60 protein-coding genes and 3 pseudogenes (2 of these 63 only partly in view) are annotated in these 53,761 nt (G+C 63.2%); 21 read left to right on the forward strand and 42 right to left on the reverse strand.

The genetic code is table 11. The features are described from left to right. Window positions 1–348, reverse strand: the beginning of a protein-coding gene (locus ACDP63_RS09260) for a replication initiator protein A (protein WP_409927948.1). 681 nt of this gene lie to the left of the window's left edge; only the first 348 of its 1,029 coding nucleotides appear in the window; it begins with the start codon at window positions 346–348; the stop codon falls past the left edge of the window. Continuing rightward, entirely contained in the window at window positions 349–621 is a 273-nt protein-coding gene (locus ACDP63_RS09265) for a helix-turn-helix transcriptional regulator (RefSeq protein WP_113334130.1), read from the reverse strand. A 457-nt stretch (window positions 622–1,078) separates the two neighbouring features. Between ACDP63_RS09265 and ACDP63_RS09270 the strand changes: the two genes are divergently transcribed. Further along, complete coding sequence (locus tag ACDP63_RS09270) at window positions 1,079–1,366, forward strand: DNA -binding domain-containing protein (RefSeq protein ID WP_113501296.1); 288 nt, start codon at window positions 1,079–1,081, stop codon at window positions 1,364–1,366. Between the two features lie 5 nt (window positions 1,367–1,371). Here ACDP63_RS09270 and ACDP63_RS09275 read toward each other — a convergent pair whose 3' ends face one another. The 7 genes from ACDP63_RS09275 to ACDP63_RS09305 form a co-directional block, all read right to left on the reverse strand. Beyond that, window positions 1,372–2,007: a DUF2285 domain-containing protein gene (locus tag ACDP63_RS09275; protein ID WP_257154256.1), complete on the reverse strand. Its 636-nt coding sequence runs from the start codon at window positions 2,005–2,007 to the stop codon at window positions 1,372–1,374. After that, the gene (locus ACDP63_RS09280; RefSeq protein WP_113501294.1) at window positions 1,940–2,155 is read right to left on the reverse strand and encodes a transcriptional regulator domain-containing protein; all 216 of its coding nucleotides are present in this window, start codon (window positions 2,153–2,155) and stop codon (window positions 1,940–1,942) included. Before ACDP63_RS09280 ends, ACDP63_RS09275 begins: the two co-directional genes overlap by 68 nt. A 192-nt stretch (window positions 2,156–2,347) precedes the next feature. Then, a complete protein-coding gene (pcaF, locus tag ACDP63_RS09285; RefSeq protein WP_409927949.1) occupies window positions 2,348–3,550 on the reverse strand; it encodes a 3-oxoadipyl-CoA thiolase in 1,203 nt (400 codons plus the stop codon). Between the two features lie 9 nt (window positions 3,551–3,559). After that, window positions 3,560–4,243, reverse strand: a complete 684-nt coding sequence (locus ACDP63_RS09290; protein ID WP_409928006.1) for a 3-oxoacid CoA-transferase subunit B — start codon at window positions 4,241–4,243, stop codon at window positions 3,560–3,562. Beyond that, entirely contained in the window at window positions 4,243–4,950 is a 708-nt protein-coding gene (locus ACDP63_RS09295) for a 3-oxoacid CoA-transferase subunit A (protein ID WP_183832768.1), read from the reverse strand. The genes ACDP63_RS09290 and ACDP63_RS09295 overlap by 1 nt, the downstream gene beginning before the upstream one ends. A 46-nt stretch (window positions 4,951–4,996) precedes the next feature. Beyond that, a complete protein-coding gene (locus tag ACDP63_RS09300) occupies window positions 4,997–5,230 on the reverse strand; it encodes a hypothetical protein (protein ID WP_183832766.1) in 234 nt (77 codons plus the stop codon). Window positions 5,231–5,261: 31 nt separating this feature from the next. Then, window positions 5,262–6,407, reverse strand: coding sequence for a muconate/chloromuconate family cycloisomerase (locus ACDP63_RS09305; RefSeq protein ID WP_183832764.1), 1,146 nt, complete (start codon window positions 6,405–6,407; stop codon window positions 5,262–5,264). A gap of 97 nt (window positions 6,408–6,504) precedes the next feature. Here ACDP63_RS09305 and ACDP63_RS09310 point away from each other — a divergent pair, with 97 nt between their 5' ends. From ACDP63_RS09310 to ACDP63_RS09330, 5 genes are all read left to right on the forward strand, one after another. Continuing rightward, the gene (locus tag ACDP63_RS09310) at window positions 6,505–7,452 is read left to right on the forward strand and encodes a LysR substrate-binding domain-containing protein (RefSeq protein ID WP_409927950.1); all 948 of its coding nucleotides are present in this window, start codon (window positions 6,505–6,507) and stop codon (window positions 7,450–7,452) included. 65 nt (window positions 7,453–7,517) lie between these two features. Continuing rightward, window positions 7,518–8,294 (forward strand): chlorocatechol 1,2-dioxygenase, encoded by a 777-nt coding sequence (locus ACDP63_RS09315; protein ID WP_409927951.1) that lies wholly within the window; start codon window positions 7,518–7,520, stop codon window positions 8,292–8,294. Between the two features lie 149 nt (window positions 8,295–8,443). Continuing rightward, window positions 8,444–10,243, forward strand: a complete 1,800-nt coding sequence (locus ACDP63_RS09320) for an FAD-dependent oxidoreductase (RefSeq protein WP_409927952.1) — start codon at window positions 8,444–8,446, stop codon at window positions 10,241–10,243. After that, window positions 10,243–10,653 (forward strand): acyl-CoA thioesterase, encoded by a 411-nt coding sequence (locus ACDP63_RS09325; RefSeq protein ID WP_183832756.1) that lies wholly within the window; start codon window positions 10,243–10,245, stop codon window positions 10,651–10,653. Before ACDP63_RS09320 ends, ACDP63_RS09325 begins: the two co-directional genes overlap by 1 nt. Before the next feature lie 17 nt (window positions 10,654–10,670). Beyond that, the gene (locus ACDP63_RS09330; protein WP_409927953.1) at window positions 10,671–11,000 is read left to right on the forward strand and encodes a hypothetical protein; all 330 of its coding nucleotides are present in this window, start codon (window positions 10,671–10,673) and stop codon (window positions 10,998–11,000) included. A gap of 91 nt (window positions 11,001–11,091) precedes the next feature. Here ACDP63_RS09330 and nrtS read toward each other — a convergent pair whose 3' ends face one another. After that, window positions 11,092–11,376 carry a nitrate/nitrite transporter NrtS gene (gene nrtS, locus ACDP63_RS09335; RefSeq protein ID WP_409927954.1) on the reverse strand — a complete coding sequence of 95 codons (285 nt, stop codon included), beginning with the start codon at window positions 11,374–11,376 and terminating at the stop codon, window positions 11,092–11,094. Between the two features lie 6 nt (window positions 11,377–11,382). Then, window positions 11,383–12,444, reverse strand: a complete 1,062-nt coding sequence (locus tag ACDP63_RS09340; protein ID WP_409927955.1) for a maleylacetate reductase — start codon at window positions 12,442–12,444, stop codon at window positions 11,383–11,385. Between the two features lie 294 nt (window positions 12,445–12,738). On the opposite strand from ACDP63_RS09340, the gene ACDP63_RS09345 reads away from it, so the two are divergent. Beyond that, complete coding sequence (locus ACDP63_RS09345) at window positions 12,739–13,635, forward strand: MBL fold metallo-hydrolase (protein WP_409927956.1); 897 nt, start codon at window positions 12,739–12,741, stop codon at window positions 13,633–13,635. 145 nt (window positions 13,636–13,780) lie between these two features. Beyond that, the gene (locus ACDP63_RS09350) at window positions 13,781–14,140 is read left to right on the forward strand and encodes a LysR family transcriptional regulator (protein WP_409927957.1); all 360 of its coding nucleotides are present in this window, start codon (window positions 13,781–13,783) and stop codon (window positions 14,138–14,140) included. A gap of 103 nt (window positions 14,141–14,243) precedes the next feature. Here ACDP63_RS09350 and parA read toward each other — a convergent pair whose 3' ends face one another. The 12 genes and pseudogenes from parA to ACDP63_RS09410 all read right to left on the reverse strand — a co-directional run. Then, the gene (gene parA / locus ACDP63_RS09355; RefSeq protein WP_409927958.1) at window positions 14,244–14,897 is read right to left on the reverse strand and encodes a ParA family partition ATPase; all 654 of its coding nucleotides are present in this window, start codon (window positions 14,895–14,897) and stop codon (window positions 14,244–14,246) included. Continuing rightward, complete coding sequence (locus ACDP63_RS09360; RefSeq protein WP_409927959.1) at window positions 14,894–16,069, reverse strand: replication initiator protein A; 1,176 nt, start codon at window positions 16,067–16,069, stop codon at window positions 14,894–14,896. Before ACDP63_RS09360 ends, parA begins: the two co-directional genes overlap by 4 nt. A gap of 18 nt (window positions 16,070–16,087) precedes the next feature. Further along, complete coding sequence (locus tag ACDP63_RS09365) at window positions 16,088–16,369, reverse strand: helix-turn-helix transcriptional regulator (RefSeq protein WP_183832702.1); 282 nt, start codon at window positions 16,367–16,369, stop codon at window positions 16,088–16,090. A 140-nt stretch (window positions 16,370–16,509) separates the two neighbouring features. Then, window positions 16,510–17,040, reverse strand: a complete 531-nt coding sequence (locus ACDP63_RS09370) for a DUF2285 domain-containing protein (RefSeq protein ID WP_409927960.1) — start codon at window positions 17,038–17,040, stop codon at window positions 16,510–16,512. A 16-nt stretch (window positions 17,041–17,056) separates the two neighbouring features. After that, on the reverse strand, window positions 17,057–17,281 hold the full coding sequence (locus ACDP63_RS09375) for a transcriptional regulator domain-containing protein (protein ID WP_409927961.1): 225 nt from the start codon (window positions 17,279–17,281) through the stop codon (window positions 17,057–17,059). 111 nt (window positions 17,282–17,392) lie between these two features. Then, a complete protein-coding gene (locus ACDP63_RS09380; RefSeq protein ID WP_409927962.1) occupies window positions 17,393–17,668 on the reverse strand; it encodes a DNA -binding domain-containing protein in 276 nt (91 codons plus the stop codon). Between the two features lie 99 nt (window positions 17,669–17,767). Then, complete coding sequence (locus ACDP63_RS09385) at window positions 17,768–18,016, reverse strand: helix-turn-helix domain-containing protein (RefSeq protein ID WP_409927963.1); 249 nt, start codon at window positions 18,014–18,016, stop codon at window positions 17,768–17,770. 275 nt (window positions 18,017–18,291) lie between these two features. Continuing rightward, entirely contained in the window at window positions 18,292–18,693 is a 402-nt protein-coding gene (locus ACDP63_RS09390) for a single-stranded DNA-binding protein (RefSeq protein WP_409927964.1), read from the reverse strand. 706 nt (window positions 18,694–19,399) lie between these two features. Further along, on the reverse strand, window positions 19,400–19,816 hold the full coding sequence (locus ACDP63_RS09395) for a hypothetical protein (protein WP_409927965.1): 417 nt from the start codon (window positions 19,814–19,816) through the stop codon (window positions 19,400–19,402). A gap of 161 nt (window positions 19,817–19,977) precedes the next feature. Beyond that, window positions 19,978–20,913, reverse strand: a complete 936-nt coding sequence (locus ACDP63_RS09400; protein WP_409928007.1) for a DUF2493 domain-containing protein — start codon at window positions 20,911–20,913, stop codon at window positions 19,978–19,980. A 332-nt stretch (window positions 20,914–21,245) separates the two neighbouring features. Further along, window positions 21,246–22,289 carry a toprim domain-containing protein gene (locus ACDP63_RS09405; RefSeq protein ID WP_409927966.1) on the reverse strand — a complete coding sequence of 348 codons (1,044 nt, stop codon included), beginning with the start codon at window positions 22,287–22,289 and terminating at the stop codon, window positions 21,246–21,248. Then, window positions 22,289–24,085: pseudogene (locus ACDP63_RS09410) on the reverse strand (strawberry notch C-terminal domain-containing protein); the annotation flags it as partial. The gene ACDP63_RS09405 and the pseudogene ACDP63_RS09410, both read right to left, overlap by 1 nt. Window positions 24,086–24,242: 157 nt before the next feature. Between ACDP63_RS09410 and ACDP63_RS09415 the strand changes: the two are divergent. After that, on the forward strand, window positions 24,243–26,768 hold the full coding sequence (locus ACDP63_RS09415) for a TOTE conflict system archaeo-eukaryotic primase domain-containing protein (protein WP_409927967.1): 2,526 nt from the start codon (window positions 24,243–24,245) through the stop codon (window positions 26,766–26,768). Window positions 26,769–26,808: 40 nt separating this feature from the next. Here ACDP63_RS09415 and ACDP63_RS09420 read toward each other — a convergent pair whose 3' ends face one another. From ACDP63_RS09420 to ACDP63_RS09460, 9 genes and pseudogenes are all read right to left on the reverse strand, one after another. Next, window positions 26,809–27,813: a tyrosine-type recombinase/integrase gene (locus ACDP63_RS09420; RefSeq protein WP_409927968.1), complete on the reverse strand. Its 1,005-nt coding sequence runs from the start codon at window positions 27,811–27,813 to the stop codon at window positions 26,809–26,811. Beyond that, window positions 27,810–28,739 (reverse strand): tyrosine-type recombinase/integrase, encoded by a 930-nt coding sequence (locus ACDP63_RS09425; protein ID WP_409927969.1) that lies wholly within the window; start codon window positions 28,737–28,739, stop codon window positions 27,810–27,812. The genes ACDP63_RS09420 and ACDP63_RS09425 overlap by 4 nt, the downstream gene beginning before the upstream one ends. Continuing rightward, window positions 28,718–29,401 (reverse strand): tyrosine-type recombinase/integrase, encoded by a 684-nt coding sequence (locus tag ACDP63_RS09430; protein WP_409927970.1) that lies wholly within the window; start codon window positions 29,399–29,401, stop codon window positions 28,718–28,720. Before ACDP63_RS09430 ends, ACDP63_RS09425 begins: the two co-directional genes overlap by 22 nt. Window positions 29,402–29,660: 259 nt before the next feature. Next, window positions 29,661–30,458: pseudogene (locus ACDP63_RS09435) on the reverse strand (methylase); the annotation flags it as partial. Between the two features lie 159 nt (window positions 30,459–30,617). Next, window positions 30,618–31,260, reverse strand: a pseudogene (locus ACDP63_RS09440) (antitoxin of toxin-antitoxin stability system). Beyond that, window positions 31,253–31,669, reverse strand: coding sequence for a hypothetical protein (locus tag ACDP63_RS09445; RefSeq protein WP_409927971.1), 417 nt, complete (start codon window positions 31,667–31,669; stop codon window positions 31,253–31,255). The pseudogene ACDP63_RS09440 and the gene ACDP63_RS09445 overlap by 8 nt, the downstream one beginning before the upstream one ends. A gap of 68 nt (window positions 31,670–31,737) precedes the next feature. Next, window positions 31,738–32,295 (reverse strand): hypothetical protein, encoded by a 558-nt coding sequence (locus ACDP63_RS09450; RefSeq protein WP_409927972.1) that lies wholly within the window; start codon window positions 32,293–32,295, stop codon window positions 31,738–31,740. A 99-nt stretch (window positions 32,296–32,394) separates the two neighbouring features. Beyond that, complete coding sequence (locus ACDP63_RS09455; RefSeq protein WP_409927973.1) at window positions 32,395–32,763, reverse strand: thermonuclease family protein; 369 nt, start codon at window positions 32,761–32,763, stop codon at window positions 32,395–32,397. 178 nt (window positions 32,764–32,941) lie between these two features. Further along, a complete protein-coding gene (locus ACDP63_RS09460; RefSeq protein WP_254691898.1) occupies window positions 32,942–33,106 on the reverse strand; it encodes a hypothetical protein in 165 nt (54 codons plus the stop codon). A gap of 343 nt (window positions 33,107–33,449) precedes the next feature. Between ACDP63_RS09460 and ACDP63_RS09465 the strand changes: the two genes are divergently transcribed. Beyond that, window positions 33,450–33,611 (forward strand): hypothetical protein, encoded by a 162-nt coding sequence (locus ACDP63_RS09465; protein ID WP_409927974.1) that lies wholly within the window; start codon window positions 33,450–33,452, stop codon window positions 33,609–33,611. Here the strand turns inward: ACDP63_RS09465 and ACDP63_RS09470 are convergent. The 8 genes from ACDP63_RS09470 to ACDP63_RS09505 all read right to left on the reverse strand — a co-directional run bounded on the left by ACDP63_RS09470 (window position 33,608) and on the right by ACDP63_RS09505 (window position 39,699). Then, window positions 33,608–34,267: a hypothetical protein gene (locus ACDP63_RS09470; protein WP_409927975.1), complete on the reverse strand. Its 660-nt coding sequence runs from the start codon at window positions 34,265–34,267 to the stop codon at window positions 33,608–33,610. The genes ACDP63_RS09465 and ACDP63_RS09470 overlap by 4 nt on opposite strands. A 101-nt stretch (window positions 34,268–34,368) precedes the next feature. Continuing rightward, window positions 34,369–34,791: an antirestriction protein gene (locus ACDP63_RS09475; RefSeq protein WP_409927976.1), complete on the reverse strand. Its 423-nt coding sequence runs from the start codon at window positions 34,789–34,791 to the stop codon at window positions 34,369–34,371. A 96-nt stretch (window positions 34,792–34,887) separates the two neighbouring features. After that, complete coding sequence (locus ACDP63_RS09480; RefSeq protein ID WP_409927977.1) at window positions 34,888–35,190, reverse strand: hypothetical protein; 303 nt, start codon at window positions 35,188–35,190, stop codon at window positions 34,888–34,890. Beyond that, window positions 35,187–35,525, reverse strand: coding sequence for a hypothetical protein (locus tag ACDP63_RS09485; RefSeq protein ID WP_409927978.1), 339 nt, complete (start codon window positions 35,523–35,525; stop codon window positions 35,187–35,189). The genes ACDP63_RS09480 and ACDP63_RS09485 overlap by 4 nt, the downstream gene beginning before the upstream one ends. Window positions 35,526–35,591: 66 nt before the next feature. Continuing rightward, window positions 35,592–36,068, reverse strand: coding sequence for a hypothetical protein (locus ACDP63_RS09490; protein WP_409927979.1), 477 nt, complete (start codon window positions 36,066–36,068; stop codon window positions 35,592–35,594). A gap of 101 nt (window positions 36,069–36,169) precedes the next feature. Continuing rightward, window positions 36,170–38,299 carry a ParB N-terminal domain-containing protein gene (locus ACDP63_RS09495; protein ID WP_409927980.1) on the reverse strand — a complete coding sequence of 710 codons (2,130 nt, stop codon included), beginning with the start codon at window positions 38,297–38,299 and terminating at the stop codon, window positions 36,170–36,172. Window positions 38,300–38,410: 111 nt separating this feature from the next. After that, window positions 38,411–38,746 carry a hypothetical protein gene (locus ACDP63_RS09500; protein WP_409927981.1) on the reverse strand — a complete coding sequence of 112 codons (336 nt, stop codon included), beginning with the start codon at window positions 38,744–38,746 and terminating at the stop codon, window positions 38,411–38,413. Continuing rightward, window positions 38,746–39,699 carry an ArdC family protein gene (locus tag ACDP63_RS09505; RefSeq protein WP_409927982.1) on the reverse strand — a complete coding sequence of 318 codons (954 nt, stop codon included), beginning with the start codon at window positions 39,697–39,699 and terminating at the stop codon, window positions 38,746–38,748. The genes ACDP63_RS09500 and ACDP63_RS09505 overlap by 1 nt, the downstream gene beginning before the upstream one ends. Before the next feature lie 358 nt (window positions 39,700–40,057). Here ACDP63_RS09505 and ACDP63_RS09510 point away from each other — a divergent pair, with 358 nt between their 5' ends. From ACDP63_RS09510 to qatD, 9 genes are all read left to right on the forward strand, one after another. Beyond that, on the forward strand, window positions 40,058–40,360 hold the full coding sequence (locus ACDP63_RS09510) for a DUF1778 domain-containing protein (protein WP_409927983.1): 303 nt from the start codon (window positions 40,058–40,060) through the stop codon (window positions 40,358–40,360). A 12-nt stretch (window positions 40,361–40,372) separates the two neighbouring features. Continuing rightward, complete coding sequence (locus ACDP63_RS09515) at window positions 40,373–40,873, forward strand: GNAT family N-acetyltransferase (protein ID WP_409927984.1); 501 nt, start codon at window positions 40,373–40,375, stop codon at window positions 40,871–40,873. A gap of 10 nt (window positions 40,874–40,883) precedes the next feature. Further along, window positions 40,884–42,212, forward strand: coding sequence for an SIR2 family protein (locus ACDP63_RS09520; RefSeq protein ID WP_409927985.1), 1,329 nt, complete (start codon window positions 40,884–40,886; stop codon window positions 42,210–42,212). Further along, window positions 42,209–44,230, forward strand: a complete 2,022-nt coding sequence (locus tag ACDP63_RS09525; protein WP_409927986.1) for an ATP-binding protein — start codon at window positions 42,209–42,211, stop codon at window positions 44,228–44,230. The genes ACDP63_RS09520 and ACDP63_RS09525 overlap by 4 nt, the downstream gene beginning before the upstream one ends. Continuing rightward, complete coding sequence (locus ACDP63_RS09530) at window positions 44,227–45,129, forward strand: 3'-5' exonuclease (protein WP_409927987.1); 903 nt, start codon at window positions 44,227–44,229, stop codon at window positions 45,127–45,129. The genes ACDP63_RS09525 and ACDP63_RS09530 overlap by 4 nt, the downstream gene beginning before the upstream one ends. A gap of 127 nt (window positions 45,130–45,256) precedes the next feature. Continuing rightward, complete coding sequence (locus tag ACDP63_RS09535; protein ID WP_409927988.1) at window positions 45,257–47,125, forward strand: P-loop NTPase fold protein; 1,869 nt, start codon at window positions 45,257–45,259, stop codon at window positions 47,123–47,125. 226 nt (window positions 47,126–47,351) lie between these two features. Further along, entirely contained in the window at window positions 47,352–47,957 is a 606-nt protein-coding gene (gene qatB / locus ACDP63_RS09540; protein ID WP_409927989.1) for a Qat anti-phage system associated protein QatB, read from the forward strand. Beyond that, entirely contained in the window at window positions 47,954–49,231 is a 1,278-nt protein-coding gene (gene qatC / locus ACDP63_RS09545) for a Qat anti-phage system QueC-like protein QatC (protein WP_409927990.1), read from the forward strand. Before qatB ends, qatC begins: the two co-directional genes overlap by 4 nt. After that, window positions 49,228–49,971: a Qat anti-phage system TatD family nuclease QatD gene (gene qatD, locus ACDP63_RS09550; RefSeq protein ID WP_409927991.1), complete on the forward strand. Its 744-nt coding sequence runs from the start codon at window positions 49,228–49,230 to the stop codon at window positions 49,969–49,971. Before qatC ends, qatD begins: the two co-directional genes overlap by 4 nt. A gap of 386 nt (window positions 49,972–50,357) precedes the next feature. On the opposite strand, the gene ACDP63_RS09555 is transcribed toward qatD, so the two are convergent. Further along, a complete protein-coding gene (locus tag ACDP63_RS09555) occupies window positions 50,358–50,534 on the reverse strand; it encodes a hypothetical protein (RefSeq protein ID WP_409927992.1) in 177 nt (58 codons plus the stop codon). Window positions 50,535–50,588: 54 nt separating this feature from the next. Here ACDP63_RS09555 and ACDP63_RS09560 point away from each other — a divergent pair, with 54 nt between their 5' ends. Both ACDP63_RS09560 and ACDP63_RS09565 read left to right on the forward strand, forming a co-directional pair. Continuing rightward, entirely contained in the window at window positions 50,589–52,349 is a 1,761-nt protein-coding gene (locus ACDP63_RS09560; protein ID WP_409927993.1) for a recombinase family protein, read from the forward strand. A gap of 189 nt (window positions 52,350–52,538) precedes the next feature. Then, the gene (locus ACDP63_RS09565; protein ID WP_409927994.1) at window positions 52,539–53,720 is read left to right on the forward strand and encodes a tyrosine-type recombinase/integrase; all 1,182 of its coding nucleotides are present in this window, start codon (window positions 52,539–52,541) and stop codon (window positions 53,718–53,720) included. A gap of 10 nt (window positions 53,721–53,730) precedes the next feature. On the opposite strand, the gene ACDP63_RS09570 is transcribed toward ACDP63_RS09565, so the two are convergent. Further along, window positions 53,731–53,761, reverse strand: the final stretch of a protein-coding gene (locus tag ACDP63_RS09570) for a class I SAM-dependent methyltransferase (RefSeq protein WP_409927995.1). Its footprint extends 641 nt past the window's final position; 31 of the gene's 672 nt are visible here — the last part of the coding sequence; its start codon lies beyond the right edge, outside the window — the gene reads right to left on this strand; the stop codon is at window positions 53,731–53,733.

Genomic DNA, 53,761 nt, shown 5'->3' on the forward strand with positions numbered 1-53,761 from the left:
GATCGCACGCAGCAACTGATAGGGCGTGAAACGGAAGAAACGTGAAGTCGGGATGCCGCTGTTTTCGGCTGCGACGATCTGCGACGCGGCCCAGATCAGGACATCAGCATCCCAGATGGTCGCCATGCCATGTTCGGGCATGGCGAAGACCTGCACCTCGACATCTGCGCCCTTGTAGAGAATCGGTTTCATGCGTGGGCGCTTGCCGAGCGAAAAGAACGGCCGTTCCATCAGGTCGCGCTGGTCACGCGGCGCGGCGTCCCCGGTCGCCACCACGAAAGGGTCGAGATGGCTGCGCTCGCTGACCACTTCCGTCTGCGCTGGTCTATGATCGTCGTCACGCAGCATTCAGAGTTCTTCCCGCTCCGCAGGTGTCAGCGGTCGCGCAGGAAAGACCGTGCGGGCGTTCGCGTCGCGAGTGGACTTGCGTGCCCCGATTGCACTCCAGGCTTCCAGATCCTGCACGGCATAGACGACCCGTCCCCCGATCTTTCGGTAGACGGGGCCGGTGCCGTAGGTCCGGTGCTTTTCGAGAGTGCGCAGCGATATGCCGAGGAAACGCGCAGCCTCCTGCGTGCGAAGCAGCCGTGGCGGCAGGTCGGCATTGCGGCCGTGGATCATGGTATCGCCTCCGGTTGGTCAGACAAACGGCCGCCGAGAGGGCGGCAGGCTGTGGCGAACCATGGCGAACGACGTGCGGCATGTAGCGTGCCGCATTTGCGCCCCTGCGCTGGCGGCACCCCTCAAGGCGGAAGTGAAATGGGAGTATTTCCGTAAGAACAAGTCAGCCGGGCTCAAACGGTAAAGACAACCGTGCCCGGCTCGGCTATGAATGAAAGCGGAGCAGACGCGCTGCTCCGGGGCGTCGAAACCCCTGACTAGCGGTTGGTGTCGGCCGTGACGGCACCACACTCCTTGACCCTATGGTCGGGGAGCCTGTGGCGTATGTCCAGGGCTACCCGCCTAAAGGCCATGGGGCCGTCTAGTCACGGTTTCGAACTCCCCGATCACCAGGTCTGAGGGGCCATTTGCGGGGGCGCACCGCAAGCAAGGCTCTCCGGGAAGAAGGGGATTGACAATGGGAACGCCCGTCGAACTCGACCCCGACGTGGATGATGAGGCACCGACAGGCAACGAGATCACCAGCTATGACGAGCGGCATTTCGTGACCTATCTGAGGCTTCTCGACGCCAGGGCCGAAGGGGCGGACTGGAAGGAAGTCGCGCAGATTGTCCTGCACCGCGACCCGGTCGCCGACGAGACGCGTACTTATCGGTGCTGGCAAAGCCACCTGGAGCGCGCACAATGGCTTTCGCGCGAGGGATATCGCAATCTTCTGAGGCAATCACCGACCAGCAAGTCCTGAAGCGGTCAACGCTTGCCAAGTTTGATCGGATAATGCAGCAACAGGCGATACCCGCCTCGCATCATCCTGGTGCCATGTGCCACAAGGCGACGCGCTTTGCTCTTGCGCGGGTCGCCCTCGAAGTCCTCCTTGGTCCCGCGAAAGCCGAGCAGGACTTTTGCGATGGTGCGATAACTCTCTCCACACAGCCTTGCGTCGAGCGCCCGTAAAGACAGGATGTACCATTGCCGGCGCTGTGCAGGAAACGCCCGAAAATCGGGACCTGACGCCCGGCCATTGAGAGAGCGCCAGAAACGACGGGCCGCATGTGCACGAAGTTCCAGATAGACGTCCATGGGCAGGGTGAGCGCATAAAATGCCGCTGCGTCCGGTATCGCCCCGGGCAGCCAGAACTGATGCGCAACACCGTTGGCTCGCCAGATACCATGCCAGCCATCGGCGGCGCGGCGCAAATCGAGATCGTCAAGCTGGGCCAGCGTAACGATCGGTTCCGTGTCGCCGTTCCTGCGTTCTACAGGTGACAGCATCACGGCTTCAGGATAGAGGCTCGGATTCCAGAACGGTGTCTGGCAATCAGGCGGCACGTCGGGGTCGCAGGGGAAATCGCAACCCCCAACGGTTGGCAAATACGTCAAGGTCACGGTCAGCCGGTTGGTCCGTCAGCACGGCCGCGTTGTAATCCTGACGGTAATCCTCGTTCCGGCGGAGATATTCCCAGGCGAACCCGGCGGCCGGAAGGTGCATCGTATGCCTGTACGCCGCCGGTGAACGCCAGTCGATGCTGAGCATGGCGTCACCTCCCAAAACCGGGGCGCGCAGGGCGACGCCCCGGCAGAGGATTTTATGCAATCAAAGCAAGACGAAGAAGCCGCGCGTCCCAGATATGTTGATCGCGGAAGGTGATCACTCTGCGTCGGATTGCCCTGACGTCTCCTGTCGCGAGCCGGGCGTAGCCCGGCGAGCGTTCCCGAGTCGCAAACTTCACACCGCTTCCATGACCACCGCGATGCCCTGACCGACGCCGATGCACATAGTGGCAAGCACCAGTTTCCCGCCGGTGAGTTTCAGTTCCAGAGCCGCGGTCCCGGTGATGCGCGCGCCCGACATGCCAAGCGGGTGGCCGAGCGCGATTGCGCCGCCATTGCGGTTCACCCGCGCGTCGTCATCGGCGATACCGAGTTCACGCAGGGTCGCGAGCCCTTGGCTTGCGAAGGCCTCGTTCAGCTCGATCACGTCGAGCGCATCAACTCCGAGCCCTAGCCGCCTGAGCAGTTTGCTGCTGGCCGGAGCCGGACCGATGCCCATGATCCGGGGCGGAACACCTGCAGTCGCGCCGCCGAGGATGCGCGCGATCGGGGTCAGGCCATGCTCTTTCACGGCTTTTTCGGAGGCGACGATTAGGGCGGCGGCCCCGTCGTTGACGCCGGAGGCGTTTCCTGCGGTCACCGAGCCGCCCTCACGGAAGGGCGCGCGGAGCTTGGCCAGCATCTCGAGCGTCGTATCAGGGCGGAGATGCTCGTCCGCGTCGACGAATTTCGGATCGCCCCGACGCTGCGGTATGACAACCGGCGTTATCTCCTGCGAAAAACGCCCGGCTGCCTGCGCTGCAGCAGCCTTCTGCTGTGAGCGGAGCGCAAAAGCGTCCTGGTCCTCGCGGCTGATGTTGAAGTCCTCAGCCACATTCTCGGCGGTCTCCGGCATCGAATCGACGCCGTATTGCTTCTTCATCAGCGGGTTGACGAACCGCCAGCCGATGGTGGTGTCATGGACCTCATTCGCGCGCGAAAAGGCGCTCTCGGCCTTGGGCATAACGAAGGGCGCCCGGCTCATGCTCTCGACACCACCGGCGATGATCAGATCGGCCTCGCCCGCCTTGATGGCGCGGGCGGCGACCAGAATGGCGTCCATGCCCGAGCCGCAAAGGCGGTTGATCGTGGTGCCGGGAACGGACTCGGGCAGCCCGGCGAGCAGGAGGGACATGCGGGCGACGTTCCGGTTATCCTCGCCGGCCTGGTTGGCGCAGCCGAAGACAACTTCGTCAACCGCAGCCCAGTCGAGGTCGTGGGACTTCATCAGCGCGCGCAGCGGAACAGCCCCGAGATCATCGGCGCGGACCGAGGCGAGGCCGCCGCCGAAGCGGCCGATCGGGGTGCGGGTGTAGGCGCAGATATAGGCGTCTTGCATGTTCTTCCATCAGACTTCTGGTACGACCAGATCGGAGACCGGCCCTTTGATGACCAGCACCGCGCCGGTCACGGATTGCAGATCCTCGACCGAGATGGAGGGCAGTTTCTCGCGCAGGACGAAATGGCCATCCTCGATGTCGACCACGCAGAGCGAGGTGTAGACGCGGGTCACGCATCCGACGCCGGTCAGGGGAAGCGTGCAGCTCTCCAGCAGTTTCGGCTCGCCCTTCTTGGTAGTGTGATCTGTGATGACCGCGACCCGCTTCGCGCCGTGCACGAGGTCCATGGCGCCGCCGACGGCTGGCACGCCGCCCCGGCCCGTCGACCAGTTCGCGAGATCGCCGTTCTGGGCCACCTCGTATGCGCCGAGGATCGCCACATCGAGATGCCCGCCCCGGACCATCGCGAAGCTGTCGGCGTGATGGAAGAAGGCCGAGCCAGGCTTCAGCGTGATCGCTTTCTTGCCGGCGTTGATGAGGTCCCAGTCCTCTTCGCCGGCCTTCGGCGCCTCGCCGAACCCGAGCACGCCGTTCTCGGTGTGGAAGATGGCTTCGCGGCCTTCGGGCTGGAACTTCGCGACCATTTCGGGAAAGCCGATCCCGAGGTTCACGTAAGCTCCGTCCTCGATGTCCTGCGCGGCCCGCCACGCGATCTGCGCGTTCGAGAGCTTGATGGGGGAAAGATCGAGCATCATGGGTAAACCGCCTCCCGCCGGTTAAGGATCTCTTCCTGCGCCGGGTTCGGAACCTCGACGACTCCGGAGACGAAGATGCCCGGCGTGATGACGGCTTCGGGGTCGATGCCGCCCGGCGGGACCAGATGCGAGACCTGGGCGATCGTCCGGTTCGCCGCGGTCGCCATGATCGGGTTGAAGTTGCGCGCCGCCATCCGGTAGGTCAGGTTGCCTAAGCAGTCGCCCACCTTGGCCTTAATGAGCGCGTAGTCCGCCTTCAGCCAGCGCTCCTGCACATACATCCGGCCCTCGAATTCGGCGGTCGGCTTTCCCTCGGCAAGTTCGGTGCCGTAGGTCGTCGGAGTGTAGAAGGCCGGAATGCCCGCGCCGCCCGCCCGAATGCGCTCGGCCAACGTGCCTTGGGGCACGATCTCAAGCTCGATCCCGCCCGAGAGGTAAAGCTCGGTGAAGACCCTGGGGTCGGCCGAGCGCGGGAAGGAACAGATCATCTTGGCGACCTGACCCTGTTCGATCAGCGCCGCGAGCCCGACGTGGCCGTTGCCGGCGTTGTTGTTGATGACAGTGAGCCCTTTCGGGCCTGCGTCGATCAGCGCGTGTATCAGTTCGATCGGCGCGCCCGAGCCACCGAAGCCTCCTATCATCACCGTAGCTCCGTCGGGGATGCCGGAAACCGCCCCGGCAAGGCTGGATATCGTCTTGTCCATGTCGAAAATGCCCTGCTGGATTTGCCGCGAAGGTTCCTGAATGGCTTCAGGCAAGGGACGGGAAGACCCGTTCAAGAAACCCGGGGCTCGGAACCTCACCACCACCGGCGATCACCGCCCGCCGAATTGGACTGTTTTGGGCTTCGGATGGGAACGACACGGTTCCGGGGTCCACTTTGAAGCGATCACCGCGGCAAGCACCGCAGGCGCCGGCACATTGCTCTTTGGCACAATGGCCGGTGCCGGAATGCAGTTCAGATATGTCAGCCATCATGGTCATGGCTCTCTCCTTCCCACTTTGCGCGCGCGCATCACGCGCGGGTGAATCGGCGGACCCGGTCTTCGTCGAGTTCGATGCCGAGGCCCGGACCTTCCGGAAGCTGCGCTGCTCCATTTCTGTAGGAGACCGGATTTGCCGCGATATCCTCAGCAAGCAGCATGGGGCCGATGATTTCGCCGCCGAGCGGCAGCAGGCCGACCCCGGCCCCAAGGTGCAGCCCGGCGGCCGTGCCGAGCGACGTTTCGAGAAACGTCCCGAGGTAGAGCGGGATGCCCGCCGCTTCAGCGATGTCGGCCATACGCTTCGAGGCGCGCATGCCACCCGCTTTCATCAACTTGAGCGAAATCAGGTGAGCTGCGTGCTTGCGAACCACCTCGATCGTGTCGGCCTCGGTCTGCACCCCTTCGTCGATCATGATCGGCACAGGTGACTTCGCAGCCAGCCTCGCAGAGGCGTCGATTGCACGCCGCTCAAGCGGCTGTTCGATCAGTTCGACGCCGATCCGCGCGAGTTCGGAAAGGGCGCCGAGCGCCTCAATCTCTGTCCAGGACTCGTTGGGATCGACCCTGAGACCGGCGCGCCCATCAATAGCACATGCCAGTCTTTCGATACGGACAATATCATCTCGGATCCGTGTCGCACCCATCTTGACCTTGAAGGCCGAGGCCCGACCGGAGGCGAGCATCGCTTCGATCTCATCGGCATCCCGTGCGGCATCGCCGCTGGCAATCGGCCAGGCCACCGGGCAGGCGTCGCGGCGCATCCCACCCAGAAGCACCTGACAGGGCACGTCGAGCAGCTTGCCGACCAAATCCATGAGCGCCATTTCGACGCCCGCCTTCGCAAACCGGTTGTCCCGCACGAGTCCGCCAAGTTCCGACATCAGCCGGTCGATATCGTAGGGGTTCTGGCCGATCAGCGCCGGCGCAAGGTATCGCTCGATCGTGATCTGCATCGCTTCGATACTGTCGCCAGACCACCACGGCCCGCAGGGCACGATTGCCTCGCCGATGCCTTCGGCCCCGCAACTGGTATTGATCCTGATCAACAGGGAGCTTTGGTTGCGGGCCTCGAAACGCGCGAATTTCTGGAGGCGACGAAAGGGAAGATCGACGATCGTCGTCTGTACGCGGTCGATGCGTGCTACTTCCGGTATGGTGTCGAGTGTCGTGAGCATGGGGTGCCTCTAAATTCGGTTGAACCCATTTTGCGCAGGCGGCATCTTGCGGTAAAATACCGATGGATGCGCTTCTAAATACGGGAAAGGTATCAGGATGGAGTTTCGTCAGCTCAGGTACTTCGTTGCCGTGGCCGAAGAGGGCAACATTGGCCGGGCAGCTGAGAAGCTGCACATCTCGCAACCGCCGATCAGCCGGCAGATCCAGGCGCTGGAGTACGAACTTGGCGCGCCGTTGTTCAATCGCACGCCGAAGGGGGTGACGCTGACGGAAGCCGGGCGGACGTTCCTGCAGGATGCGCAGCGGGTTCTTGCCCATGCGTCCCTGGCTGTCGATCGCACGCGGGCGGCGCATGCCGGCGAGATCGGGCAACTCGATGTCGCGTTCTTCGGGTCGCCGGTCTACCTGGCCGTGCCGGTTGCCCTGCGTGCGTTCCAGCGGGCGCTGCCGGAGACAGAAATTTCTCTGACCCGCATGGGCAAGCAGGAACAGATCAATGCGCTCAGGGACGGGCGGATCCATATCGGCTTTGCGCGGTTCTATCCGTCAGAACCCAACATAACCGTAGAGAAGGTGGCCGATGAGAGACTTTTTGCGGCGATCCCACAGGACCTGGCACTCGCTTCAGGGTCAGACGTCACGATGGCGGATGTCGCGACCTTGCCGCTCGTGCTCTTTCCAAGCGGCGACCGCCCCAGCTTCGCCGATGCCGTGCTTGCTGCATTCGCTGAAATGGCAATCACTCCGACGGTTCACAGCACTGCCGTCGACACCACAGCTGGTCTTGCGCTGACCGCAAGCGGGAAGCGCTGCAGCATCGTGCCGGAATCAGTCGCGACGCTCCGATTTCCGACGTTGCGCTTCCTGCCGATTGCCGACTGCCCCATCCGCGCCCAGATCGCCTGTGCCTATTCGAGCGAACGGAAAGCGCCGATCCTGGAACACTTTCTCAACTGTCTCCACTCGATTTCTCTCGATCCCGGGAAGTTTGCCACACAGAGAGATACGGATTCGGTATTTGAAATCGGATCAAAAGGTATTTGAGAGTATTGCGTGGCCGGTCGTAGGGTCCATGGCGACAAATGCAGTCACTTTAGGAGGAGAGGCACATGTCAAACCGGACCAAAGACATCACCGTGGACATCGTCGAAGCCGTTCGCGACGTCCTTCGCAAGCACGAAGTCACCTTCGATGAATACCGTGCCGGGTTCCAGCACCTCGCGAAGACCCAGGCCGCGGGTGAGATCCCGCTGCTGATCGACGTGTTTTTCAACTCGACCATTGTCGAGATCGAGAACGAGAAGCGCCGCGGCTCGCACGCCTGCATCCAGGGTCCCTACTTCGTCCAAAATGCACCGAACGTGGCGGAGTCGCTGGCGATCCGCGATCAGGACGCCGGCCATCCCAAGATGGTGATGCGTGGCAAGGTGACCGATCTCAATGGTCAGCCCGTCGCCGGCGCTGTGATCGACGTCTGGCATGCGACCCCGGATGGCAAGTACTCGGGCATCCACGACAATATCCCGCCGCAGTACTACCGCGGAAAAATCACGACCGCGGCCGACGGTACCTACGAATGCCGCTCGATCCTGCCGGTTCCCTACCAGATCCCGAACACCGGCCCCACGGGCGAACTGCTCGAGACATACATGCAGTGGCACTCGTGGCGCCCGGCGCACATCCACTACTGGATCCACGCCGATGGCATGCGCGACCTGATCAGCCAGGCCTATTTTGAAGGCGACCAGTACATCGACGACGACTGCTGCAACGGCGGCGGCTCCGAGTTCATGGTGCCCAAGGTCTACGAAGGCGACGTCCGCGTGATGGAGGTGAACTTCACCCTTGATCCGGCCGCAGAAGCTGCCAGCGGAAAAGCTGCCTGACGACCGGGTGGCCGGGCACGGCCCGGCCACCAATCCCCGCCGGCAACGGCCGGATCACAGGAAAACCATTTCCCCTTCTGCGCCAGATAGATCCCGCCTCACCAAGGCTGGCGGCCCCGGGGCGCGGGACCAACTCACGGAGAAGAACCATGTCGGCGAGAATCGAAACGGATGTCCTGGTAATCGGATCCGGGCCTGCCGGCGGAGCTGCCGCCGCGCTGCTCGCCCGCTACGGGATCAAGACCATGATGGTCAACAAATACGGATGGGTCGCCAACACGCCACGCGCACATATCACGAACCAGCGCACCATGGAGGTGCTGCGCGACCTCGGTCTCGAGGAAGAGGCCAAGCTCTACGCCACCCCGAACGACCTCATGGGCGAGAATACGATCTGCGCTTCGGTCGCCGGCGAGGAATTCGGCCGCATCCGCACATGGGGCACCGATGTACGCCGTCGCGCCGACTATGACGAGTCCTCGCCGACCGCGATGTGCGACCTTCCGCAGACCTATCTGGAACCGATCCTGATCGGCTCATCGGCACGCGACGGCGCAAAGCTGCGCTTCGACACCGAGTATCTGTCCCACACTCAGGATCGCAACGGCGTCACTGCACGGCTGCGCGACCGTCTTTCGGGCGAGGAATTCGAAGTGCGGGCGAAATACATGATCGGCGCGGACGGCGCCAACAGCAAGGTCGTCTGCGATCTCGACCTGCCGCTCGAAGGTGAAATGGGCAAGTCCGGCTCGATCAACATACTTTTCGAGTGCGACCTGACGAAGTACGTCGCGCACCGGCCCTCCGTGCTCTACTGGGTCATCCAGCCTGGCTCGGACATCGGCGGGCTCGGGATCGGCGTGGTCCGCATGGTGCGGCCCTGGAACAAGTGGCTGGCGATCTGGGGCTACGATGTCGAGCAGGGGCCGCCAGACATCACCGAAGAATTCGCCCGCAACATCGTTCACAACCTGATCGGCGATCGTGACTTGCCGGTGAAGATCGAGAGCACCTCCACCTGGACCGTCAACGATATGTACGCGACAACGTTGCAAAAGGGCCGGGTCTTCGCTGCAGGCGATGCCATCCACCGGCATCCGCCAACAAACGGACTCGGGTCCAACACGTCGATCCAGGACAGTTTCAACCTCGCCTGGAAAATCGCGATGGTGCTCAAGGGTCAGGCCGACCCGAGCCTGCTGGATACCTACACGACAGAACGCGCGCCGGTCGCCAAACAGATCGTGCAACGCGCAAACAAGTCTCTGGGAGACTTCCCGCCGATTGCCGTGGCACTGGGGCTGCCACAGGCCAGTAGCATCGACGAGATGTACGCCAACATGGCCAGACGCAAGGAGGCTGGCCCCGAGGGCGAGGCGCAGCGGGAAGCGCTGCGGAAAGCCATCGCCGGAACCGACTACGTCTACAACGCGCACGGCGTCGAGATGAACCAGCGCTACACGAGCGAAGCAATCGTTCCGGACGGCTCGGCAGCTGAAGTCTTCGCCGATGAGGAGCTCTACCACCAGGCCTCATCGCGTCCCGGCGCCCCGGTTCCCCACGTCTGGGTGTACCGCAATGGCGGGCACAGAATCTCGACCAAGGATCTCTGCGGCCAGGGCCGCTTCACGATCCTGACCGGGATCGGGGGTGACGGCTGGAAGGATGCCGCAGCCGCCGTGAAGGAGAAGCTGGGTGTCGACATCGACGTTCACGTCATTGGAACCGGACAGGCGCTCGAGGATCAGTACGGCGAGTTCGCGGCAATGCGCGGCACGACCGACAGCGGAGCCCTGCTCGTGCGGCCGGATTTCCATATCGCTTACCGCTCGGACGCGATTTCCGATAGCGCGAGCGAAGATCTCATTGCCGTCATGGCCCAGGTCCTCGGGCGCAAGAGAGCGCCCGCGAATGGCGCAGCGCGGCCCGTCAAGGCGGTTGCGGTCTGATGTCTGACCGCGGCCTGCCGCCTTCGAAGAACCCGGCGATCCGAACGGTCGCCATGCCGGCGGATACAAATCCCGCCGGCGATATCTTTGGCGGATGGCTGATGTCTCAGATGGATCTCGCCGCGGGCTGTCTTGCCGCAAGCACCGCACGAGGGCGAAGCGCCACAATCGCGGTCGAGGCGATGCGGTTTCTCCGCCCCGTAAGGGTGGGCGACGAGGTTTCACTCTTCGCCGATCTGGTCTCCGTCGGCCGCAGTTCGATGCGGATCCATGTCGAAGCCTGGCGCCGGAGCCGCGACAGCATTGAGAGCGAGAAAGTCACCCAGGCGAATTTCACATTCGTGGCGCTCGATCCGCAAGGACGGCCGCGATCCGTGGACGTCGCGGCCTCACGAAGCTCAGAAAACTGATGCCCGTGCCAGGGCGCATGGAACAGCCGGCGGGCCACACCCCATCGTCTGGGCCTGCTGACACACCTTTGCGCATTCTTCGCCCGCACAAACTCGACATCGAGCGGCTGACGATCGAGCAACGGACCAATTTCTCGACGACGCTGGTGACGGATGCCGAGAAGGAAAGGGCATTCAAGGCAAGATGCGCGGGGGTGGAAACTCACGTCGTGGTCGAGTCGAAACATCCGGCGGAGGCAATCGAAAAGCTCGTCCAGGTTTCAGAAGAAGCCTGCATGGCGATGCAGGCGCTGATCTCGCAGGTGCCGACGCACACCCGACTTCAGCTGAACGGCAAGGAACTCTGATCGAGTCGAAAAGCAGCCGAAACGGCCCCGAGACGCACGCGTATCTCAGGGCCGTTTCATTTTGGGCGAAGCGGTTCCGGGATGGACCGGGTCACGGGGAGCTAGGGCTACTTCCGACGGGCGTGGGATCGCCCAACTGGGAAAGAAGGGCCTCTTGTTCACGGATCGAGAACACTGAGGACACCGTGGAGACAGTGTAGGGGACCAGGAAGGTGACGATAATCTTGACCGCCTCGGACAGATGCAACTCGCCCGCCAGAAGCGTGTCGCCATGGTTGATGATCGCGAGAACCGGGCCGACGATGGCCGCGATTACCGCGGCCCTGACGACGACCGATTGGCGGAAGGCCAGGTATCTTCTCGGCGCCCTGGACATCGGCGATCAGGAGCTCGGCCGTTCGCCGGCCCAGGCGGCGCGCATCAGGGCCTGCAGGGCGTCGCGTTCCAGTGGACGGGGATTGAAGTAGGGGTTTTCGAGCGTGATCTCGACCGCACGATCAATGCCCTCCTCGGGCATGCCAAGGTCCTTCAGCGCCGTTGGAGCACCGCTCTCGCGGGACAGGTCGAACAAGGCCGCCGCCGGGTTCTGCGAGCCCGTCGCGCGCCGCATTGCGGCCATGGCCTCGGGAACTGCGGGCGCGTTGTAGGCCAGCGCATGCGGCAAGACGACGGTATGGGTCTCTGCGTGCGGCAGATCGAACGACCCGCCTAGCACGTGACACAGCTTGTGATGCAGGGCCACGCCGCCCGAGCCGAGGCAAACCGCACAGAGCCAGGCCCCGTAGAGCGCGTCCGAGCGGGCGTCGAGATCGGCCGGGGCCGCGCGGACCCGCGACAGCGCCGCAGTCATCTTTGCGATGCCGTCCTCCGCCATCAGCGAGAGAACGGGGTTGGCGCCTTCGGCATAAAGGGCCTCGACGGCGTGGGCGATGGCGTTCATGCCGGATGTCACGGTCATGACGGCCGGGAGCGAAAGCGTGTAGCGGACGTCATAAATCACCGTTTCTGGCAACACTTTCAGGGTCTTCTGGGTGGTCTTCCGCCCTTGTTCGGTCTGCCCGATGATCGAAGTCATTTCCGAGCCGGCGTAGGACGTCGGCAGCACGATCTGCGGCGCATCTGTACGCAGCGCGATCGCCTTGCCAAGCCCGATGGTCGACCCCCCGCCGATTGAGACGACCCCGTCGGCTCGCAAGTCCTCGTACCGGGCCAGCGCCTCTTCCGTGATCTCGACGGGCGTATGCATGGCCGCACCGGTGTAGAGCCCGGCGGAGCGGGCCCCGAGAAGGTCGGCCAGTTCCCGGCCCTGATCGGCCTGCGGCGCCGTCGTGAGGATCATGGCGCGTTTCACGCCCAGGCGTTCAAGTTCGTCGGGGAGTCTGTCGGTGGTACCCACCCCAAATATGACGCGCGCCGGCAAAGCCGTGTAAGTGAAGGGTTTCATGGGATGTCCTCTTTTCAGTTACTTTCGGAACTCTCCGCTCCGAATGCCAATATCAATGGCGTCCGCGAGCGATACCGATTCAGTAATGCCCGGATTCCCACGAGTCTCCAGCTTGGCTTCAGGGCTAAGTTCCCTTCAGCATTCGTGCGGATTTGTATCCATACCAGACCGGTATCCGAAGTCGTGCGAAGAAGTATTGGAACCCAAAGGTCGGCACCTGCATGTTTCGCGAAGCACCTGCCGTCGCTCGGCCCACGTAGAGCGACGCCGAAACTCCAGACTAGGGACACACCAATGACGACCGGACCGCTTCCGCGAATGACCACCCAGTACGTGGGAGACCTGCGGGTAGACGCACTCGTGGATTGCGTCAGCCCGACCCGCCCCGCGTCGGAGCTGCTCCGCGAATTCCCGTCCGGCATCGTCGAAGCAAACCGCGGTTGGCTGGTTCCGGACTACATGGAGGACGACACCGACAGGTTGATTCTCGCCTACCAGTCGTTCCTGATCCAGATGCCCGGCCACAACATACTCGTGGATTGTGCGGTCGGCGAAGATGGCAATTTCCCCGCCCGCCCCGACTGGCACCAAGGGAAATCCGATTGGCTCAACCAACTGGGGCTGGCCGGTCTGGCTCCCGAGGACATCGACATCGTCTTCCTGACCCATTTGCACATGGATCATACCGGCTGGCTGACACGCCGGCACGGCAACGAATGGCGACCGACGTTTGCCAACGCCCGGCACCTTGTGTCGGAGGCCGAACTTGCCTTCTGGACCGCCCGGCACGGCGAGTTTCCCTACATGTCTTCTTCCATTCTGGACTGTGTTGAGCCGGTGCTGCAGGCAGGGCTTGTCGAGACCGTGGCCGCCGGGGATGAGATCGCGCCCGGACTTTACGTTGTGGACCTCGCAGGCCACTCGCCCGGAATGATCGGCCTTGAATTTCGCCCGAACGGGGAGACGCTCGCCGCCTTCAACGCGGATCTCATGCATCATCCGCTGCAAATGACCTCGCCGGGCACGTCGACGCTTTTTTGCGCCGATCCGGCGGCCGCCGCAACGATACGCCGTCGAAAACTTGAAGAGTATTGCCGTGCCGGGACGCTCATATTTTGTGGCCACTTTCCAGGCGAATGCGCGGGCTACGTAGAGAGCCGCTCAGGTGGATATGCTCTAAGACGGGCCTGAAGATCTCATGACTGTTGATAGGAATCAATGTGTTGCCGGGTAGGAAGCTGCCGATAGGGCTCTGTCGCAAACTTTTCGGTTCACCTGCTGAGTTTGATCTGCCAGTCATGTCAATCGGTTGGTCGGTGTAAAGGGAACTGATTTGATGGCGAAGCCCCTCGATGCGATCGAGCTTCGCCATCTCCGCTACTTCGTGGCTGCGGCCGAGCATGGCAGCTTCCGCAAGGCGGGAACTGCCCTCGAACGGTCACCAGCAGCGGTCAGTCGCTGCATCGCTGATCTTGAGGACGAGATCGGGGCATCCCTGTTTCACCGGCACACATGGGGCGTATCTCTGACCTATGCCGGCGAGCGCTTTCTGCGACGCGCGCGCAAGGCCATCAGGGTCATTGGCGAGGGGGCGACTGACGTGGGTTCGGTCGGCCGATCCGAGAACGGACGTGTCCGAATCGGCATCTATTCCTCCATCGCCTCGGGCTTCCTGGCCGAACTGCTGCGCGCCTAGGCCGTCGCAGCGCCACCACCTGCGGGCGGCGCGTCACCGGCCCTGATCCAGCCATCGGGATCGGCCGGGCGGGCAGCGAAGCCGCGTTTGCTGTTGCGCGCCGTCATTCCGCTGCCCTCGCGATGCCCAGCCCTTCGACCTCGGCGGTGAGCGCGGCGATCTCACGGGCGGCAGGAGATTGGCGCTCGATCTCGCAGACGAGCCGCCCGGACTGCGCGGCTTCGGCGAAGACGACGCGCTGGCCGGTGGTGCTGGCGAGCACCGGCCGATCGTGCTCGGCCAGCGTTTCGGCCGTCTCGCGGGCGATGACGGTGCGGGTGCCGCAGCGGTTGAGCGCGAAACGGGCGGCGAGCTGCGGCCGGTAGATGCGGGCTTCCGCAAGGAGGGACAGCATCTCGGCCGAGGCCCAGCCGTCGAACGGCGAAGGCTGCACCGGGATCAGCACCAGATCGGCGGCGAGTAGCGCCGAACGCATGAGCCAGGCGACACGCGGCGGCCCGTCTATGACGATGTGATCGACGGCGCGGGTGAGTTCGGGCGCCTCGCGATGCAGCGTATCACGCGCCAGGCCAACGGTGCCGAAGGCGCGTGGCAGGCCCTCACGCGCGCGCTGCTGCGACCAGTCGAGGGCAGAGCCTTGCGGATCGGCGTCGATCAGGGTGACACGCTTGCCCCGGCTCGCCAGTTCACCGGCGAGATGCAGGGCCAGCGTCGTCTTGCCGACGCCGCCCTTCTGGTTGACGAGCGCGATGATCATCGCCGGCCTCCCGGCGGATCGAGCGGAAGGCGGGGCGCAGGGGGATCGTCGGCGGCCGACGTCCCGTTCTGAGCGGGGCCCGATCGGGATGTCTGCGAGGCGGCAGATTCCCTTTTCTTCCCGGTTATGCTGAGGCTTTTTGCGGTGTCGCGGATGAGGTTTTCCACATCGCGCGCGCGCCCTTCAAGGTTAGACTCTTTGTTAGACTCTAAGTTAAGGGCGCGATTGCCACTTTCTTTTCCGTGCGTTAAACCCGGTTTCGGTTCCTGATAGCACGAGCCTTGGGTTCCCGATAGCACGATAGTCCGGGTTCCTGATAGCACGAGGCCATTCACAGGTTTTCCACAGGGCGCGGCGGGCTCGAAGGCGAGCAGCATGCGTCCGCCGATCTCGGCTTCGAGAAAGAGTGTGTAGCCGGGCAAAGGCTGGCGCCGGATGATGTCGCGCAGCTCGAAGGCGAAGCGCTTGTAGGGCGAGAGGGAACCGGATTTCTGATGCAGATGGCGGAAGTCGAACCGCCATCCATCGCGCTGGCGGCCGCCATGCTTGCGCACCAGGCGATAGAGCCAACGGTCGAGGCCGCCGGTCAGATCGAAATAGGTCCGGTCGATGGTCAGCACGAGCGCATCGTCGAGGACGGCCTGGTAGAACCAGTCCGGCACGATCATCTCGATCCCGTCGGGGCGGCCATTGCGGTCGGTGCGCTCCTGCCATTCGTTGATCCAGGAAAAGCGGTGGCGCCGGCCCTCGGCAGGCTGGCGGATTGAGGTGGAAATCGTGGTCGATTGCAGCCGGTCGAGGGCCGCCTTGAGGCGCTGGTAGTCGCGGGAGCCCGTGCCGCGCCCGACATAGGTGAGGATTTCATAGGGGGTGGCGGCCATCAGCCGCGAGGTGCGAAGCCCGATATCGCGGGCTTCGACAATCTGGCTCGCCGCCCAGATCAGGATGTCGGCATCCCAGATCGTGGCCATGCCGTGATCGGGAACGGCTTCGACCCGGATGGTCACGCTGCCGGCAGCGAAGTCGATCGGCGCGATGCGCTTCGACTTGGCGAGGGAAAAGAAGGGATAGGCCATGATATCCTGCGCGTCTCGTGGCGCGAAGTCGCCGGGAAGCGCCCGGAACAGATCGAGCTGCCCGCGCTCGGAAAGGGATCGACGTCGCGCCGTCATGGATGGAACCGACTGCGCTCAGCGGGCGTAGCGGCCGGGCTGCGGACCGGCGGGCAGCGTCTGGCGTTTGGCCGGCAGGACGGAACCGCGCGGATCGGAGGTCGAGGTAACAGCGCCTCGCGCGGCCCAGGCCTCCAGATCGTCGATGGCATAGACGACGCGGCCGCCGAGCTTGCGATAGGCCGGGCCGGTCCCGTAGGTGCGGTGCTTTTCCAGCGTGCGGGCCGACAGGCTGAGGAAGTCGGCCGCTTCCTTGGTGCGCAGGAAGCGCGGCGGCAGAATGACGGGTTCGTGCGGCATGGAACGGGCCTCCGTGGTGTTGCGGTGGCCGCTGCGGATCAGCGGCGGACAAGGACCACGGTGGCGAAGAAGAAGCGGCGAGGTGCAGGGCGAAGATGGGGGGTATCGAAATCGCCCACCATCGGGCGCGGGATGTTGCGCTATCCTGGGTGGCGATGACGCAGGAGTTTTCGATAGCCGCCAGCGACCATGGCGCGGGCATCGCGCAGGAGCGCCTTGATCGTGTGGCGGGCCGAGGACGCCTGCCATTCCTCGCGGTCGAGACGCTCGGTGTTCAGGATGACCTGCGCGATTTCCTGCTGCGTGGCACCGGCCCTGTACCCATCGAAGGCTCGCAGCATCCGTTGGAGACGTGCGCGTTGCTGCCGGGTCAGGCGCGTGTCGGGCGGGATGGCACGGCCATGCAGGGCCGAGAGGAAGCGGCGGATCGCTTCGATCCGGTCGAAACCGTCGAGACCGAGCGGAACCACGGCGACCGCGATCGCTTCGCCGCTAACAGCGCCGTCGAGGATCTGGAGCGTCTGCCCGTTGCCAAGATCGAAGCGGAAATCGCCGTCGGCGCCGTCTGCTGGAAGGTGAACGCGCCAGATGGCCGGGACGTGACCGAGGCTGTCTTCGAGTACCGGCGGGGCTGGCGCCAACAGGATCGAGCTGGTGTCCTCTTGCGGCATCCAGAGGACAGGGGCGTCAGACGAAGGAGTTTGGGGGTCGACGGGGAAATCGCAACCCCCACCGCTGCCGGATGTGTTCGGTCAGCGGTTCGGGGTCTCCATGGCCAGCAAGCGAGGCTTCAAAATCGGCGTCATAGGCGTCGTTGCGGCGAAGCCATTCCCATGCGAGGTCGGATGCCGTCAGCGCATCCAGATGGTCGTATTCCGCCGAAGAACGCCAGGTCGATGCGTCAGGGGTCATCACTGCCTCCCGAGTCTTTTCCAGGGAATTTGGACGCCTCAGGATTCCCGCTCGGGTTGAGTTCTGGAAGGCAGGTACGGGTTGACAGGTGTTACGCGGCACGCATCACGGTCAGGACTTGCGCTGGCTTTCGCGGACCAGGTCGCGATAGCCCTGTTCGGTCATCCAATGCGCGCGGGCGAGGTGGGCGTCATGGATCGCGCGGCATTGCACGGGATCGCGGTCGGGATCGAGCCCGAACAGAATCCGCACCGCTTCGCGCCAGTCGGCACCGTCGCGCTCGGCATCAAGCAGCCGCATATAGAGCTTCATATGCTCGCGATCATAGGATGTGAGCGTGTCGCCCTGCGGTGGTTTGTCCAGTAACGCCTGAATTGTTTGCCCCATCAGTTTCTCATCGCCGTCGGTAACGGTTTTGTTAACCATCTCCGATGGGAGATGGCTATCCCTTTTGGGCGAGCACGGGCCGTCACGGCGGCCGCGACATCACTGTTGCGCGTTGCTGCCTTCGTGAAGAAGCAGCACACCTTCGCCCTTGTCGGTGGCCAGCAGAACGATCCCGGCGGCTTCAAGCGCGCGGCGAACTTCGTCGCGCGTGGATTCATAGACCTCGAGTCCGTTCTCGGATTCGAGGCGCTTGAGCGCGGTAAGCGATACGCGGGCCTTGTCAGCGAGCGTCTCCTGTGTCCAACCCAGCAACGCACGCGCGGCCCGTGACTGTCGGGCGGTGATCATACATGATCACCTCCCATTCGGACCTGCACGCACTCCAGAACTACGACTATTTTAGTCGCTCTATGGTAGTGTGCCAATCAGTTTCTGCGCGATAACCCCTTATTTCGCGAAATCTTCTTTGAGCTACCCGTATCTGATTCGGTCGCCTGAGGGCTCTGTGCTTTTTCATCAGTCGTGGTGGCCGGTCTGTCCAACCAGGGAGCCTTTTGCGGGAGTGATCAGCGCAACCACGAGAAAGCCCGGCGGCCTGTGCCGCCGGGATCCGGGCGCCCCGCTCAGAACGGGATGTCATCGTCATCGATGAACTTGCCGTCGTCGTTCTCGGTCTGCTTTGCCCGGCTCAAGAAATCGACCGTCTCGGCGATGATCTCGCAGCCGTAGCGGTCAACGCCCGCGGAGTCGGTCCACTTCGAGTAGTGGATGCGGCCGCGAACCAGAACCTTCATGCCCTTCTCGCAATACTGCTGGACCGTCTTGCCGAGGCCGTTGAAGCAGGTGATGCGGTGCCATTCCGTGTCCTGGACCCGATAGCCGTTCTCGTCGCGGACGACGCGGCCTTCCGAGTAGCGGGGGCGCGAGGTGGCCAGGGTGAAGTGGGTGATGCCGGTGCCGCCCTGGGTGGTGCGGGTTTCGGGGGCCTGACCGATGTTGCCGGCGAGGATGACGATGTTCTGCATGGGTATTCTCCGTTGCTTCCTCGGAGGGACCGTCCCTCCGACGAGACCCGGCCAAGGCCGTCGGGAGACTCCCGCAACTGCCGCCCCGCGGCAGCTTGCCCCCAAGGCCCCAGGTGGGGCGGGCAGCCGCGTTCTGCGCGGCAACACGGCTGGGAGCCGCGGGGGTTGCTGGTGGAAACCGAACGGACTTAGGGGATCAGTCAGTCGGAGGGATTGGTGCCTTCAGGAGCGAAACGGAGATGCAAAGCCATTTCCATCGCCATTGCCGGTAACAGCGACCCGTCAGACCCCTGAACCGGAACCGCCCGGCACAGGACCTGTCCACCCGCCTTCTATTCCCGGCCTGTCCGCGCTTGCCGCCGGAAGGCTATGTCATGTGGGATGAGAACGAAGGGGCTATCGGGCTTCCGGGTGCGGCAGGGCTCCGCTCGGGCTTCGACAGCGCAAGGCCCGGTCCCGCAGCGTTGCGAGAACCAGCATTGAAGGTGTTCGTGGCTGCTTCCTGGAGCGATGTGCAGATGCAGCAAGGATTGACCGCCATGACTGTCGGGACATCCCGATGACAGATTTCCACGCCGGGCGAAGCGGGCCGCCAGCGATAGAGGCAAACCCACGATGATATGACCACCTGATTATCGTGCGGACGCCCCAAGCCCGTTGGCGCAGGCCGCCGGGTTTCATGGCGCGTCAGATCGCATCCGCCACCTCAGCGCGAAAGCACCGACTCGCCCAGCGCATTGAGGTTGAGCATCGCGGCAATTCCGATGACCAGACCGCCCGCACCGCAAAGGAACATCAGCCCGATGCCGGGATCAAGCATGTTCTTGGTGACGCCATGGACGAGCGCATATCCCGCGACGACGGCTGGCACAGCGAAGAGAGCGAACGCGGCCAGCCGCAGGACGGGGTTGCGGGCAAAGCCGACGACGACGATCACCAGAGCGATGGAAAGCAGGGCGGCGGCGGCCGCAGCCATACCGGACAGCAGAACGCCAGCCCCGGCGCCCCAAGCATATTGGGCGGCAGAAATGGCGACCATCACCGGCAAGGCATAGATCGCGAGATTGTAGGCGAAGACGCACATCATGATGGTGAGCAAGATGGCGAGCAGGATCAGGGTCATGGGAGCCTCCACATGAAAGGTTGGAGATCACGTCAGGCTGCCGGAAGATACGCTCCGCCTGCGACTATGCTGCTTCGCCGGTTCTTCAAGGATGCTCCATCAAATGCCCGGCGTCGTTTTCTGTCAAGGTTCGGCGGCAGCAAGCCGCCAGACGGCGGCGCTTACGCGCCACCGTCGAACTTCATGACCGGGATACCGAGCTTGCGGGCCTTGTCGGCGAGGTTCTCCTGAATCCCGGTGCCGGGGAAGACAAGGACGCCGACCGGCAGCACGTCCAGCATGGCATCGTTACGCTTGAAGGGCGCGGCTTTGGCGTGTTTCGTCCAGTCGGGCCGGAAGGCCACCTGCGGCACCTTGCGATGATCGGCCCAGCGGGAGGCGATCAGTTCCGCCCCCTTCGGCGAGCCGCCGTGCAGCAGCACCATGTCGGGGTGCTTGGCATGGACCTGGTCGAGCCTCGCCCAGATCAGCCGGTGGTCGTTGAAGTCCGCGCCGCCGGTCACGGCCACCTTCGGCCCGGCGGGCAGCATCACCTCGGTCTCGGCCCGGCGTTTCGCGGCAAGGAAGTCGCGGCTGTCGATCATCGCGGCGGTCAGATGGCGATGGTTGACCATCGAGCCGGAACGCGGCCGCCAGGCGCTGCCGGTGTGGTGCTCGAAAGCCTCGGCGGCGAGGTCGCGGAAGAGTTCCATGCTGGCACGCCGCTCGATCAGGGTCTGCCCCTCGGCCGTGAGGCGTTCGAGTTCGACCGACTTCACCTCGCTGCCGTCCTGTTCCCGCTGCATCCGGCGCTGCGCCTGCTCGTTGTCGTCGAGATCGCGGTCCACCCGGCGGGTGGCGCGATGGAAGAGATTGACGGTCCCCCAGAGCAGCTCTTCGAGATCGGGCTCGAGACGGGTGCCACTGAGCGTCGCGACAAGGGCGTCGAAGATGTCGGTGACGGCACCGGCGACGGTATTGCCCTCAGGCAGCGGCCTCGGATCGGGTTCGTCCTGGAACGGATGCCAGCCGTAGAGCTGGAGTTCGGAGAGGGCGTGATCGGTCTGGGAGGAGGTGTGGACCGGCTCGGGTCCTGCATATTCGGTTTCGTTTTCCATCGGTTGCGTCCTTCGTCTGGAGACCGCGCCCATCGCGGCCTTCGCAGGCGTCGAAGCGCACGGGCGGGACGGGTTGGCAGCCCTCGCCCGCCCCGCGAGGGCCTCGATGGCCGGGTGCGGCTAATTTGCCTTTCGCGATGCAAAGGCGGCGCAGCCGCCGGCGGAAATTAGCCGGACGCGGGCATTGCCTGCCCGTCCCGTTTGTGCGCCGATCGCCCTCTCCGAAGGCCGTGGGTGCGGGACTCTCCAACGATGGATGCACCTGCCGATGGCCAGAGAGCGAAACCGGCAGGGGGCGAAGCCGGACCGCACCTCCGGAACCGATCACGCCCTCACCCCTCCATGAAACGGCGGACGTCTTCGGGATGAAGCTGATCCTTCAGGGCCGCCCGGAGGGCATCGGCGCCGTGGCGTCGCAGATCGTCGTTGAAATCGCCCTCGCTCGGCGTGAGCGATATCGCCTCGATCCCGACGCTCGCTGCTCTAGCGGCGAGACTGTCTCTGGCACCGTCCCCGGCAGGGTCGCGATCCCTGACGACATAGAGCCGGCGCAGGTTCAGCGGAAACAGGATGGAAGCGAGGTGAGCGGCCGAAAGCGCCGCCAGCATCGGCATGCGGGGCAGAACCTGGCGAGGCGACAGCACGGTCTCGATGCCCTCGCCGGCGGCGAGCACATCACCGGCAGTGCCGAAGCGGACGCCATGACCGAGAAGATCACCCATCGCCCGCCGCGGTGTCTCGACAGCCGCCTTGCCGGACCCGTCCGGGGCGAGCCAGGTGCGATGCGCGCCGGTCTGGTGGCCGTGGAGATCGGTGACGGCGGCAACGAATGCCGGCCTGATCTCAGTGGGCGAATGCCCGTCAGGTCTATAGTAGCACCGGGGATGGTAACGCAGCGCGGCGATGCCCGAGAGGGAGGTGATCGCCCGCCCGTTGAGGTAGATCTCCGCAAGGGTGCCGCTGATCGGCTGTGCCATGGTGAAGAGGCGGCGCGACGCTTCAGGCGAACCGGGCGCGCTGCTGGATGTGCTGCCGGTCGGCATCTTCGTCTTCTCTGGTTCGGGATGCGGGAGGGCGAGAAAACGGCGCGCTTCCTCGGCCACGTCCTTGAAGTCGACAAGGCCAAGCGCCTCGCGGATGACGTCGAGCAGATCGCCATGCTCCCCGGTCGATGCGTCAGTCCATTTCCCTGCCGCGCCCTTGCCCGAGGCAGGGCCGGTAAGACGGACGAACATGGAGCGCCCTGGCGTATTCTGCACGTCGCCGACCAGCCAGTATCGCCCAGCGCGGTGGCCGGACGACAGATAGTGGCGGCACACCGCCTCGGCCTCTCGGCCGAGACGGGTCGCCAGTTCGGATGCGTCGTGCCGGAGCATCAGGCAGCCTCCCGCTCGCCGATGCGTTCGACCGGCCAGCGGTCGAAGAGCTTGGCCAACACGGCGGGTCCGCTGGCATCGACCGGCACGAACATGCGCAGCTTCCAGGAAATGATCTCGTGGAAGAGGCCATAGGCCGTCAGCCGTTGGCGCATGGTGTCGGTGAAGCCGGAAAGCTCGATGCGGTTCACCCCCATGACGCGGACCCGGCGAAGCTGGAGGCCCTCGGCGAGATCGAGGATCGTGCGGCCCTCCATCAGCGCCGCGAAGGCGTCGTCGGGGGTGACCGATCCGATGCCGGTCGTGGTCGCGTTCGCGGCCCAGGCCGGGGAGACCTTGCGGCCGATGATGCGCTCGCCCGCGTCAGACTGGAGCCGATAGACGCGGGTGGAGTCGTTCGGCAGCCGCTTCCAGATCGGCAGCAGCAACCCCGTCACCATATGCAGTGTGCTGTCCGCAAACTCCGGCACCTCCGCGACTTCGGCTTCCCAGGCCGATGCGAAGACCTTCCGGTCGGCATCGACCCAATAGGTCTCGCCCATCATCCTGACCGGGACGTTATGGGCCTCCATCGGCCGGATCAGGCGGACGCGGCGCTCGATCTCGCCATCGTCCAGCATGACGCTGGTGGTCGGAATCTGCATCGCCGCTCGGCCCGACCGCTCGTTGATCAGCAGCTTCGCGCGCGGATCGTCGAGTTCGGCAAGGGCGGCGTCGAGCGTTACCGGGTGGTTGCGCCTGCGCTCGGTGATGGTGAGCAGGCTGGTCTCGGCCCCGGTGCGGGGATGCGTGTAGATCACTTGCCGATCCGTCACCACGAAGCTCTCGGCGCGCAGGGTTTCCAGCCCGGCGTCATAGGTGCCGGAGGCGATGGCGCCCTCGATCCGCGCGGTCAGAAGCTGCTCGAAGGCGGTGAAGAGCACGCCCTGAAGCTCGATGGTCAGCGCCAGCAGCCGGTTGAGGAAAGTGGTGATGGCGGGCAGATCATCCTTGATACCGTTCGAGTCCATCAGCTTCAATCCGGTGGCGGCCTCGAACCGCTCAAGACTGCAACCCTCGACCTTGCCGCGCACCAGCAGGAGATAGAGCTGGCGCAGCGCATCGCGCGCATAGTGCGATTCCAGATTGTCCTCGGGCCGGAACAGGCCCTGGCCGCCGGTCTGCCGCTGGCCGCGCGTGATCGCGCCCAGCGTGTCGAGGCGGCGGGCAATGGTCGAGAGGAACCGCTTCTCGGCCTTCACATTGGTCGAGATCGGCCGGAACAGCGGCGGCTGCGCCTGGTTGGTGCGATGGGTGCGCCCGAGCCCCTGGATGGCCGCATCGGCCTTCCAGCCCGCTTCGAGCAGGTAGTGGACTCGCAGCCGGGTGTTCTTCGCCGACAGTTCGGCGTGATACGACCGGCCCGTGCCGCCCGCATCGGAAAAGACCAGCACACGCTTGGCATCGTCCATGAACGCCTGTGTCTCGGCCAGATTGGCCGACCCCGCGCGGTTCTCCACGACAAGCCGGTCGATGGTGACGCCATTGCCGGGTTTGCGGACGATGCGGCGCGACCGGCCCGTCACCTCGGCCACCGTATCGGTCCCGAAATGCTGGATGATCTGGTCGAGCGCGCCGGGAACCGGCGGCAGGCTCGCAAGGCTCGCGATCATCTCGTCGCGCCGGGCCACGGCCTCGCGGCTCTCGACCGGCTGGCCGTCGCGATAGACCGGGCGCGAGGACAGGTTGCCCTCCGAATCTGTGAACGGCTCGTAGAGCTGGACCGGGAAGGAATGGGCGAGGTAGTCTAGGACATAATATGCCGCGTCACCGTTATGCGGAGTTCTGGGTTTCAAGCTGTTGTTCTGGTGATTCATTTTCGGGTTTCCGCTTTGGATAATCATGATGCCTCTGCTCTTAACCGCAGAAGGACATCCCCCATGAACTCCCCCTCGAACTCTCCGGTTGGCGGCCATGCCGCAGCGGAAGACCTGCTTACGCCTGCCGCTTTCGCGCTTTATGCTGGACGGGGCGGAAAGGTCTGGGTGGAAATCGCAGGTGGCGGACAGAAGCGACATTGAGGCGGAGTTGGCGCGGGTTCGAGCCCGTCTGGCCGATCTGGATGTCGAACGAACGCAGCTTCAGCGCGACGTTGCAGCGCTAGAGGCTCGTCTCGCTGCAGAGCACGTGCCGGCAGTGAGACAATCCTCATTCGAGAACGCCCCGGTTACGAATGCTTCTCCGTCGCACCAAAAGGTCGAGCTGTTCCGTCGCCTGTTCGCCGGTCGGCCTGACGTGTTTCCGGTGCGATGGGAAAACAGGAGGACCGGTCGCTCAGGATATTCGCCCGCTTGCGCCAACGAATGGGTGAAGGGCATCTGCGGCAAGCCAAAGGTCAAATGCGGCGAATGCCCCCATCAGAAGTTCATGCCGCCGGATGAAGGCGTCATTGAAAGACACCTGCGCGGCGAAGATGGTCGGGGCGGCGACTTTGTCGCTGGCGTCTATCCGCTGCTGCCCGGCGATACATGCTGCTTCCTCGCGGCAGATTTTGACAAGGCGTCCTGGGCCGAGGACGCCAATGCGCTGCTCGAAACCTGTCGGGTGAGGGGCGTGCCTGCAGCGCTGGAGCGGTCGAGATCCGGGAACGGCGGCCATGTCTGGATCTTCTTCTCCGAACCGGTCTCCGCTCGTCTGGCGCGCCAGCTTGGATCCGTCCTGATCACGGAAACGATGGAGCGGCGGCCTGAAATCGGCTTCGCGTCCTATGACCGGCTGTTTCCAAATCAGGATATCATGCCGCTCGGCGGCTTCGGCAACCTGATCGCGCTGCCGCTCCAGAACACCGCACGCAAGGTGGGCAACAGCGTCTTTATCGATGCTGGCCTGCGGACATATGACGATCAGTGGGCCTATTTGTCTTCCCTGCCGAGAATGACGATGGCGGCGGTGACAGAACTGGTTGAAGCGGCGGAGCTTTCCGGGCGGGTGCTGGGTGTACGTATGCCGGTGGAAGACGAACAGGCTGACGAGCCATGGAAAATGCCGCCCTCGCGCCGCACTACACCGGCCCGACTGGATGCACCCATCCCGCAGAACATCAAGGTGACGGTTGCCGATCAGATTTACATCGACCGGTCCGACCTTCCATCGGCCATGATTGCCAAACTGGTACGATTGGCCGCGTTCCAGAATCCCGAATTCTACCGCGCACAAGCGATGCGGTTGCCGACATTCGGGAAGCCGCGCATTGTGTCCTGCGCAGAATTGCATCCCCGGCACGTCGCGTTGCCGCGTGGCTGCTTTGACGAGGTGGCCGGGTTCCTCTCCGATCACGGTGCGAAAGTCGACCTGAGGGATTTGCGTGAGGAAGGCACCGCATTACCGGAGACTGTGCGGTTCCGCGGTGATCTCCGCCAGCAGCAGTCGCGGGCGTTTGATGCATTGGCCGAACACGATACCGGCGTGCTCGCCGCCACCACCGCCTTCGGCAAGACGGTCGTGGCCTCGGCGCTGATCGCACATCGTGCCCGCAACACGCTGGTTCTGGTGCACCGCCGGGAATTGCTGAGTCAGTGGGTCGAACGGCTTGGTTCGTTCCTGCAGATCGATCCCAAGCTGATCGGCACAATCGGTGCCGGAAAACGCAAACCTACCGCTGTGATCGATGTGGCGCTAATCCAGAGCCTCGTTCGCAAGGGTGAAGTTGACGACGTGGTTGCCGATTACGGCCATCTTGTCGTCGATGAATGCCATCACCTGTCCGCAGCAAGCTTCGAACTCGTCGCCCGCAGGTCGAAGGCGCGGTATGTCGCCGGATTGTCGGCGACTGTCGCCCGAAAGGACGGGCATCATCCGATCATCTTCATGCAATGCGGTCCGGTGCGCCATCAGGTGAGTGCCAAATCGCAGGCTGCAGAAAGTGGCCTTCCCCATCGGGCGCGGGAACGTCACACGAGATTCCGGTTGCCGGAGGCGCTCGCCATGGCCGAGCGCCCGTCCATGCCTGCAATCTATGCGGCGCTGGCGGAGAATGAGGCCCGAAATGATCTGATCTTCGATGACGTGCTGAAATCGCTGGAGGCCAAGCGCTCACCGATCGTCCTGACCGAGCGAAAGGATCATCTCGACTATCTCCAGCAGCGGTTCTCCAGGTTCGCCAGGAACATCGTTGTGCTCCGTGGCGGCATGTCGGCAAAAGACCGGAAGGCGGCGCATGCGGCGTTGAGGGTTACCGATGATGAAGAACGGCTGATCCTCGCGACAGGGCGCTATATCGGTGAGGGCTTCGATGATGCGCGGCTCGACACCCTGTTCCTGACGATGCCGATCGCCTGGAAGGGCACGCTGGCGCAATATGTCGGCAGATTGCACCGGCGACATGACGGCAAGAAGGACATTCTGGTTGTCGACTATGTCGACAGTTCCGTTCCGGTCCTCGCCAGAATGGCTGCCAAAAGAAGAACCGGTTACCGGGTTCTCGGCTATGTCATGGAATAGCGCCCCGCAGAAAGCGGGACGCCATTTATTGCCCGAGCGTTCAGGAACGTTGCGCAGCGACGGCCAGGATCTGCATCAGCTTGTCCGAGGGCTCCCGAAACTTGCCGGGTTTGATAAGAGGTGCGTGATGCGCCTCCAGCAGCGCAAGCTTCTCGGTCGGATCCGCGCGCAGATACATCTCGGTCGTCTGGATGCTGGAATGGCCAAGCCAGAGCGCGACCTTGCGGATATCGCCGGTGGCCTGCAGGGTGTGCATGGCGCAGCTGTGCCGCAGCACATGTGGGGTCACATGTTTTGCGGCAATCGACGGCGTCGAGCGTTCGGCCGTCGCCACATGCTGCTTGAGCCGGTACGCAAATCCGTCCCGCGTCATTCGTCGCCCGTCGCGGTTCAGAAACAGTTCCGGGCCGACTTGGCCAGGCCGGATTGCCAGCCATGCGCGAATGGCGCTTTGGGTCTCTTTCCAGAGCGGCAGCACACGCTCGCGCCGCCCTTTGCCCAGTATCCGCACGCTGGAAAACGACCCGTCGGGAAAGTCGTCCATCCGCACAGCCAGAAGTTCGGAGGCTCTCAACCCTGCGGCATAGGCCAGATGCAGCATGGCTCGGTCCCGCAATCCGCCCCGCGTGTAGCGGTTCGGTGCGGCAAGCAAGGCGCTGACTTCTTCCTTGGTAAGATAGTCGATCAGCTTGGCGTCTGTTCGCTTGGTCGGCATGGCACGGATCATCATCGCCTGCTCAAGGCAGGCCGGATGGCGATGTTCGACGAAACGGAAAAAAGATTTGATCGCCGCCAGTCGCGCATTGCGGGAACGGACGGAATTGGCACGTCCCTCTTCGATATGTTCGAGGAACGCCCTGACCATCTGAACGTCAACGTCTTCGATGAACAGCTCCGATGGGCTTCGCTTGAGCCGCCCGGCGACAAACCGCAGCAAGAGGGTGAACGCGCGGGCATAGGCAGCGATGGTATGTCGGCTAGCGCCGCATTCATCGGGAAGATGGGTTTGCAGGAAGGCTGAAAGGTCGGGGGCGAGCGGGGTCATGCCGCACCTCCGATCCAGATCTCCTCGGCGGTCGCCGCAATCATCTTCAGAAGAACCGGTGTAGCCTCAAGGTACCAATAGGTGTTGGCGATATCGACATGGCCAAGGTAGGTGCTCAGAGCCTTCATGTGCCGCAACACTGCCTGCGGGTTGTTCCCACAGGCCTCAAGGGATCGCACGGCGAAGGTGTGGCGCAGATCGTGCAGCCTGGGACCGGGGCCTGTCGGATCGCGATAGCCAAGCTTGCGCACGATCCGCACGAAAACAACATGGACCCTCGTCGCCGTCGGGGGACGGCCATGGCCCAGAACGAAAAGCGCATCGCCTGCTTTGTGCACGCCATTGCGGGCTTCAAGATACTGATCCAGCGCCGCGCGGGTCGAGACGTGAATGGGCACGAGACGGGTTTTGCCGAACTTGCCCTTGCGGATCATGAGGCCGTCTTCCGTCAGATCGCCGCGCTGCAGGGACAATGCCTCCGAAATCCGCAAGCCCGTTGAAGCGAGCAGCCCGAACAGGTTCTGGTAAGTCAGCGGGCTGATCGGCGACAGACCGGGCACCAGAAGCGCTTCCTGCATGATCCGACTGATCTGGTCCTGCGTCAGAATATGCGGAGCCGGTCGCCGCCGCCGTGAACGGCCAAGCAAGCCCATCGCCGGAATCTCGTGTCGTGCATCTTCTGCGTGCAGGAACACCGCCAGCGCGCGGGCACGATCGAACCGGGCCTGCGCGGCGTCCGGCGTTGCAGCTCCGCCGGCCCATTCCAGGATCAGCGCTGCCGTCAGATGCGTGATGGATCGTTCCTCAGCAAAATCCGCGAAGGCGCGCAAGGATATCTCCTGCGCGGCGAACTTCTTCCCAAGAGCGCGATTGAGTTGGACGAAGCGGTCGACATGGTGATGCATCATGACGCGCACCCCGGCCATGGCTGAGCCACTTCCGCCAACATCCCGACATCGACCTTGGCATAGATCGCGGTGGTATCGCGCGAGTTGTGGCGCAGCGCGACACCGATCTGGTCAAGATCCGCGCCGCCGCGCAACCATGCGGATGCCAGCGAATGGCGAAAGACATGCGAACCGGTCGGCAAACCGGAGAAGCCTCCCCGGCTCAGGACACGGGAAACGATCCCGGCGATCTCGGCGGCGGATCGCAGCGGGGTGAAAGGGGCCTGGGTTCGGAGAAAAACCCTGTCCGTGGCGATCACCGGGCGCGCGTCCTCAATATAGGACAGTAGCGCATCGCCTGCATCCTGTGGCAACGGCATCATTACGCCGCGTCTGCCCTTGCCGTGCAATCGCAACCGGCTCGCGCGCCAGTCGATATCGGACAGACGCAACTGCCAGATATCCCCCGCACGCAGGGCCAGCCGGGCGAGGAGGAGGAGAATCGCGCGATCCCGTATCTCGACCGGCGTATCGGTGCGACACGAGGCTATGATCTCTTCAATCTTCGCGGTTGGGATCGTGCGCGGGACCGTAGAAAATCTGCGCCTCATGGCAGGTGGCACGGCATGAAGGAGCGACGGGGCGCATTCACCTTGAATGATGGTGAAGCGCAGGAAGGAGCGCAGCACGGTGACCGTCATGCGCACGGATGATCTGGAGCGTTCTTCGCCCTGATCCAAGACGATTGATCGAATGGACGCCGCGTTGTAATCCTTCGGGGTTTTGCCAAGTCGATCCAGCCAACGACCAGCTTCGTTCAAGTAACGCCGTAGTGTCTCGGGTGTGACCCCACGTTCGCGGCACAGCCATCCCGAGAACTCGGCCAGGCGCGGATCGCAGGCGATAATGCGGTCGGGCGCTTCGGCGGGGATCACACGCTGATCCCGCAGGAACCTGACAAAAGCACGGGCACCACGGCAGCGGTCCTTGGTGCCTGATGGTGACGAGCCGTCCGCCCGGCGCAAGGCGCGCCAGCGCCGAGGCGACATGGCGGAAGGCGGCATCAGCCATGCGGCCCTCGACATTGGCCATGACCGAGAAGGGCGGATTCATCAGCACCACCGTCGGGACAAGGCCGGGATCGAGATGATCATCGATCTGGGCGGCGTCGAAGCGGGTGACGGAAAGGGCCGGAAAGAGGGACGACAAGAGGCCAGCGCGCATCTCGGCGAGTTCGTTGAGCAGCAAGGAGCCGCCGGCGATCTCGGCCAGGATGGCGAGGAGCCCGGTCCCGGCCGAAGGTTCCAGCACCCGGTCGGCGGGGGTGATCGCCACCGCCGTGACCGCCGCGAAACCGAGCGGGATCGGGGTGGAGAACTGCTGGAAGGTCTGCGCTTCTTCCGAGCGGCGCGTATGCGTCGGCAGAAGCCCGGCAATCTTGCCGAGCTGCGGCAGGACTGCCGTGGGGGAACCGGCTTTACGGAAAAGCACGTTCCCGTATTTGCGCAGGAAGAGCACGGTCGCCGCCTCGCAGGCATCGTAGGCGGTCTTCCAGGTCCATGCGCCGGAGGCATCGGAAGCGCCGAAACCCGCTTCCATCGCGCCGCGCAGCCTGATGGCATCGACACGCTGACCGTGCTCCAGATGCGGCAGGAGCAGGCCGGCGGCGGTGAAGATGTGCGTTGCGGTCTCGGCGTCCTGGTCGAGCGAAAGCGCCTCGGCGGGCTGTGCCGCCGCAGATGCGGAAATCATGGTCATCGGGGGTTCCTCGGGAGAGCGGGACAGGATCGAGCCCGCGCGGCGCTCTCTCTCGACCGCACAGGCTCCAATCCCTTCCGGCCGCTCTCTCCCTCTCAATCCGTGGCGAGAGCAGGCATGAAACTAGCGCCCGGCCGTCAGGCGGGGCGCTTGTCAGGATCAGCCAAAGCGGCGACCGTTCTCGGTGAAGGTGTATTCGTTGGCGGTGATGGTCTCATCCACCGCCTCATCCGAGGTCAGGTAGTCGTATTCGCGTTCGAGCTGGCGATAGAGCCAGCGGGCGAGATTGCGCAGCGTCTCGATGACGGTTTGCTCGGCATCGGCGGTCATGTCCTGCCAGGTCGGACTGTCGCGCTCGACCGAGATCACCATGCAATACTCGTGGTGGTAATGGCCGCGATGCGTAGCCTCGGCGCGAAGCTGGTAGAAATTGCGCCGCTGGACGCTCTGAAGGGCATCGGCGATGCCATGCAGAATCCTGTCCTGTGGCGCATAGGACCGGATCTCGGTCGTGGCGTTTCTCCGGTAGGAATAATAGCCCTCGAAGCAAGCCATCGCCTTGCGACGAGAAACCCGAGAAGAAGATGCGCGGTTCCTGACGCGAGCCGCCGCCCATAAGGCGCACGGTGCGGGTCTTGAAGCGGATGCCGAGGATTTCCGCGATGCGCTGGAAATCCTCATAAACGGCATCATACCACTCATAGTCGAACCCGCCGTCGCGATACCAGGCGCGGGCCTTGTCCTTCGCCGTGTCGGAAAGCTCGTCGAGCCGATAGACCGTGGTTTCGATGATCTCAGGCATAGGGGTCGCCTCCGTCCAGGACGATCTCCAGCCAACTGCCGCTGAAGATCCAGTCCACGGTCTCGCCGGTGGCGAGATCGAGAACATGCGCGCCGCCGCCGAAAGCGTTCACCCGCGCCTGTGAGCAGGTGGTTGCGTATTGGAATCCCCATAATCCGGTCAGGCCGAACGCAACGGCGCAGCGTTTGACGAACTGGATGACATGCTCGGGATCGCCGGTTTCGTCGTCGCGCATCCAGAGCTGCGTGCCGCCATGCTCGGGCTGGATGGACAAAAGGAAACCCTCGGACGGAGGGTCTTCGGCGGCGTTTTGCTCGGACAGCGCATTGTAGAGGTCGAGCGCGCGGGCCGCGTTCTCGGGCGTGCCCACATTGAGCAGGCAGGAGAAATGGGTGAAATAGTTGGCCATGTCAGGCTCCTGAAACGAGAAAACCCGGCGCAAGGCCGGGCAAAGTGGATAGGAAAGTTGCAGAGGAATCAGGCGGCTTGCGGCAGCCGCAGAAGTTCTGCGGCGGTCTCGCGCCAGAAAGGATCGACCAGCCGGGCCTCGAGCAGGCTGGCCCGGTAGCGGTGATCGCGGGCGGATGCCGCATCGCCGCGCCCGGATGCCGCGAAGGCCACGCCGCGCAGCCGGCTGGCGTCGGTGACGACCCGGCGGGCCTCGGCATCGGACGCGACAGGTTGCTGCCAGAGGACGATCCTGGCCCGGACCTCTCCGGCGAGAACCAGGCCCTTGTCACTGTCCTGAATGGCCATGATGCGCGGGCGGAAACGCAGCGTATCGTCCAAGCTGAGGCGGACGTCGCAGCGCGCGACGCGCTGGCTGGCGACGGTCATGGCGTCTTCCGGGGATAGGCACTCGCCGATGACGACCGAGCAGTCGAAACCGTCGGCATCACCGAGACCATAGTAACGGGCGGTGCCAATGCAGGAGATGTGCAGGGGCAGCCTCTGGGCGCGGTGCAGCCGGGGCAGCACATCGCGCGCGACGATTTCGCCGATGGGAGCGAACGTAGTTTGGCGGGATAGGGTCATGGGGAATACTCCGCGACGGATGGCGGAAGCCTCTCTCCCGCCTGCAACCCGTCACGGCCAATCCGGCCCGCACTCTCACTCTCCTTCTGTGGCGGTGGATCAGCACCACGGTTCCCGGCGTCCGGTCCAGGTTCGAGCCAGCCCTTCGCCGACGAGAATATCGCCGACATCGTGGCCTTCGACGCGGATCGCCGCCAGGGTCCGGCCATAGCGGTCTGTGCCCTGACGCAGGATTTCAACGCGCCGCCCATGCAGGAGGTCGGCGAGCCTGATCTTCGCTTGCAGCGCGAGATCGGATTCAGAGGCGCATTGCCCCTCGATCTCGGGGGCATCGATGTTGAAGATCCGAACCGCTTCCACTTGCTGCGTTGTGCCCAGGCGAATGGAGTCTCCGTCCCAGATCCGGATTTCGGCCGGTTCGCAGGATGCCGTGCAGAGCAGAACGGAAACGACAAAATGGCTGAGCATGGCGAATGGCTTTCATCTTGAAGGAGCGAAATCGGTGTGATCGCCGCCGGTTTTTTCCGATGCGAGCCGAGGTCGCAATGCGGACCGGCACGCAAGCGGCAATCGGCGGCGATTGACGGGAAGAAGGCCCGGCTGCGCCTGGGCACGGGGGGCCGTCCGGGGGAGGCGCTTTCGCGCCTCAGCTCCATGGATCGAGTTCTAGCTCCACCATATCCTCGTCGCCGTCGAACTCGGCGGCAGGGCAAGCGCCGTGGGTTCCGTCCCCGGCCTGAAACACGACGATCTCGACCATCAGGGTGGTGGCGAGGCTGGCGGCGAAGGCGGTGGCATCTGCATAGGACATGGGTTCCGGCTCCTGTCTTTGGAGGCGGGGGACCATCCCCCGCGCGACAGGCGCCCGAAGTGTCTGACCGGATCTGCAATCACCCTCGTGCGTTCGGGCATGTGTCCCGAATCCGCGAGGGCGGCATGCTTGCGTAAGCCGACCCCTCGTGGGTTGATTGACGAAGAGACGGAAGGACCAAGGTTTGCGAATGGAAACGGGGGNTCGTGCGTTCGGGCATGTGTCCCGAATCCGCGAGGGCGGCATGCTTGCGTAAGCCGACCCCTCGTGGGTTGATTGACGAAGAGACGGAAGGACCAAGGTTTGCGAATGGAAACGGGGGTGGTGCTTCGCATCTGACAGGATGCCGGAGACCGTCGCGGATGCCTCGCCGCGCCAGCCTTACCGCCATGCAGGTATCAGGATCGTGTTTCAGGCCGGGGGCGGAACAGAAGTGCCCGCCGAACGCGATGGCGGCCTCATGGTCGATGATGCGACGATCGCCGTGATGGCGCGCGCCGGCTAGTGACGGTCCTGGTGACCGCCCTGGATGTTGAGCCGCTCGCATAATGTGTCGATCGCGTCTGGATCGAGTCCGGGATGCGCGCCGCCATTGGTGAGGATGTCCCGAAGCAATGGCGCGAGACTGTCGGTCTCGATGGCCCGCTGTAACAGCCGGAGGCCGGTGAGAACGGCATCGCGCTCGGGGGCCGTAGCGGCGAGTGACAGATGTTCTTGTGCATCCTCGCCACGATCCGGCCGGGGATCGCCGTCCCGTCCCTGCGGATCGGGACCACGCGCACCGGCGAGGATCGCCTCGCCAAGCCCCACGGCCTGTTTCGCGCGCTCGACCCATTCTTCCGAAGAGGCGCGGCCGGCGCGCAGATCGGCAAGCATCATCTTGAGAAGCCCGAGCAGGGTCTCGAAATGCCCGGCCTTGCGCTGAACCGTCTCCTCGAACTGCGCGGGAACCGGGAGCGCGGAACCGGACCAGGCGGCATCCGCACCGTCCCAGATGCCGATGACAAAGGTTTCCTCGGCGCTATCGTGATCGAGCGATCCAGCCGCCCATTCTTCGTCCTCGACGGCCAGGCGGCAGGCTTGCGCGACCGTTGCGGCCCGGTAGGTGCGACGTCGGTAGACCGGCAGGTGATACATGGTTTCGATGGTATAGTCGGGCATATCGGCCTCCTGAAACGATGAAGCCCGGCGCGATGGCCGGGCGGGACGATGTGAGCGATGGGAAAGACGCGCCCCGCTGCATGGCAGAGCGCGGATGGCGGTCAGTCGATGGCCGCGAAGATCGCCCGCGCCTCGGGGTGACGGGTCGAATAGTCGTAGAGCCGATGATAGCCGTCGACGAGGCGGTCGGACTCGTAGCGGAACGACAGGTGGGAGAAGGTAGAGAGCGTGGCGATGATCCCGGCGGCCTCGGCCGAAACCTCACCACTATATTCGGTGATCTGGCTGTCGATCCGGAAACGCGGCCGGGAGGTCGGCGCCATGAACAGCGGCTGGCCCGCATATTCGTAGAAGTTCCAGAAGCCGCCGCCGTAGTCGCTCGGGCTGAGACGTTCCATGAAGCTGTAGACGGCGTTCTCGGCGACGATCAGCAGCGGAAGCCCGAAAAGGGAGGGCAGAAACCGCTCGCGGTCATCCTCGGGCACGATCGACGCGGTATGATGATCGGTTGTGGGCATTGTCATGGTCTGGGTCTCCTGAGAGCGGAAGGGGACAATGAGGCCGGATGCCGCTCTCTTCACCTGTCCGGACCTCGCCCGACCCCTTCCGTCCTCTGTCTCTCACGCCTCCCAGAGCCCATCGGCGATTTCGCGCGCGATCATGGCGCGGGCCTTCATCATCACATCGTCGCCGAAGGTGTCGATATGGCCGTAGAACCGTGCTCGGGCGCCATGCGCGTGCCAGTCAGCGTAGCGGCAATATTCACGGGCATCGAGCCGGAAGGCGCGCATGTCCTCGGCCCAATGCGGTTTCGGTTCCACGACGACGGTGACGCCGCCCCGCGTTTCCTGCCACGGAAGCGACCGCTCTGCAGGCGGATTGTTGCGGCGATCATCGGCAAAGATCTTGTCGACGGTCATCATGTCGTGCCTCCGTCCTCGGTTTCCGGAACGGAGTTTGCCGGATCGGCGGACTCGTGACGGCTGCCTTCGATCTCACAAATCATTGTCGAAAAGAACTCGTCGCGCTCCAACATCCGCTCGAAATATTCCGCGCCGATCTCATCCTCGGGCGGTGGATCGTCATCGAACTCGTGGTGCCACCATTCTCTGGCGATGCGGGTGCGCCATGCCTGGGCTTGGGCCGCGTCGAGGAAGACACGAACATTCGTGCCATGACGATGCTCATAGATAGTGACATGGACGGTTTGCGGAACGGGGCGGCAGCGGGTGTGATAGGAAATGGACAGCATGGTCATTGTCTCCTGAAACAAAACGGCCCGCCGTCCTGCGACGGCGGGCCAAATGGATGTCGAAAGCAGGCGTCACGCGGCGGCACGACCCTCGATCGCGGCCGCGCTCACCTCATCGGCGGTGATCTCCTCGAGACGGGCGCGGCTGTATCCTTTGCTGGCCAGCCAGAGCTCGGCCGCCTCGCGATCCTCGGCGAGGTGCAGCAGCTCGACATTCTCGCCGACGTCTTGCAGGACGCGGACCTGACCGATCTTGGGGCGCTCGATCACCCGGAAGCTCAGATCGCTGTCGATGCCGTAACTGCGCATGACGGTGATCAGGATAATGCCGCCTTCGCCGAAATCGCCCTCATGCAGGGTGAAGGACGGCGGGGTCGTATAGGTCGGACGCTCGCGGCCCGGCTCCTTGCGAACGAGACGGCCGACGCCATTGCGGGATTTCCACGCGGCCAGCTTTTTGGTGAAGCGCGCGGGCGGCTTGGGCTGGCCGTCGCTATAGGCGACGAGCGAGCCGAGCGGCGCGATGTCGAAGATGAGGGAAGCGGACATGGTTCTGGTCTCCTGAAACGAAAACGGCCCGGCGGAATGCCGGGCCTTGAGGTGGAAGGGATGGAAGGCGGGGCGACCGAAGCCGCCCCACGCGGGGGCTGTCACTCGGCAGCTGCGAGAGCCACCGGATCGTCGGCGGTCTCGGCCACGTCCTCGTTGTCGTCACCGGCGAGGAAGGCCGGCAGCGCAGCGGCGTCGTCATCCGAGTCGGTCGCGCCATCCAACGCCTGCGTCTCCAAGGTGGGGCGCAGCGGTTCCGGCAGCCAGCCGGTTTCGGCCAGCAGGCGCTCGGCCTCTTTCGCCATGTCGCGCTTCTTCAGGTGGTCGATGAGCTGGGCCGCCCTTTCGCCGACGCCTTCGCGCACCGCCTCGATGATCCGCGGCTTGGTCACGCGGCCGAGATAGTTACCGGCGGTCGGCCGCCAGCCCACCGCCACCATGTCGAGGCCGGTCGCCCGCGCCAGCCGGTCGGCCTGGGACAGGCGCACGTCGAGACCGTGCTGGCTGACGCCCATGCCACTATAGGGATTGGGCTTCTCGTGCAGGGCGTTGACGCCGAAGCTGACGCAATGGGCGAGCAACTCCATCCGGGTGTCGTCGTCCTGATCGGCCAGCCAGTCCCAGAGCGCCGCATCGTCCGCAGGGATATGATCGCCCCAGCGTTCATGCCGATCCTGGATGGACTTCGCCGAGGTGCTCTCGCCCAGATCCTCGGCCTGCGCGGGGAAGTGAACCTCCCGGACATGGGCCTCCAGGCACCCCTTGGTGGAATGCGGCAGGAAGCAATCCGTGACCAGCCGGTGCAGCAACGCCGTCATCGCCACATGCGGGTTGGTCGCCACAGCGTCCCGGAGCGCCAGGGTGCGATGTGCGGTCAGCTCGCTGACGAGGCGATCGGGCAGCGGCCGGATGGTCTCGACCTCTTCGTCCTCGTCGGTCTCAGGCGCAGCACCGCCCACGGTGATGACGGCGCGCCGGACGCTGCCGTCTTCGTCGCCTTCGGCAGATGCACCATTGGCGCCATCACTCCCTTGGCCTTCCACCGCCTCGTCTTCGGGGCGGACATAGCCGCGCTCGACGGCAAGCTGGCCGTCATGGCGGATGCTGACGAAGACACCAGCGCGGGCCATCTGATCCGCGTCGTAGACCATTGGCCGGGATTCCAGGGCGTCCAGCGCTTCCTCGATCTCGCCGAGGCGCGCATCCACCTCGTCGGGAAACTCGTCGGCCTGGGCATATTCCGCCTCCAGCGCGTCGAACTCGTCCCGCAGCTTCTCGCGCTCGGCACGCTCCTCGTCGGTCAGGTCGATGGTGGTGCCGGCCAGACGGCGCAAGCCGCTGGTGTGGCCATAGGGGAAGTCCGCGGCGATCTCGATCCACTTCCAGCCTTCCTCGGCGATGGTCTCGGCCTCGGTCTTCAGCTTCTCGGCCGCCAGCCGGTCGAGCAGCACCGGGTCCTGGAGCCAACCGCCATCGTCCTGCTGGAAGAGATCGCGCAGCACATAGCCGCCCGCTGCCTCATAAGCCTCGATGCCGACGAAGAGCGCCCGCTTGTCGGAGGCGCGCACCGTGGTCTCGGTCAGAAGACGCCGGATCGTGTAGGGCTCCTTCTGCCAACCGTCCCTGATCGCCTCCCAGACCTGTTCCTGCCGCGCGTGATCCTCGGAGACGGTAAAGGCCATGAGCTGTTCCAGCGTCATGCCATCCTCGACATAGACGTCGAGCAGTGCGGGCGAGACCGAGACCAGGCGCAGACGCTGCTTCACCACCTTGGCGTCGACGAAGAAGGCAGCGGCGATTTCCTCCTCGCTCATGCCCTTCTCACGCAGCACCTGAAAGGCGCGGAACTGATCCAGCGGATGTAGCGGCGCGCGCTCGATGTTCTCGGCCAGCGACACCTCGTCGATCAGGATGTCGTCACTGGCCTCCGAGACGATGCAAGGCACCGGCGCGGTCTTGTTGAGGCGCTTCTGCTTCACCAGCAGTTCCAGCGCCCGGTAGCGGCGGCCGCCGGCGGGCACCTCGAAGAAGCCGGTTTCCTTGCCATCGGCATCCAATTCGGGCCGGACATGCAGGGACTGGATCAGCCCGCGACGGGCGATGGACTCGGCCAGTTCCTCGACCGAGACGCCGGCCTTCACGCGCCGGACATTGGACTGGCTGAGCACCAGCTTGTTGAAGGGGATGTCGCGCGAGGACGACAGGGTGATGTTCTGGGTGGCAGTGGCCATCTGGATTACTCCGCGACGGGCGCCGAGAGCCTCTCTCTCCGCATCCAACCCGTCACGAAACCCATCCCCTCTCTCCCTCTCACCGCCCCGGCACCGATCACCGCGCCGCGATCAGAAGAAGAACCGCGGCCGCTCCGCGTTCACGCCGTATTTCTGGCGCAACGCCTCGATGGCCGCGTCCTGCCGTGCGATCCGGCGTCGGATGCGCTCGATCTCCGGGCCGGTTACGCTCAGCATCTCGTCGAGGACGCGCCGATACGCGGTCTCGTCGGCTCCGGCCCAGCGGGTCATGTGGCGAGGATAATGCCGCTTCTTCGGGCGCTGGCGGATCGTCTCGGCCTTGGCCCGGTCACTGAGACCCTGTTCCACGCGGGCGAGGTTGGCGCGGGTTTCGGCCAGAGCAGTTTCCATGCGCGCGAGCATGACGCGCAGGCCCTCGCGGTCCATCACGCTGCCTCCCGCTCGTCATCGGTTGTGGTGTCGTCGCCCGCATCCGGCAGATGCGCCAGAATCCAATCGGCGGCCTTGCTCGCCTGCGAGGCGGCCCGCACGATGGCGCGGGAATCTTCGCGCATCACCTCCAGCCACGACCCGACATAATCGGTATGACGAACGGTCGGCACGATCCCAAGGGACGCGCAGCAAAAGGCGCTTGAAATCTCCGCGATCATCTCCTCGAAGGCGTATTTCTTCGTCCCGAAGGAGCCGGAAAGATCGCGGTCGAGCCGACTGCGGTGGCCGCTCGCGTGCGAAATCTCGTGCAGGGCCGTGCGGTGCCAGTTTATCGGCTCGAAATACGCCTGTGGCGGCGGCACCTGCACATAGTCATGGGCAGGAGCATAATAGGCGCGATCCCCGCCGATGCGGAAGTCGATGCCGGTGGCCCCGATAAGCGCCTCGACCCTCGGCTCGATCAGGCCGGGCGGCGGGGGTGGCATGGCGACGGCAATATCCTCGGGAAGGCCGTCGCATTGGGCGGCGTTGAACACGGTGAACCGCTTCAGGAACGGGATGCTGCCGGGTTCCTCGTCGGCCTCGCGCGCCCTCCGTTTCTCGTCCTCGGGCGTGAAGCGATCGGCATAGACGACGGTGGTGCCGCGCTCGCCCTTGCGGACATTACCGCCAAGCGACTGCGCCTGGCGGTAAGTGAGCCAGCCCTGACCGGGGAAGCCGTGCTGGACCACGGCGCCCCAGAGGATCAGGATATTGATGCCACTATAGCTGCGGCCGGTGCTGGCGTTCCACGGCAGGCCGAGCGGGGCCGTGGCCGTGGCCTTGCCCCATGGCTGGACCCAGGGAAACCGTCCGGCCTCCAGCTCGGCGATGATCTTGTCGGTGATTTCGTCGTAAAGGTTTGCCCGGTCCGAGCCAGCGCGTGGGGTGCGGTCATGTCTCGACATCGCGGTTCTCCGCGACGGGCGCCGGAGACCCGCTCTCCAGCCCTCAACCCGTCACGGCAAACCCGCCCGCCCTCTGCCTCTAAAGGGGGCGTTGCGGGGATCTCCCCGCTCGATGGGGTGCGCCGGCAACGCAGTGCCGGCCAGGGGGAAAACCTTCCCCCCAATGCCCGTCAGGAACGCCGGCTGTTGCACAATTTCCAGACCGAGAGGCGAGATTACCGGCGGACCGATCACTGTTCCATCAACTCCTCCCCTCAGATGAACGAACCCTCGGCTGCTACCGCATGGATGATGGGACCGACACCTTGTTTTTCCGGCCATTGGCCGTACATATGCTCCGTAGATAGGAGATTGAGAAATGGCTGAAGCAGCAAAGAGGTCGGCGACTGGCCGTGTCCGGGGCGAACGCCTTGAGACGCGTGTGACCGTTGACCAGAAGCGTCTGATCGAACATGCCGCTGCCTTGCAGGGCCGCTCCTTGACGGATTTTGTTCTGACGAGCCTCCAGGAGGCGGCGCGGCGCGCCATCGAGGAGCACCAATATCTGGAGCTTTCGGTGCGGGACAGCCAGGCGTTCGTTGAGGCTCTGGTCGAACCTCGGCCGGTCAACGAGCGGCTACGCGACACCGTTCGCCGCTATCGTGAGAGAACGGGCGCCTGACGAGTGGCAGGGATGGAGGACATTCTGCGAGTCGAGATTCTCGGCGCGCAACATGACCGATCTGGCTTCGAAAGCGGTGTTGAGCCGCTCGACCGATATTTTCAGACGCAGGCCGGGCAGGACGCCAGAAAGAAGATGGCGGCAGCTTTTGTTCTCGTGCTGCAGGATGAGAGCATCGCTGGATATTATACGCTCTCATCGACGGCGGTCCGGCTCCCGGAACTGCCGGCGGCGACTGTCCGTAAGCTGCCGCGCTACCCACTGATCCCGGCGACCTTACTGGGGCGCCTTGCTGTCGATCAGCGCTACCAGGGAAAAGGTTACGGCCGATTTCTTCTTGCAGATGCGCTCTACCGGGCCGTGCGCAGCGAGATCGCATCCTTTGCGGTGATCGTGGATGCCAAGGACGAAGGCGCGAAGCGCTTCTATGAGCGCGAGAGTTTTTTGCCGTTTCCGGAACAGCCGATGAAGTTGTTCCGGCCTATGGCGGATATTGAGGCATTGTTCAAATGAGGGGGTGTTCGTGGCGAATTCCGACGGAGAAGAGTCTCAGAACCTGACATTCAAGTTTCTGCGCGGGGTTGAGGGTGATACCGGTGAGCTTGAATGGCCCGCCGGCGCCGATGTCGTCAGGAAAGCGCTGTCGGAATCGCTGAACGCAAAGAATGTGGCGTTCCTGCTCGGGGCAGGATGCTCGTCGTATTACATCAAGGAAACTGACGACCTGCTCGGTGACGAGTGGCGGGAGGTTGGCATCCCGACCATGGCACCGCTTGCCAAGGAATTCACGAAGGCGCGGGCGACTGACGAGCCTGGGTTCCCCACTGCCGCAGAGAGGAAAGTTCTCACCGACGAGTTCGGGATCGATATTGGCGACAAGGAATATGCCCGCAACCTCGAACGGTTGATGGAACTGCTGTTCAGCCTCCGGTTCTCGCTCTCTCGAAGCACGCTTGCGCAGGCGAAAGATAATCTGAAGGTTGTCAATTCGATCATCGAGAAGGTCCAGGCTTTCCTGTGGGACAAATGCACGAACGGCGCGTTCGCCAATGGCGACAGCACCGTCGGAGCACTGTACGAGACCTTCTACAGAAAACTGGTCCTGCGTGACCGTTCTTTGCCGCGTCCGTGGATTTTCACCACCAACTACGACCTTTTCAACGAGACGGCGATGGATCGGCTCGGCCTGCCTTATGCCAACGGATTCTCCGGTGTGGTTGAGCGCCGCTTCAATCCGGCGACGTTCCGTTACGCACTCGCCGAGCAACTCGATCTGACCAACCGGAAATGGTCGGCTGTGGATGGCTTCGTCTATCTCTGTAAGATCCATGGGTCGATTAGCTGGACCGAAGACGACCACGGCCTGTTCCCGATCCGCGAGACTGCTGTCTCCAAGGGGCAGGAACCGGGGAAGATCATGATCTATCCCACCCCCGCGAAGCAAAACTCCAGCCTCGGATCGCCCTATGCCGACCTGTTTCGCGAATTCCAGTCGCGGATCGTCAGGGAACAAAGCGTTCTCTTCACCATGGGATACGCCTTCGGCGACGAGCACATCAACAACATCATCTACCAGGCGCTCACCATCCCGACGTTCCGCCTGGTAATCTTCGTCGATCCGACGCTTGAGGGAGAGGTGGCCAAGCTCCGCGCCCTGAATGATCCCCGCATCTGGATCATCGGTGGCAGCGGCCCGGAAGCCGACCGCAAGGCGCACTACTTCGATACGATCATCGACGAGTTTATGCCCCAGCGGCCGAGCGAGCGCATCGACGATGCGATCCGAAAAGTCCTGGAGGCGATGTCTCCGAAGAAGGCTGAGGCCACATCTGCCGATGGAGACAGCACATGAGCCGCGATGACCGTAAACGCGCCATTGGTAAGGTGGTCTCCGTCGCGGCCGACCGCTTCGTTGTCGAGATGCACGCCGGCACGGACAATTTCACCATCGTCGGTTTCGATGACGTTCACTATGTCGCCCGCCTCGGCTCGTTCCTGATGATTCCGGTTCAGACGGAATATGTCGTGGTCGAGGTTGTCGGCCTTCGGGAGCGGGACATCGCCAGCGCCGGGCGCGGCGAGGGGGAATTGGACAAGGCGGCGTCCGCGAAATATCTCGACGTCGTGCCGGTCGGGATGCTTCCACAGGACAGCAACGCGAAGTTTCGCTTCGGCGTTTCCGTCTTTCCTTCGCTCTATGCGGACGCTCTCTACGCTCTCGATGCGGAACTTGATCGCGTTTTCGAGACCGACAAACCGAGCGAACCTGCTCTGGGTCCCAATGGCGCCCCGCCGGTGCCGGAAGATGCGACACGGTTTCGCGCCCTGTCGATCGGCCGCTCGGTGGTGTTCGACGGCTATGACGTCAAAGTCCGGATCGACGACTTTTTCGGCGGTCATACTGCTGTGCTTGGGAACACCGGGAGCGGCAAGTCCTGCACTGTGGCCTCGGTGCTCCAGTCATTGTTCGACAAGGCGGACGAGTTCCACGCCCGAGGGGCGACTTTCGTGGTGTTCGACGTGAACGGCGAATACGCCAATGCGCTGATGCCGCTCGCCCAGGAGAATGGCATTGGCGTTGCCCATGTCGTGCTGGATGGGACGGCAGCCAACGGAAAATTCCGCCTTCCGCATTGGTTCCTGGAGCAATCCGAATGGGAGCTGCTGCTTCAGGCCAGCGAACGAACTCAGCTTCCGATCCTGCGGATGGCGCTCGGCTTGGCAACGCTCTTTTCTGAGGGAGCTAGCGCTGAGCTAAAGGGCATAAAGAACCACATCCTTGCTACCTGCCTGAGCCAAATTCTCCGCGATGATACCGGCAGCCCTTCGAAGCATGATCGAATGATCGGTCTACTACAGCGATTCAACACGGCCGAGATCGGCACGGCGAAGATCAAGCCATATATAAAGATCAGTTTCGGTCAGATGGCCGATCCGGATGGCCTGACGAAATACCTGCTCGGTGATGCAAGCGGCGGCGGTTTCATCATTGATGGGCTGAAGCTCCCGGCTTACTCCAACCTGCCGTTTGATTTTGCTGCGTTGGGCGAGGCGTTGGATCTGGCGATACTTTACGAGGAGGCACACGGGAACAGGCAGATTCGAGACTATTGCTCGCAGATGCTGACGCGCTTCAAATCCTTGGAGGAGCGTCCCGAGTACGAATTTCTTCGCCACAATGCTGCAGGCGGACAGGTCGAACTGTCCCGCGATAGGTTCTTGGAAAAACTCCTGGGTCTGGAGCGTAACGGAGCGAACTGGTTCAAACGGGATCAGATTATCATCGTCGACATGAATGCGGTCGAGGACGAGGTCGTCGAGCTGGTAGCATCGGTGCTCGCAAGGATGGCATTCAGGCTGCTGCGGCAAGCCGATCCGCGGAACCGATTTCCGGTCCATCTACTTCTCGAAGAGGCGCACCGCTATATTTCTGAAGCAACCTCCCGATATGCAATCGATGCCAGCAAGATCTATGAACGCATCGCCAAGGAGGGACGAAAATACGGGCTTTTCCTGTTGGTCGCCTCGCAGAGACCAAGCGAACTTTCCAAAACCGTGCTCTCGCAATGCTCGAATTTCGTTATCCATCGCATACAGAACCCGGATGACCTTTCGCAGATCCGGCAGATGACACCATTCATTTCCGAAGCGGTTCTGAAGCGTTTGCCGTCATTGCCGAAGCAGCACGCGCTCGTCTTCGGAACATCGGTGAACCTCCCAACCACCTTCAAGGTGCGGGAGGCAAAACCGCTCCCGAAAAGCGATGACGCGAAGATCGGCGAACTCTGGTTCCACGAGGAGGGGCGGGCAGCTCTGGTCAAGATTGCGCCGTCCGCCCCAGCCGCCCCCCCCGATGCGGCCACAGCATGACGGATGAGCCGGATGCAGCAGCGCTGGAGGCGGCAGCAGCTCTGCTGGAGGCAAGTCAGGACTATCGGGTTCTTCGCCGCTTGCAGCCGAGGGAGCCGGCGACGGGGATACCGGAACAGGATACCCGCCTCGGGCTGTTCGTGGACGTGGAAACGACAGGTCTCGATCCGTCGAAGGACGAGATCATCGAGCTTGCCATGGTACCATTCCGGTATTCGCTCGACGGCATCATCGTCAATGTCGGAGAGCCGTTCGATCGGCTCCGAGAGCCATCGGCACCTATTCCTTACTCGACAACCGGGTTGACAGGCATAACCGATGCGATGGTGGCCGGCAAAAGGATCGATCCGGAGGAGGTTACGCAATTCGCGCTTTCCGCTGCCGTCGTCATTGCTCATAACGCTGCTTTTGATCGCAAGTTTCTTGAGCGCTTCTGCCCGTCGTTTTCGTTCAAGCCCTGGGCCTGCTCAATGTCAGAGATCGACTGGGCCGCTGAGGGTTTCGAGGGAACTAAGCTGGCATATCTCGCGGTGGGATGTGGGTTCTTCTATGATCGGCATCGCGCGGCGAATGACTGTTTGGCCGCGCTTGAGGTTCTTTCGCACACGCTTCCGACCTCAGGCGTCAATGCGCTGGGGCATTTACTGGAGCGTGCTCGTATGCCGACGTGGCGGATCTGGGCCGAAGGTTCACCATTCGAGTTCAAGGATCAGCTCAAGTCTCGGGGGTATCGTTGGAACGGAGAAGAGAACGATCGTCCCCGTGCTTGGTATATTGATGTTGCTGATGAACAGAGAGAGCCAGAACTGGATTTTCTGAAGAGGGAAATATATCAGCGCGACGTTGACCTGAAACCTTCCAGGATTACGGCCTATGAACGGTTCTCTGAGCGAGTGTAGATGGCGCGTGATAGACTTGGAGGCAGGGTCAGCAACACTCGCCTTGGCGCCGAATCCTGTCTAAATTTCAGGTAAACACATAAATTAGTTGCGCGATTCGGCGCGAGCAGAGGATCGATTCGAACCAATGTGGCCCGACAATGAGACGGAACGGGACTTCCTGAATTTCTCAGGCGTCGCAGACACAGTGGCGGAGATCATCGTTCAGGCGCGAGGACGACCGATCTCTATTGGTGTCTCCGGCGCTTGGGGCATCGGCAAATCCTCGCTGATCAAGCTCACCCAGGCGTCGCTGGCTGCGCGGCCCCGCAAGGAAGGCGAGCGGGAATTTGTGTTCGTCGAGTTTAATGCCTGGCTTTATCAAGGCTACGACGATGCGCGCGCCGCGCTCATGGATGTGATCGCGACGAAGCTGGAGAAGGAAGCCGAGGCACGCGAGAAGGCGATCGACAAGGCGAAGGTCCTGGTCAAGCGCGTGAACTGGCTACGTGCGGCCAAGCTCGTTGCGGGATCGACGGTGGCCATGTCGCTCGGCCTGCCGCCCACCGGATTGATCGGCGAGGTGTGGGGGTTGGGCCAGCGCTTCTTGTCGGGCGGGGTCGATGGCACGCTGATCGAAGAGGCGAAGGGCAAGGCGGGTGAGGTCGCCGCTACGGCGAGTGGATTACTCAACCCGAAGGAGGAAACATCGCCGCCCAAGGAGATTCAGGCGCTCCGCGACAACTTCGAGGAGACGCTTGAGGAACTTGGCGTCACGTTGGTGGTACTTATCGATGATCTCGATCGCTGTCTGCCCGAGACAACGATCTCGACGCTCGAGGCGATCCGGCTGTTCCTATTCCTGAAGAACACAGCCTTCGTGATCGCCGCCGACAATGACATGATCAAGCACGCCGTTAGGCGGCACTTTGAGGGCGCCCCCGATGATCTCCTCGTCACCAATTACTTCGATAAGCTGATTCAGGTGCCAATCCGTGTGCCTCCCCTGGGTACTCAGGAGGTGCGCGCCTACATGATGCTCTTGTTCGTGGAGAACAGCGACCTTGCGGAGGATGTAAAAGAAAAGATCCGCAGCGGGGTCGTCGCCCAATTGCGGCAAACATGGGCAGGCAAGCGCGTCGACCGCGCGTTTGTGCAATCCTTGCACGATCCCTTACCGGCAGAGCTGATCGGCCGCTTCGATACCGCGGACCGCTTGGCCCCGCTCATGACGACGGCGTCAGGCATTCTGGGCAATCCACGCCTTATCAAACGTTTCCTCAATGCGCTCGCCATCCGCATGACAATCTCCAACGCACAGGGCGTAGGCGTCGATGAGGCGGTCTTGGCCAAGCTGCTGCTGTTCGAGCGGCTCGGCAATGCGAAGGCATTCGCCGAACTGATGACACAGGTGAGCGCCAGCGACACCGGCAAGCCTGTCTTCCTCGCCGAATGGGAAGAGAAGGCAATCGCGGGGCAGGAACAGGCTCTGCCAGCACCTTTCGACGAGCCCTTTTTCGCTGAGTGGCTTACGCTGCCACCGACACTCGCAGACACGGACCTGCGCGGAGCCCTGTATGTGAGCCGTGAACATGCGCCGCTGATCACGCCAGAGGACCGGCTTTCCTCGGAGGCGGCCGAGCTTTTGACGGCGCTCTTGCAACATCCGGAAATGGCGTCGAGCCTGAAAGGCCGACTTTTGCAGGTGCCTCGGACCGAAACCACCGTGATCATGGACCGGCTTCTGGATCGTGCGCGGCAGGAGCAGGAGTGGGGCGTCCCTGCCGTTCTGGAAGCCTGCCTCGTCATGGCCGACGCCGACCCGCCGCAGGGTGCGAGGCTTGCCGCCTTCTTGGGCGAGCGTCCCCCCGCGCAGATTCAAGCGAATATCGTACCGAAGATCGGGGACCAGCCATGGTCGAAGGGGGTCTTCGACATCTGGGATCGGGGGCAGGCGTCCAGGCCGGTTAAGGCGGCGATCAAGAGGCAGAAGGAAAATGGGAACGTCACAATCTAGTGGAGGCCCGGGCAGCGGAGTCTCGATGGTGCCACCCTGGACCCCGGACCCGCCCACGGGCGAGGCGCCTAGCAATGGGGCGGAGGGCGGGGACGCTCCAGTCGATGACGGTGTTGCGGCCCCCCAGGTGCCGCCGCCGGCGCCCTCACCACTTGCCCCACCAGCCCGCTTCCTCGGCGCGCGTCGTGCGCTAGGCGAGTTCGCAAAGTCAGGCGATGGTGGGGACATGCGGCGCAGCATGGGTCACTATGTCCGGACCGGCTATGGCGGATCGGCGACAGCGACTCGGCGCTTCGGAGGTACGGCGGCCACCGCCGGTACGCTTGGCGGAGCGCTGGCGCGGGTTGCAGCGGGACAGCCGGCCGAGCCAGGCAGCTCGCTTGATCCCGCGCTCCTCGCCGGCCGCAATGTGCAAGAAGTCATGAACGCCGTTGTGGAGGCTGTTCGGCCGGTCGACGGGACGCAAGACGCAGAAGCAGAGCGCGCGGCAATTCGAGATGCATTGACCGAGCTTCTTACCCGGTTCCCAGATGCGGATCTGCTAAATCTCGACCCAGAGCAGCGCGCCTTCGCTATCGAGCGTTTCACAGCAATCGACGTCTTCCGTCGCTTTGAACTCGATCTCGGCAAGACCATCGTTGAGAAGGCGCCGAGTGCAGTGACCGCTCTGTCTCGGCTCAAGGAAGTGCGGGACTATGTGAAGCAGAGCGTGGCAGCGGCATTCCGCAAGCTGCGCGATGCCGGGCGCAACCTCACCAGTGGTCGCATCAGTCAGGTTGTTAGGGATGCTCTGAGGGAGACGTTCGAGGTGTTTGAAGGATACGCGGAATGAGGCTGGCCTGCGGCCCTGACGGCACCGATCTGCCCGGCGGTGATGGTGTCATGCGCGTGGTCCTTTACGGCCAGCCGCGGGCCGAAGGACAAGGAAGCGCTGGCGATGCGGCGAGATCCGAGATCCAACGCCGGCGCCTTGACCCGGCCCCGCGAGCCTGGGACTTGTTGTCGATCGCGCTGAGTGTCGTAACCGCGGATTTCGCGGTCTTGCGCGACAAGAGCCCCGACGGGTGGACACGAGAGATCGAGCTCGACATTGCCGTGGCGGACGCGTCGTTCTGGAACGGGCAGGCCCGGGCTTTGGCCGAAGCGCTCGCATTCCTCACGACCGACCGCTGGACCTTGCGATTTCACGAGGGTGGGATGCTGCCCACGCCGCCTCGTGAACCAGTCCGGCCGCCTGAGAGCTGTGTGGTACTTTTGTCCGGCGGGCTAGACAGTTTGATCGGAGCAATTGACCTAACCGCGACAGGCCACAAGCCATTCGCAATCAGCCAGACAGTTCGAGGCGACGCGGACAAGCAGGTCGACTTTGCCACAAAGATCGGGGGTGGTCTCGGACACCTGCAACTAAACCACAATGCACATACACCGGGTGTGCAAGAAGCCTCTCAACGGGCAAGGTCGCTTGTTTTCATCACCTTTGGCGTGATCGCTGCCACAGCCCTCAAAGCCTATCAGGAGGCGGCTCAGGTGCCGCTCTTCGTGTGCGAAAATGGCTTCATCGCCATTAACCCGCCACTGACCGGCGGGCGGCTCGGAAGCCTCAGCACTCGCACGGCGCATCCTGAGTTCCTGACTCGACTGCAAAAGGTGCTGGATGCGGCAGGTCTCCGTGTCAAGATCACCAACCCTTATGCCACGAAGACCAAGGGCGAAATGCTCCAAGAGTGCGCTGACCAGAATTTGCTTGGCGCCGAGGCTGCACGTTCGACGAGCTGTGGTCGATTCCAACGGTTCAATTATCGCCAATGCGGTCGGTGCGTTCCGTGCCAAGTCCGCCGGGCTGCGTTCCTCGCGTGGGACGCCAGCCAAGATACGACAGATTACGTCTACGAGCCGATCGGAAAGGATGATGCGGATCACTCAGGGTTCGACGACGTGCGCTCAGTCGCGATCGCGCTGGCAGCCGTCAAGGCCGATGGCATTGAGACGTGGCTCGGACATGCGTTGGCCTCCCCGTTCATCGCTGATCGACCATATCTTGTCGGTATGCTTGAGCGCGGTCTTGAAGAGCTTCGCGCGCTTCATCAGGCTTACGGCGTCAAATGATCGATTTCCACGCGCACCTAGACCTTTATCCTGATCCACACACAGTAGCGCGCGAGTGCGTCATTCGCGATCTCTATGTTCTCTCTGTCACGACAACACCGTCAGCGTGGTCTGGAACGGCGGCGCTGACAAGGGATGCACCGCGTATTAGAACAGCGCTCGGACTGCATCCGCAAATCGCGCATGAACGTAAAGGCGAGCTGCCACTGTTTGAGCGCCTGTTACCACAGGTTCGGTATGTTGGCGAAATTGGCCTCGATGGTGGTCCGGAATTCCGACGATACTTGCCGGATCAGGAGCACGTTTTCTCCCGCGTGCTCAGCCTCTGTGCTCGCGCCGGGGGACGCGTCATGACTATTCATAGCCGTCGCGCGGCCACACAGGTTCTTGATGCCCTTGCAACAGAGCCCGACGCAGGAGTGGCGATTCTGCACTGGTTTTCGGGAACGCATAGAGAGCTTGCGCGGGCGGTCGATCAGGGGTGCTGGTTCAGCATTGGCCCTGCAATGTTGGCCGGTGACAAGGGACGCGCGCTGGCGGCGAAGATGCCCCGGGATCGAGTTCTTACCGAGACGGACGGTCCTTTCGTACAGGTTGACGGGCGAGCGGCATGGCCGTGGGATGCAGATCGAGCGGTGAAAGCGCTATCACAGATCTGGTCAGAACCTATCAGTACTGTGCAGGGCCAGCTTCTTCGCAATCTTCGCCATCTGACCAGCCATGGTACTGGTGCGGTCTGATCGCCTGGTTCATTGCGGGAGGATGATGACAGTGGGGTTCCGCGTATCCTTTGCTTTCCTGTACAACCGGACAGAGCAATTTCGTGGGAATGATCGATGACCTTCGCGCGCGCGGAGAGGGCGACTTCCATATGTTCGTATTGCCACCTGCGCTCAGTTGGCGCTAGACTGTCTTAAGGACATGGCTGGAACGTCTCGCTGTGCGAGCAGATGTTCAAATCCCCTGGCAAGCCGCATATTCGCATAGCATCGCGCCAGTATTTGCGCGACGCCATGCTGCTCAGGACCACGCCAATGCCCGATCCTGCCCTCCATTCCTGCCCGAACGCCGCCGGGTGCTTCTCTGTAACCGTTGGGGATTGCTGCGTAATCTACACGCAGACAATTCAGAAAGCGCGACGAGGATGGCTCGGCAACGGCAAACCACAGCCACGAAGCTTCGACTGGTCACCCAGACCAGCGATGAGGCCGTGGTGCGCGTCGCCGAGGCCCAGGAACCGGACCCCCGCCTCGTCGATCTTGTCCGCCAACTCGCCCGGCAAGCGGCGCGCGATTTCGTCCAACAGGAGACGGCTCGGCTGCCGCGTAACCGCCTCCCCGAGTGAGGAGGCCCGCGCATGAAAGTCGCGCTCTACGCCCGCTATTCGTCCGACAATCAACGCGACGCCTCGATCACGGATCAGTTGCGCATGTGCCGCCTGCGCGCCGAGAAGGAAGGCTGGACGGTCGTCGAGGAATATACCGACCATGCCATCTCCGGCTCCAGCATGATCCTGCGCTCCGGCATCCAGGCGCTGATTTCGGATTCAGGACGCGGTCGCTTCGATATGATCATGGCCGAAGCGATGGATCGCCTGTCACGGGATCAGGAAGACATTGCCGGCATCTTCAAGCGTATGACCTATGCCGATGTGAAGATGTTCACCCTGTCCGAGGGAGAGATCACCCATCTGCATGTCGGTCTCAAGGGCACGATGAACGCCCTCTTCCTGAAAGACCTGGCCGACAAGACCCGTCGCGGTCTGCGCGGCCGGGTCGAGGACGGCAAGTCGGGTGGCGGCCTCTGCTACGGCTACGACGTGGTGAAGAAGTTCGATGATCGCGGTGAAGCCGTACGGGGCGACCGGACAATCAACGAGGCTGAAGCCGGGATCGTGCGCCGCATCTACGCTGACTACCTTGATGGCCAGTCCTCTCGCACGATCGCCATGGCGCTGAATCGCGAGCATATTCCTGGCCCCATGGGCCGAGAATGGGGGCCATCGACCATCCACGGCAATCCCAAGCGCGGGACCGGCATCCTGAACAACGAGCTCTATATCGGCAAGCTGGTCTGGAACCGACTGCGCTACATCAAGGATCCCGACACCGGCCGGCGCGTCTCCCGGCTCAACCCGGAAAGCGAATGGGTGACGCAGGAAGTTCCCGAACTGCGGATCATTCCCGATGATGTCTGGGCGGCCGTGAAGGAACGCCAGAACCGGCTTGCCTATGAGCCCAAAGCAGAGACGACCACCAACTTCATGAACGACCGGCGGCGCCCGAAGCATCTCTTCGCGGGCCTGATCAAATGCGGCTGCTGCGGGGGCGGCTATTCGATGATCTCGAAGGACCTGCTTGGCTGCTCGACCGCCCGTAACAAGGGCACCTGCGACAATCGCCTCAACATCCGCCGAGATGCGCTGGAAGCCTCGATCCTTAGCGGGCTGCGTAAGCACCTGATGGATCCCGCGCTGTTCAAGGAGTTTTGCACCGAGTTCACCAAAGAGGTGAACCGGCTGCGCATCGAACGCGGCGCCGATCTGGAGGGTTGGAAGCGGGAACTGGAGCGCACGGACCGCGAACTCGACAAAGCCATCGACGCAATCCTGCAAGGCGTTCCGCCGCTGAAGCTGAAGGAGAAGATCGAGAAGCTGGAGACCCGCAAGGCTGAACTGACGGAGAAACTGACCAACGCGGACGAGCCGCCGCCCCTGCTGCATCCCAACATGGCGGCACTCTATGCGCAGCGGATCGGCCGGCTTTACGAACACCTGCAAGACGAGGACGGCCGCGCCCGCGCCGCCGAGACCTTCCGGACGCTGGTCGATCAGGTCACGCTCGTGCCCGACAACGGCGAACTGGCCATCGTCCTGCGCGGTGACCTCGGCGCGATCCTGCGGTTTACCGCCGGCAAGAAAAACCCCGACTTCCTTTCGGAGGCCGAGGCTCTGGACAACCTGCTATCGCAGGGATCGTTGGTTGCGGGAGGGCGCAACAGACGATCTCTGCGGAATGGGTCCGGAAATGCAAAAACCTCCGCGGCGGGGCCTGCGGAGGTTTCGCAAGTATCGTTGGTTGCGGGGGTAGGATTTGAACCTACGACCTTCAGGTTATGAGTTTTGGTCTGGGCGTTTTCGCCACCTTTCGCCAGAGCGCGAAGAAAGCGCCAATACTCGCATAACCATCTGTTAATATTGATTTATAGCGCAAGCACCCCTACCCTTCTCTTCGCCACAGCAGCACAGTGATTTGCTTCCTGTTGCTTCCGATTTGCTTCCGGAGATTCCGGAACTGGAGGGGTGAAAATGACAAAGATCACGAAACGTTCCGTCGACGCGGCGGTGCCAACCGGGCAGGAGTTCTTCCTCTGGGACGAAGAGCTGAAGGGCTTCGGGCTGCGCGTTTATCCATCGGGGCGAAAGATGTATCTGGCCCAGTACCGCGCCGGCGGCCGGTCGCGCCGTGTCAACATCGGGCTGCATGGTGCGATGACACCGGAGATGGCCCGCACCGAGGCGATGAAGTATCTCTCGGATGTTCGTCTCGGGGCCGATCCTGCCGGTGAGCGCGACCGCAGGAAGGCCTCCCCGACCATGAAGGAGTTCGGCAAGCGCTTCCTCTCGGATCACGTCGGGCTGCATTGCAAGGCATCGACCTACGGCGAGTACGAACGGTCCATCAACCTGTTCATCAATCCAAAGTTCGGCAGCCACCGCATCATCGATATTACTCGTGCCGACGTCGTCGGGCTGCACCAGTCCATGAAGCATATCCCCTATCAGGCGAACCGGACCCTCGGCGTCCTCTCGGTGATGTTCACCGTGGCCCATACCTGGGGCGTGCGCACCGACGGAGTGAACCCCTGCTGGAAGGTGAAGCGATACCGAGAGGAAAAGCGCGAGCGCTATCTCACCCCGGACGAGTTGGCACGCCTCGGCAAGGTGCTGAATGAGGCGAAAGACGAACCCGAGGCCGCCTTCTGCATCCGCCTCCTGCTGCTGACCGGATGCCGCCTCAGAGAAATCCAGACCCTGAAATGGCGCTATGTCGATTACCGCAACAGCCTTCTCCGCCTGCCGGATTCCAAGACCGGCGCCAAGCTGGTCCCGATCGGCAAGGCAGCGATCGAGGTGCTGAAAGCCATCCCGAAGATTGACGGGAACCCCTATGTTATCACCGGCCGCAAAGAGGGCCAGCACCTGACCGACATGCAGAAGCCGTGGCGGCGGTTGCGTAAGCGCGCCGGGCTGGACGATCTTCGTATCCATGATCTGCGCCATTCCTTCGCCTCGGATGCGCTGCAGCTCGGGCAGGACCTGACGATGATCGGACGGCTCCTCGGCCATACGCAGGTTCAGACCACGGCGCGTTATGCGCATCTCAAGACCGATCCGGTCCGCTCGGCGGCGGACGCCGTCTCCGACGCTGTGGCGCAGGCACTGGCGCAACCGGTCACCGAGGACGGTGATGAAATTGCCTCAGCATGATCTGGCACTGTCACGCCCGGGCGATCCAGCCCTTGAAGGTG

The organism is Paracoccus sp. P2 (genome assembly GCF_046335115.1).
GTDB lineage: Bacteria > Pseudomonadota > Alphaproteobacteria > Rhodobacterales > Rhodobacteraceae > Paracoccus > Paracoccus pantotrophus.

Coding starts and splice junctions, on each gene's coding strand:
- ACDP63_RS09265 (WP_113334130.1), bottom strand. CDS start 621: ATGATCCACGGCCGCAATGCCGACCTGCCGCCACGGCTGCTTCGCACG.
- ACDP63_RS09270 (WP_113501296.1), top strand. CDS start 1,079: ATGGGAACGCCCGTCGAACTCGACCCCGACGTGGATGATGAGGCACCG.
- ACDP63_RS09280 (WP_113501294.1), bottom strand. CDS start 2,155: ATGCTCAGCATCGACTGGCGTTCACCGGCGGCGTACAGGCATACGATG.
- pcaF (WP_409927949.1), bottom strand. CDS start 3,550: ATGCAAGACGCCTATATCTGCGCCTACACCCGCACCCCGATCGGCCGC.
- ACDP63_RS09290 (WP_409928006.1), bottom strand. CDS start 4,243: ATGCTCGATCTTTCCCCCATCAAGCTCTCGAACGCGCAGATCGCGTGG.
- ACDP63_RS09295 (WP_183832768.1), bottom strand. CDS start 4,950: ATGGACAAGACGATATCCAGCCTTGCCGGGGCGGTTTCCGGCATCCCC.
- ACDP63_RS09300 (WP_183832766.1), bottom strand. CDS start 5,230: ATGACCATGATGGCTGACATATCTGAACTGCATTCCGGCACCGGCCAT.
- ACDP63_RS09305 (WP_183832764.1), bottom strand. CDS start 6,407: ATGCTCACGACACTCGACACCATACCGGAAGTAGCACGCATCGACCGC.
- ACDP63_RS09310 (WP_409927950.1), top strand. CDS start 6,505: ATGGAGTTTCGTCAGCTCAGGTACTTCGTTGCCGTGGCCGAAGAGGGC.
- ACDP63_RS09315 (WP_409927951.1), top strand. CDS start 7,518: ATGTCAAACCGGACCAAAGACATCACCGTGGACATCGTCGAAGCCGTT.
- ACDP63_RS09320 (WP_409927952.1), top strand. CDS start 8,444: ATGTCGGCGAGAATCGAAACGGATGTCCTGGTAATCGGATCCGGGCCT.
- ACDP63_RS09325 (WP_183832756.1), top strand. CDS start 10,243: ATGTCTGACCGCGGCCTGCCGCCTTCGAAGAACCCGGCGATCCGAACG.
- ACDP63_RS09330 (WP_409927953.1), top strand. CDS start 10,671: ATGGAACAGCCGGCGGGCCACACCCCATCGTCTGGGCCTGCTGACACA.
- nrtS (WP_409927954.1), bottom strand. CDS start 11,376: ATGTCCAGGGCGCCGAGAAGATACCTGGCCTTCCGCCAATCGGTCGTC.
- ACDP63_RS09340 (WP_409927955.1), bottom strand. CDS start 12,444: ATGAAACCCTTCACTTACACGGCTTTGCCGGCGCGCGTCATATTTGGG.
- ACDP63_RS09345 (WP_409927956.1), top strand. CDS start 12,739: ATGACGACCGGACCGCTTCCGCGAATGACCACCCAGTACGTGGGAGAC.
- ACDP63_RS09350 (WP_409927957.1), top strand. CDS start 13,781: ATGGCGAAGCCCCTCGATGCGATCGAGCTTCGCCATCTCCGCTACTTC.
- parA (WP_409927958.1), bottom strand. CDS start 14,897: ATGATCATCGCGCTCGTCAACCAGAAGGGCGGCGTCGGCAAGACGACG.
- ACDP63_RS09360 (WP_409927959.1), bottom strand. CDS start 16,069: ATGACGGCGCGACGTCGATCCCTTTCCGAGCGCGGGCAGCTCGATCTG.
- ACDP63_RS09365 (WP_183832702.1), bottom strand. CDS start 16,369: ATGCCGCACGAACCCGTCATTCTGCCGCCGCGCTTCCTGCGCACCAAG.
- ACDP63_RS09370 (WP_409927960.1), bottom strand. CDS start 17,040: ATGCCGCAAGAGGACACCAGCTCGATCCTGTTGGCGCCAGCCCCGCCG.
- ACDP63_RS09375 (WP_409927961.1), bottom strand. CDS start 17,281: ATGACCCCTGACGCATCGACCTGGCGTTCTTCGGCGGAATACGACCAT.
- ACDP63_RS09380 (WP_409927962.1), bottom strand. CDS start 17,668: ATGGGGCAAACAATTCAGGCGTTACTGGACAAACCACCGCAGGGCGAC.
- ACDP63_RS09385 (WP_409927963.1), bottom strand. CDS start 18,016: ATGATCACCGCCCGACAGTCACGGGCCGCGCGTGCGTTGCTGGGTTGG.
- ACDP63_RS09390 (WP_409927964.1), bottom strand. CDS start 18,693: ATGCAGAACATCGTCATCCTCGCCGGCAACATCGGTCAGGCCCCCGAA.
- ACDP63_RS09395 (WP_409927965.1), bottom strand. CDS start 19,816: ATGACCCTGATCCTGCTCGCCATCTTGCTCACCATCATGATGTGCGTC.
- ACDP63_RS09400 (WP_409928007.1), bottom strand. CDS start 20,913: ATGGAAAACGAAACCGAATATGCAGGACCCGAGCCGGTCCACACCTCC.
- ACDP63_RS09405 (WP_409927966.1), bottom strand. CDS start 22,289: ATGCTCCGGCACGACGCATCCGAACTGGCGACCCGTCTCGGCCGAGAG.
- ACDP63_RS09415 (WP_409927967.1), top strand. CDS start 24,243: ATGCCGCAGCGGAAGACCTGCTTACGCCTGCCGCTTTCGCGCTTTATG.
- ACDP63_RS09420 (WP_409927968.1), bottom strand. CDS start 27,813: ATGACCCCGCTCGCCCCCGACCTTTCAGCCTTCCTGCAAACCCATCTT.
- ACDP63_RS09425 (WP_409927969.1), bottom strand. CDS start 28,739: ATGGCCGGGGTGCGCGTCATGATGCATCACCATGTCGACCGCTTCGTC.
- ACDP63_RS09430 (WP_409927970.1), bottom strand. CDS start 29,401: ATGACGGTCACCGTGCTGCGCTCCTTCCTGCGCTTCACCATCATTCAA.
- ACDP63_RS09445 (WP_409927971.1), bottom strand. CDS start 31,669: ATGGCCAACTATTTCACCCATTTCTCCTGCCTGCTCAATGTGGGCACG.
- ACDP63_RS09450 (WP_409927972.1), bottom strand. CDS start 32,295: ATGACCCTATCCCGCCAAACTACGTTCGCTCCCATCGGCGAAATCGTC.
- ACDP63_RS09455 (WP_409927973.1), bottom strand. CDS start 32,763: ATGCTCAGCCATTTTGTCGTTTCCGTTCTGCTCTGCACGGCATCCTGC.
- ACDP63_RS09460 (WP_254691898.1), bottom strand. CDS start 33,106: ATGTCCTATGCAGATGCCACCGCCTTCGCCGCCAGCCTCGCCACCACC.
- ACDP63_RS09465 (WP_409927974.1), top strand. CDS start 33,450: ATGCCGGAGACCGTCGCGGATGCCTCGCCGCGCCAGCCTTACCGCCAT.
- ACDP63_RS09470 (WP_409927975.1), bottom strand. CDS start 34,267: ATGCCCGACTATACCATCGAAACCATGTATCACCTGCCGGTCTACCGA.
- ACDP63_RS09475 (WP_409927976.1), bottom strand. CDS start 34,791: ATGACAATGCCCACAACCGATCATCATACCGCGTCGATCGTGCCCGAG.
- ACDP63_RS09480 (WP_409927977.1), bottom strand. CDS start 35,190: ATGATGACCGTCGACAAGATCTTTGCCGATGATCGCCGCAACAATCCG.
- ACDP63_RS09485 (WP_409927978.1), bottom strand. CDS start 35,525: ATGACCATGCTGTCCATTTCCTATCACACCCGCTGCCGCCCCGTTCCG.
- ACDP63_RS09490 (WP_409927979.1), bottom strand. CDS start 36,068: ATGTCCGCTTCCCTCATCTTCGACATCGCGCCGCTCGGCTCGCTCGTC.
- ACDP63_RS09495 (WP_409927980.1), bottom strand. CDS start 38,299: ATGGCCACTGCCACCCAGAACATCACCCTGTCGTCCTCGCGCGACATC.
- ACDP63_RS09500 (WP_409927981.1), bottom strand. CDS start 38,746: ATGGACCGCGAGGGCCTGCGCGTCATGCTCGCGCGCATGGAAACTGCT.
- ACDP63_RS09505 (WP_409927982.1), bottom strand. CDS start 39,699: ATGTCGAGACATGACCGCACCCCACGCGCTGGCTCGGACCGGGCAAAC.
- ACDP63_RS09510 (WP_409927983.1), top strand. CDS start 40,058: ATGGCTGAAGCAGCAAAGAGGTCGGCGACTGGCCGTGTCCGGGGCGAA.
- ACDP63_RS09515 (WP_409927984.1), top strand. CDS start 40,373: ATGGAGGACATTCTGCGAGTCGAGATTCTCGGCGCGCAACATGACCGA.
- ACDP63_RS09525 (WP_409927986.1), top strand. CDS start 42,209: ATGAGCCGCGATGACCGTAAACGCGCCATTGGTAAGGTGGTCTCCGTC.
- ACDP63_RS09530 (WP_409927987.1), top strand. CDS start 44,227: ATGACGGATGAGCCGGATGCAGCAGCGCTGGAGGCGGCAGCAGCTCTG.
- ACDP63_RS09535 (WP_409927988.1), top strand. CDS start 45,257: ATGTGGCCCGACAATGAGACGGAACGGGACTTCCTGAATTTCTCAGGC.
- qatB (WP_409927989.1), top strand. CDS start 47,352: ATGCGGCGCAGCATGGGTCACTATGTCCGGACCGGCTATGGCGGATCG.
- qatC (WP_409927990.1), top strand. CDS start 47,954: ATGAGGCTGGCCTGCGGCCCTGACGGCACCGATCTGCCCGGCGGTGAT.
- qatD (WP_409927991.1), top strand. CDS start 49,228: ATGATCGATTTCCACGCGCACCTAGACCTTTATCCTGATCCACACACA.
- ACDP63_RS09560 (WP_409927993.1), top strand. CDS start 50,589: ATGAAAGTCGCGCTCTACGCCCGCTATTCGTCCGACAATCAACGCGAC.
- ACDP63_RS09565 (WP_409927994.1), top strand. CDS start 52,539: ATGACAAAGATCACGAAACGTTCCGTCGACGCGGCGGTGCCAACCGGG.